This window comes from Micromonospora sp. BQ32 (assembly GCF_059358895.1).
In genome coordinates, this window is record NZ_JCADBI010000001.1 from 171,594 (window position 1) to 229,264 (window position 57,671).

Below are 57,671 nucleotides of genomic sequence, written 5' to 3' on the forward strand. Positions count from 1 at the left end.
CCTCGGCCGCGCGGCGATCCACCCCCGCCAGCTCCCGGTGATCGTCGACGCGTTCCGGCCGGCCGACCGGGAGGTGGCCCGTGCCACGGAGCTGCTGGCCGCCGTGGCGGACGCGCACCAGCGCGACTCCGGAACCGTGGTCCTGCCCGACGGCCGGTTCGCCGACCGGGCGATGGTGGCCGCCGCCCGTCGGGTTGTCGACCTCGCCGCCCGCTACGCCGCCTGAGCCTCGCCGACTGTCTGATCTGCGTGACCGGCCGCCGGCTGCGTTGCACCCGGCGGGTCGAGCCCGTCGAGTCGGGCGAGGTCGGCGGTGCCGTTCCGGACCACGGTCGCGGCCAGCGCGACGGTCGCCGGCTGGACTCCGCTCTGCTGCTCCGCGGTGGCGATCCGGACCGACTGTGCGAGATGCGCCCGCAGGTGCCCGGCGAGCAGGCGGTGAAACGGCGCCCCGGTGGCCGCCCGCAGCGCGGTCATCTCCTGCGCGGTGGCCATGCCCGGCATGTCGTGTCCCTCGTGCGGATTCGTCGTCGGCGCGGCGGCGTCGGCCAGCAGCCGGTGGGCGTGGTCCAGTTGAGCGCGCTGGGCGGTCGCGAGCTGGGCGGCCGTCCGCCGCCAGGCCGGGTCGGTGGTCCGCGCCGGCACCAGATCGAGGACGGGCAGCAGGCGTTCGGTCATCGCCACCGTCAGTTGCAGCCAGGCGATGTCGGTGGGGTTGAACGCCGTACCCGTGGGTGTCGGCGCGGCCGTCGCCGGTGGCGCGGTCGCGGGTGGTGCGGTGGTGCTGGCCGCGCCCCGTGGCCCGGCGCCGCAGCCGGCGACGAGCAACACGGCGATGAGCACTGTGGACGTCGTGGGCTGGCGCATCCGACTCCCTTTCGCCCAGGGCGGCGGGCCCGGTGTGACCGGACCCGCCGCCGTGGTGTGGAGCTGTCGCTCAGATCGGTCGGCCGTCGTGACCGCACTTGATGACGGGACGGATGCAGTCCTGGACCCGGCGAGCCAACTCCGCCACCGGCCAGGCGTTGAAGAAGTCGCCGTGCATCGTGTAGCCCGGCCCGGAGGCCAGCCGGAACCGCGACGGGTCGCCGGTGACCGGGTACCGCAGCACCTGGCGCAACTTCGGCACGTGCACCGGGTGGGTGCTCGGGCATGCCTGATTCACCGGGTACGCCAGGTGGCTCTTGTGATCAGGCGAGTCGAGGTCACGGCCGTTCCAGCACTGCGGGAAGTCCAGGTACGACTCCAGCATCGTGCCCGACGGGCAGTTGACGAAGTCCTTCGACGGCGGCACGTGCCCGGCGTGCAGGCAGGACCAGCGGGCGATGCTGTCGTTCGGCCCGGTGGCCCTCGCGTTGCCGGCGACGAGCCGCAAACCCAGCGGGAACGGCTGGGTGTTCGCGACGACGTCGGCGCGTACGCCCTCGCCCAGGTAGTAGAACGTGGCGATCGCCGGCTCCACCGGGACGTTGTCCCGGTACAGGGTCGGTACCCAGTACGACGAGACGTCCACCCGAGGGTTGCAGGTGGTGGGCGAGTTGACCAGGTCGGGGAGGGTGGTCCTGGCGTTCGTCACCGTGCTGCCGAAGAAGCTGTGCATGTGCGACGCCCCGGGCAACCCGGGGAAGATGATCGGGTCGTCCGGCAGCCGGTGGCTGTAGGTGCAGTCGGCGGGGAACTCGGCGACCCGGATGGCGTTGGTGCCGTAGTCGGCGCCGGCTCGGCCGGGGGCGGCGTCGGCCCGGTTGGTGGTGGACACCAGGTATGTGCCGAGTAGCACCAGCAGTGCGCCGATCGCCGTGGCGAGGCGCCGTCGGCGGGGGATGCCGGAGAGGGGTGCGGCCCTGTCCATCGTGACTCCTGTCGGGGGACGGGTCAGGGACAGCTCCGGCGCCGCCGCCGAAGGCATCGGAGTTGTGCCTGGCCAGACTGGGTGGTGGCCGGTTGGGCCGGTGCGAGAGAGCGCTCTCACTGCTCCCAGCCTCACGCTGAAGTCGACAATTGTCAATACGTGCCGCAGTTGGTGGAAAAGTCGACGAAGGGCCGGGCCCCGTGGTGGGGTCCGGCCCTTCGTCGTCGTTCGGCGTGCTGAGTCAGCTGGTGGCGTAGCCGCGGGTGGCGATCCAGTCGGCGAGGTGCTCGACGGTGACCTCGTAGGAGGCGGTGTTCGCATCGGCGGAGTCGGCGATCTTCACCACGTTCCCGCCGTCGCGGTAACCCACGACGCTGATGTAGTGCCCGCCCTCGAAGGAGTGCACGCCGCCGTCGGTGTCGACGCTGGTGCCGGCGATGTTCGCGACCACGGCCCGGCCGTCGTCCACGGTGCGCACGATGTCGGCGCGCAGCCGGTCGGTCTGCTTACCGTCAGCGTTGGGGCTGGAGATCTCCACGCTGTGGTAGGCGTCGTTCTTGCCGGTTTCCTTGTTCAGCACCGGGGTGATGTCGTTGATGGAGTTGGTGCCGGCCTCGGTGGTGCCCATCTCCTTGGCCATGGCGTCCACGCTGATCTCCTTGCCCTGCACGGACAGGGCGTTACGCGTGGCGGCCGGGCCGCAGTAGTAGAAGTTCGGCTGGGCCTCGTAGCGCACACCGAGCTGACGCTCACCGGCGGGCTTACGGTCGCTCTGCGTCTGGGTGGCCGGCTTGGCATCCGACGCGGCGTACGCGGCGGTCACCGGTCCGGCGATAGCCCCACCGGTGAACGCGAGGCCAGCAGCGGTCAGAGCGGTCTTACGGATCAGATCGGTACGCATGATGGCGTGCTCCTCTGCATCGGGGGTGCCCGCACGGCTCTCAACGGGGGGTCAGTACGACCGTGCGGGAAAAGTTCGAGGGGTTCTGCCCGGTGACCCGCGAAGGGGGATCGGCGTCGGGACAGGATGTAACCGTTCGCGGTGGCAGGTCATTCCGCCTACCCGCGGGGGTCGGCCGGGTTGTGCCGGTCGGCCGCTCGGGGGTGTAACCGGGGCGGCCTGGCGGGTGTTCCCGGCGGGGCCGGCGCGCCAATGACCCGGGCTGTTGCGGTGGTCTGCCAGGTATAACGACCCGGTCCGGCCGCCGATTCCGCCGACGGGGTGGCCCCGACCACCCGACGCCAACGGTCAAACCCGACAAACACCCACCCCGCCGCCCCCGGCGAACCCGACACGGAGGCCCCGACGGCGTGATCCACTCGGGTTCCTGAAGGTCGCGGTGTCCGGTTGGCGGGGATACCCCGACATCATGAAAGCCGAGTGGATCATGCCGCTGCGTGGCGGCCGGCGGCACCTGCGCGGCAGCAGGCAGGCGAGGCGAGACGCGGCGGCATGGTCCCGACGTGCGGGTGGGGCAGCCCGAACGCGTCGGACTGCCCCACCCGGAGAGCGCGGGGATGCGATCAGAACCCGAGGACGCTCCGCCCGCCGACCACCGGCAGTCGCAGTTCGCTGTCGTTCGGCGCGACCCGCAGTTCGGTGCCGGCCAACGGCAGCAGGGTGTACTCCTGGTCGCTGGAGAAGACGACCACGCCGATCCGGTGCCCGGCCGGGAAGACGTAGTCCTTCGGCTCCATGCTCCACCGGTAGTCGTACAGCTTGCCCTGCTTGACCGGCTCGGTGCGCGCGGCGCTCTTGCGGTTCTGCGGGTCCATCCAACCTCGCGTCACCACGGTCGGGGCGGCGGTCGACCCGGCCGGGCCGTAGTCGACCAGGTACGCGGTGAGGTTCGCGTCCGGCTTGTTGTCGATCGCCATCCGCAGCCGCATCTCCGGACGCCCGGAGATGCGCACGCTCTGCGTCAGCTCCGGGGAGCGGTAGGCGAGTCGGTTGGCGCTCGCGGTGTCGGGGTTGGACACCAGGGTGTCCGGGTGGATGGTCCGGCCCTCGTCGACGAAGCTCTGCTCGACCTTGGCCTTCGGCGGCTTACCGGTGGTGAGCGCGCCGGGCGCGGTGGCGTCGGTGGCCGCGAAGCGCAGCCCGACCTCCCGCGCCGCCGGGTCAGGCCAGTTGGCGTACGTGGTGTAGGCGCGGTCCTCGCGCTGGAGCACCGCCGTCGGCTCGTCCATGACGCCGTTGCGTACGTTCCACAGCCAGAAGTCGAACCAGCGGTTCTCGGTCTGCTTGTAGGTCCACGTCTGCCCGCTGGGCAGGGTCACCGACGCGCTGCTGCCCGGGCCACCGTGCCCGCCCTGGTGCAGCCAGATCTTTCGGGGGACGTCGCGCTTGGCGAGCTGGTCCCACCAGCCGGCGAAGTGCTCGGTCTTCACGTTCCAGTCGTTGAGGCCGTGCACGACGAAGACGCTGGCCTCGACGTCGCGGGCGTCGAGGTAGTCGCGGTCGCGCCAGAACGTCGAGTAGTCGCCGGTGACCCGGTCCTGCTTCGCGGTGATCTCCGCGAGCTCGTCGGCGCAGGGCCCTTCGGCGCGGGCCTGCCCGGCGGTGTACTGGGCCAGGATGTCGAGGTCCTCGCCCTGGAACGTCCCGGGTGCGACCACCAGACCGTTGGCCCGGTAGTAGTCGTACCAGCTGCTGATCGCGGAGACCGGCACGATGGTTCTGAGCCCCTTGACGCCGGTGGTGGCCACCTGGTTGGGCAGCGTCCCGTTGTAGGAGACACCGGTCATGCCGACCGCGCCGGTGGTCCAGCCGGCGGTGACCGGGGCGCCGTTCGCGTCGTACCCCTTCGCCCGGCCGTTGAGCCAGTCGATGACCGCCTTGGTGCCGAGCGTCTCGGCCTGGTCGCCGCTGGTCGGGCAGCCGTCCGAGTCGCCGGTGCCGACGCTCTGGCCGAGCACCACCGCGTACCCGCGGGGCACGTAGTAGTCGTCCAGCGAGCCGGGCAGGTTCGCCTTCGCCTGGGCCCGCTGTGCGCCGGCGTCGGGTGCGCGACGCCCGTCGCGGTCGGTCAGGCCGTTCTGCGGCAGATCGTCGACCAGCACACTCGGGTACGGCACGTCACCCCAGGTGCCCTTGCGGTACGGGCTGTGCTCGAAGATGACCGGCACTTTGAAGCCTTGCGTGGCGGTCTCCCGGGGGCGGGAGATGTCGATCGCCACCCGGTCGGGTCGACCGTCGTGGTCGGTGTCGACCGAGGTCTGGACGAACACCCGCTCCTCGATCGCGTCGGCGAGCGAGAACACCGGTTGGGTCATGCCGTCGCTGACCACGATGCCGGTGGGCGTGGTGGGCGTGGGCGGAGCCGCAGCCGCTGGTGGGGCTGCGCTGAGGACCAGAGCGCCGGACACGCCGACGGTCAGGAGTGCCAGATGACGGGGTCGACGCATGCGCGTCTCCCTTCGGTTGGGCTGGTTGCCGGGGGTCGGCAGGGCCAATCTCGAAGATCCATTCGTCGTCATGCTAGGTCCGGGCCCGCGTCCCGTCGATCCCTTCGGCTGGGGAGGCAGCTGCCGTCCACACCGTCGCTGCCGGTCCGGGGAGTGGCAATCGAAACGACACGAACTGGGCCCGGTGGCGAAACAGCGCCGAAACCCTCAGCGCGCGGGCGGGAAAACCCCTCGTCGAGGGGTGCCCTGGTGATCCTTTCCCTGCATATGATCTTGCGGGAGGTCGCCCGAAGAGGCGGCTTCGTCCACATGAGACGAGGAGCACCATGCTCAGGAAAACGCGGTGGCTGTTGGCCGTCGCCGTCACGGCCACGACGCTGACCGCCCTACCGGGCGGCGCTGCCACGGCCGGGACCAGCGACATCGGTCGGACCGGCACACCCGCAGCCTTGGCCGACCAGAAGACGCACACCGTCACCCTGCTGACCGGGGACGTGGTGACCGTACGGGACACCGGATCGGGCTGCCCGCAGGCCACGGTGCGGCCGACGGACGAGAACGCGGTGATCCGTCAGAGCTGCGGTCCCGACGGTCACCTGCACGTCATCCCCGCTCGCGTTGCTTCTCAGCTCGGCTCGGTCCTCGACCCCGACCTGTTCGACATCACCACGCTGATCGCCGACGGCTACGACGACGACAACTCCGCCGAGCTGCCGCTCATCGTGCAGCCCGCCACCGCGTCCGCCCGAGTGGCCGCGCTCGGTGACGTGCTGCCGCTGCCCAGCATCGGCGCGGTCGCCGGCCGCGTACCCAAGAAGAGCCCGGCCACGGCGAAGCTCGCGACCAACTCGTTGCTCGCCGGCGCGAAGAAGGTCTGGCTCGACCGCAAGGTCCGGGCCACCGCCCTGACCGGCGGCGGGCGCCCCGCCGGCCTGGACCGCAACCTGGGTCAGATCGCCGCGCCGGACGCCTGGAAGGCCGGCTACACCGGCAAGGGCGTCCGGGTAGCGGTGCTCGACACCGGCGCCGACTTCACCCACCCGGACCTGGTCGGCCGGGTCGCCGAGCGGGCCGACTTCACCGCCGAGGGCGGTGACGCCGTCGACCACAACGGCCACGGTACGCACGTCGCCTCGACCATCGCCGGCACCGGCGCGGCCGCCCACGGGCAGCGTCGCGGCGTGGCGCCGGACGCCAAGCTGGTGATCGGCAAGGTCCTCGACGACCACGGCTCCGGCGACGACTCCGGCATCATCGCCGGCATGGAGTGGGCCGCCACCCGGGCCGACGTCATCAACATGAGCCTCGGCGGCAGCGACCCGGACGACGGCAACGACCCGCTGTCGCTGGCCGTCGACGGTCTGAGCAGGTCCACCGGCGCGCTCTTCGTCATCGCCGCCGGCAACAGCGGCGGGGCCATCTCCTCGCCGGGCTCGGCCGCCAGCGCGCTGACCGTCGGCGCGGTCGACCGGGACGACAAGCTCGCCGAGTTCTCCAGCCGCGGGCCGCTGGTCACCAGCAACGTGGCCAAACCGGAACTGGTCGCGCCCGGTGTCGACATCGTCGCCGCCCGGGCCGCCGGCACCAACCTCCGGGACCCGATCGACCGGTACTACGAGGCGATCAGCGGCACCTCGATGGCGAGCCCGCACGTGGCGGGCGCCGCCGCGCTGCTCGCCCAGCGCCACCCGGACTGGACCGGTGAGCGACTCAAGGCAGCCCTCGTCGGCGCCGCCGACCCGCTCACCGGCATCGACCCGTACGCCGTCGGCGCCGGTCGGCTCAACGCGGCCCGGGCCCTCGGCGGTCCCACCAGCAACCAGCCGGTGGTCAACCTCGGCACCTTCGCCTACCCGCAGTCCGGGACCAGCGAGACGACGTTGAGCTGGACCGGTGAGTCGACGGCCGTTCTCGACCTCGACGTGTCGATCGTCAACCACGACGGCCAACCGGTGCCGCGCGGTGCGGCGTCGCTTTCGACGACCCGGCTGACGCTCAAGCACGGCGCCACCGCCGCGGCGACCCTGCGGGTCAACCGTGCGGCGCTGGCCGCCCGGCCGGGCTTCTACCTGGCCACCGTCACCGCCCGTTCCGGCCGCAAGCTGGTCGCGACGACCCCGGTGAGCTTCTACGTCGAGCCGCCCAGCTACGACCTGACGATCCAGACGAAGCCGCTGCCGGGCCTGAAGGACGGCGCGGAGAGCTGGATCAACCTGATGGTCACCAACCTCACCGACCCGGTCATCTACTACGACGGCGCGGGCGGTACGCCCGGAGACACCTTCACGCTGCGCGTTCCGGCCGGCCGGTACGCGATCCTCGGCTCCTCCGTCGCCTACTACGTCGACAGTGACGTGCTGGAGACGACGCTCGCGGCCGAGGCCGACCTGGACGTGCGCGGCACCCGAAACGTGACGCTCGACCCGGCGCGGGCCAAGCCGGTGACGGCGACTGTCGACGGGGTGCCCACCACGCCCACCCGGACCGACCTCACCAACGTCCAGACCGCGCCGAACGGCCTGTCCTGGTGGCACCAGATCAGCGGGTACGGGACCAAGACGACGGTCCGCACCACCGCCCTGCCCAAGCCCACCGTCGGCTCCCGGCGCACCTGGGCGGCCGTCAACCTGGACTCGCCGGCCGGCACCGCCAACCCGTACCGCTACAACCTGGTGCACGAGTACGCGGGCGGCGTACCGGCCGACCCCGCCTTCCGCGTCACCACGGCGGAGCAGGCCAAGCTGGCCCGGATCGACGAGCGGTTCCACCAGACGGATTCACCGGAGATGTTCACCCAGTTGGTCCGTACCGGCATGACCCGCGACGGGGTGGGGGTGACCCAGACCCACGAGGGGAACCTGCCGCCGTACCGGACCGACTACCTATCGCCCGACATCCTCTGGGCCGACCAGGGCGTCTACGGCGGGCTTGCCGCGGACGAGGCGCCCCGCAGCTACCAGCCGGGCAGCCGGCAGACCAAGGTCTGGGCGCGTCAGCCGCTGCACTCCGGCTGGTACGACGACCCGGCCGGTGCCGACTGGAGTTGCGCCACCGCGCCGTCGCGGACCCGGGGCAACCTGCACCTCGACCTGGTGTCGCTGACCGACCAGCACCAGCGGGCCGACTGCCTCCAGGGCGAGGCGATCGGCGTGAAGCGCAAGCTGTCGCTGTACCGCAACGGCAAGCTCGTCGACGAGCGGTCAGGCCCGTACGGCGACTTCACCGTCGGGCAGTCGATGGCCGACTATCGGGTGACCCTCGACGTCGACACGAGCCTGATTCTGCCGATCTCAACCAAGGTCAACACCTCGTGGACGTTCCGGTCCGCCGGCCCCGACGGGACCGGGAGCCTGCCGTTGCCGCTGCTCGCAGTCGACTACGCCCTGCCGATGGACCACAACAACCACCCGGTCGACGGAACGGCCGAGTTGGCCGTCCGGCAGGCGCACGGTGTGAAGACGCAGAAGGTGACGTCGTTCCAGGTCTGGACCTCGACGGACGACGGCGCCACCTGGAACGCGGCCCGGGTCACCGGCAGCGGCGACAGCTACCGGGTCGCGCTGCCGACGGCCGCCGCCGGGCAGCCCGTGTCGTTGCGGGTGAAGGCCGCCGCCAACGGCGGTAGCGGAATCGACCAGACGATCATCCGGGCGTACCGCGCCGGCTGACCGTCGACGCGGTGGTGCGGCCCGGCTCCGGCCGGGTCGCACCACCGTTCTGTGTCGCTGACCGTCACTGGCCCTCCCAGACCGCCTTCGCCCCGGAGTCCCCGGTGCGGACCACGTAGTACACGGTGACGGCGGCGGCCACCAGCGACAACACCTGCAACGCCGGGGTCAGCAGCCGGGGGCGCACACCCTCGGCGGGCCGCGGTGGGACGAACCGGACCAGTGCCAGGACCACCACCCCCAACCCGATGCTGGTGTAGAGCGTCATGTCGCCGAATTCCTGGTGCGCCTGCAGCTTCGGGAGGAACTCGGGGGTGACCCGGTTGGCGGCGCGCATGCGCTCGAGGAAGGCGTCCCCGGAGAGCTTCGTCAGCAGGGCGGCGACCGGCGCACCCACGGCGAGCAGCCCCAGCACCCACCGGGTGTGCGGCCGGATCGGCGGGACGAACGCGTAACCGACAGCCAGCAGGGCCAGCAGCGGCACGAACGTGACCGCGGCGTGCAGCACCAGGGGGTGGGCAGGGATGCCCATGAACTCCTCGAACATCGGCGTCTCCTCCGGTGACATCGGCCTGGACGTTGATCGTCCAGTCAGGGACGCTATCGGTACCACGCGGGCGTGTCATCCCGTCGATCGCTCACCCGTCGCAGCGCAACGCGGCCAGGTCGACGGCGTCCGCCATCGCCTGCATGCCCTTGTCGTTCGGGTGGATGTGATCCCCGCTGTCGAAGAACGGCAGCAGCGCCTGGGGGTCGTACGGGCTGCGGGTGATCCGGTCGAAGTCGACCACGGCGTCGAACACGCCGCTGTGCCGGATCCAGTCGTTGACGCCCTGGCGCACGGCCTCACCGGCGGCGTCGTACTCCGGCCAGCCCTTGTACGCCATGACCGTGGCGCCCACGACGCACCTGCCGGCCGCGTGCGCCCGGTCGGCCAACTGCCGATAACCCGTGGTCAGGTCGTCCACGGTCACGCCGGTGTGGGCCTTGATGTCGTTGATGCCCTCGTACACGAACACCGTGTCGACCCCGGGATGGGAGAGCACGTCACGGTCGAACCGGCGCAGCGCGGACTCTCCGGCGCCGTCGGCGAGCACCTTGTTGCCGGAGATCCCGGCGTTGGCCACCCCTCTGACCGGGCTGTCCGGCGCGGCCTGGAGCCGCCGGGAGAGATAGTCGGGCCAGCGCCGGTTCGCATCCGTGCTGGAGGCCCACCCGTCGGTGATGGAGTCACCGAGGGTCACCACCGAGCGGGTCGCGGTGGACGTCCGCACGCTGACCGCGTCCAGCCAGTACCAGGAGGTCATCGAGTCGGTCCAGTTGGTCGCCGCCTCCTCGGCGGCGTGATCACCGGCGGTCGCGTACGACGTCTGCATGGCCATGCCGTGCCCGCTCGTCGGGCCCTGCGCGCCGGTGACGTAGAGGCTCACCACGAGATCGCTCTGGGCGGCCAGCCTGCCGGGCAGCGGGTCGCTGAGGACCATCTCCCCGGCCGCGACGGTGACCGACGGCTGCCCGCCGAAGGTCAGCCGCCGGTTGCTGCCCCGGACCAGTTCGGCGCCCTGCCGCTGCAACCCGGCGTACGCGCTGGTGAAGGTCACCGGGTGCTCGCCGAAGGCGTTGGTGAGGCGGATCCGCAGCGCGTCACCGCCGACGCTGGTGCGCACCACCAACCGATAGCTGCGCTCGGCGGGCCCGGCGCCCTGCCGGTCGGCACTGGCGGCCCAGGTGACCGCGAAGTGCCGGCCGGCAGCGGCCGCCGGGTCGTGCCGCGCCCGCGCCTGCGCCGCCGACGCGACCAGGGGTTCGCAGAGCAGCACGGCGACGGCGGCGGCCGCCCCGCGCCGGGCGAACCCGGCCCGCATCAGAGGTTCCTCAGGGCGACCGACTCGCCGGGGCGCAGGGTGACCTGGCGGGACCAGCCGTTGGCCAGCACGGTCGTGCTGCGGCCGCCCACGCTGGTCAACCGCGCCTGGGTGACCCGCCCGTCGCGCCAGCTGAGGTCGGCGGTGAAACCACCGCGTACGCCGACACCGGCCACCGAACCGGCGGACGCCCAGGCGGCGGGCAGCGCCGGCAGCAACTCGACGTGACCGGGCCGGGAGTAGAGCAGCATCTCGACGATCGCGGCGGGGGTGCCCAGGTTCGCGTCGATCTGGAAGATGCCCCGGCCGGGGTTCGTCTCGTAGATGTCGAAGAGGTTCATGGCGCTGCCGTTGCTGCCGTTCGTCGACGGCCGCAGGTTGTTGACGATGAGCTGGTACGCCTTCTCCGCGTCCTTGAGCCGCGCCCAGCACAGGCTGCGCCACGCGTTGGCCCAGCCGAAGCTGTTCATGCCGCGCGCGGTGAGCAGGGCGGTGGCACCGTCGACGATCTCGGCGGGGGTGGAGCCGTCCGGGCGGATCCGGTCGCCGGGGAAGAGACCGATGAGGGGGGAGAGGTGCCGGTGGGTGGTCTCACCGAGGTTGTCCGGTGACATCCACTCCTGCAACCAGCCCGAGGTGGGACTGACCTCGGGCAGGTAGAGGCGCTTGCGGAGGGCGTCGACGCTCCGGGCGTGGTCGGCGTCGCGGCCGAGCACCCGGGCGGCGGTGTGGTAGTTCTCGAAGAGGTTCCACACCAGCTCCTGGGAGTAGGTGTTGCCCCGGGTGTCCTGCGGCCCGTGCTCGGCCGACCAGTCCCGGTCGGCGACCAGCACCTCGCGCGCGGCGCCGGACGCGTCGGTGACGGTCGCGGTGACCAGTCGGGTCTCCCAGAACTCCACGGCACCCTTGATGACCGGGTAGATCTTCGCCAGGTAGCCGCGGTCCTGGGTGAACTCGTAGTGCTCGAACAGGTTCTGGCAGAGCCACGCGTTACCGCTCGGGTGCCACCACCACCCGCTCCCGCCGTACGGGTTGGTGGAGAAGGCGACGGCCCACCCGGCGACCCGGCCGCTGGTGTTGCGGAACCGGTTGGTCGAGGTGTTGAAGAGCCGCTGGGTGACCTCGGTCCAGACCGGCAACTGCGCCACGCAGTAGTCCGCGTACGCGTCGAAGGTGTCGGTGAGGCCGGCGCGGTCGGCCGGCCAGTAGGTCATCTGGATGTTGACGTCGCTGTGGTAGTCGCCCATCCAGTCCGGGTCGTTGCCGTCCAGCCACGGGCCCTGCAACCCGATCGGCAGGCTGCCCCGCGACCCGGAGATCAGCAGGTACCGGCCGAACTGGAGGTACGCGGCCTCCAGCTCCGGGTCGGCGACGTTGTCGCGCCAGCGCGCCTGCACCCGCTCCCAGGTGTCCAGTTCCCGTTGGGCGGCCGACGACGTGCCGAGGTCGATGGCGAACCGCTCGAACGCCGGGCGGACGTCGGCCACGTGGGTGTGCAGCAGCTCGCGGACCGACGCGCGCGCCGCGGCCAGGACCTTGTCCCGGGCCAGCCGTTCCGGCTGCACGGACGGGTCGCGGAAGCCGGTGGCGGCGGTCGGCGCGTAGTTGGTGCCGCCGCTGACGATGACGGTGAGGTCCCGGCAGCCGGTGAAGGAGATCGACGTGCCGGCCACCGTCACCGTCCCGGTGCCGCTGTACGCGGTGACGGCGGCGCCGTAGCGCAGCCCGTTGGCGAACGAGGCGCCGAACGACGCGTACCGGCCGGTGGGGTCGGCGGTGGTGGACTCGCCGTGGGTGCCGGCCAGGGAGACGGTGCCGGTGTACGTGCCGCCGCCCTGGGAGGTGAAGTGCAGGACGATGACGTCGTCCGGGCGGCTGACGAAGACCTCCCGTCGATAACCGACACCACCGATGTCGTACGCGGCGCTGACCAGGCCCTGCGCCAGGTCGAGGGTGCGGCGGTAGGCGTCGACCGCGCCGAGGTCGTGCCCGGGGATGTCGACGGTGAGCGTGGCCAGCATGGTGAGCGAGCCGAAGTCCTCGCGCCCGTAGGGGAACTGGCCGTCGCCGTCGAGCGTGTCGTTGCGGCCACCGGTCCAGAGCGTCGCGTCGGTGATGGTCAGGAGTTCCCGGGACGGGTCGTTGCTCGCGAGCGCCCCGAGTCGGCCGTTGCCCACCGGCAGGCCCTGCTCGATCATCGAGGTGGCGGAGCCGGGTGCCCGCCACCAGAGCTGGTTCTTCGCGGCAACCTCTGGGGCGAGCATCGGCGACGTGGTGGGACGCCGGGGTGTGGGCGTGGCGGCGAAGGCGGGTAGGCCACCGAGTGTGGTGGCCGCGCCGGCGGCGGCGGCCAGGGCGAGGAAGCCGCGACGGTTGGGGTGGTTGTCGCGCGTGCTGTGGATCTCCATGTCGGGTTCTCCAACCTGGGCGTTCGGCGGATGCGCGCGGCGGCGCGGCCCGGTTGTCGCGCCGGGCCGCGCCGGGCACGTCAGAGGGTCTGCGGTACGGCGATCCGGTCGATGTCGGGGGAGTACCAGGTGCCGCTGTCGAAGGTGATGGTGTTGACGCCCGCCTTCAGCGCCAGCTGGACGCTGACCGTCTCGACGGTGCCCCAGTCACCCGTGGAGGGGAACTTCAGGTAGCTGCCGTTGCCGCCGTTCGAGGAGACCTGCACCGACCGCGCGTCACCACTGACGTAGGAGACCGCGACGGTGTAGATGCCGTCCTTGCGCACGGTGACGTCGTTGAACCGCACCTTGCCGCCGACATAGAGGTTGCCGACCTTCTGACCGCCGGAGCAGGCGTCACAGCCGCCGACGGAGGCGTTGCCGGTCAGGGTGTTGACCGAAGCCTCGGCCTCGTAGCTGGTCGAGGTCAGAGCGGTGCCCGGCCGTACGGTGAACAGCCGTGAGCCGTGCGCGGGCAGCGCCGCGGTGATGGCGTTCTTCTGCGTCCCGAGGTCGCGGCGGTTCCACACGTCCCGGACCGCGGCGTTGCCGGTGAACCCGAACGACGCCCAGTGCGCGGTGACCGACGCGGGCGCGTCGCCGAGGTTGAACAAGGCCACGGTGTAGCTGCCGTCCGGGTTCTTCGCACCCCAGACCTGCTGGTCACCGGCGGGGGTGACCGGCCGGGCGGGCGCGCCGCCGTTCTGGTCGATGGCGATGACCTCGCGGTTGGTCAGCAACGACAACCCGTAGTCGTCGAGGCGGGTGATGTCGTCCCCGGTGTACAGCGGCGACTTCGAGATCGCCCACAGCGTCGCGTACGACTGGCGCTCGGCCCTGGTGAGGCCGTCCATCTCGCCGTTGCCCACGTTGAGCGAGTCGAGGTCGTTCCACCCGCCGGGGCCGGCCTTGCGGCTCCAGGCCGGCGCGTCGTCGAACCGGTCGTCGACCGAGTTCTCCCAGCTGACCAGGGTGTTGCAGTAGCACTCGACGTCGGTGTCGATGCGCCAGCCGTTGGAGTACCGCTTCCAGTCGGCGGCGTGGTTGATGTCGAGCGACCAGGACAGTTCGAGGTGGATCGGGCGGCCGGCGGTGGCGATGGCCTGCTGCCAGGCGGCCACGTCGGCCACGTTGTTGTAGTTGTCACCGGACTTGAACGAGCCCGGCCCGACCCCGTCGAGCTTGAGGAAGTCGTAACCCCAGTCGGCGAAGAGTTGCGCCTGCGAGCCGATGTACTTCTGGGCGCAGGGGTTGTCGAAGTTCAGCTTGTACGCGCTGTCCCAGCCGTTGGTGGTGCGCAGGTCCGGGTAGACGATGTCGGCGGTGGTGCAGTCGGGGGCGTTCCAGATCGGCGCGGCGCCGCCTGCGTACGCCTCCTTCTCCAGCCCGACGGGCAGGTAGATGCCGGCCTTCAGCCCCTTGCCGTGGATGTGCTCGGCGACTGCCTGCATCCCGCGCGGGAACCGCACCGGGTCGGGGGTCTGCCGGGCGTACTGGTCGAAGCGTGGTACCCAGTCGTTGTTGCGCCACCAGCCGGCGTCGATGTTGACGTACTCGTAGCCGTACGGCTTCAACCTGGTGGCGAGGGCGTCGGTCTGCTTCAGGACGTTGGCCTCGGTGAGGTAGCTGTAGTCACCGTCGGGGTTCAGGCCCGGGTACTTCGAGGACTGCATGGTCCAACTGGTCCACCCCATGAAGGGGCGCTGCGCGATGTCCGCCGCCGCCTGCGTCGGGGCGGCCGGTGGGGCGGCAGCCGTCGGGGCGGCCTGGGCTGGGGCGGCGCCCGCGGCGAGGAGCACGCCCAGCGCCGCCGCGACGAGCGGCACCCGGGTGCGGTGCTGTCTGCGCGGGCTTGTCGGTGACGGCATGGTCAACCTCCTGGTGGCACGCTGGGTCGAGCGCTATGGACGGCCGGTGGCCGGGGTGACGCCGGGTCAGGGGACGACGAGGGACTGGATGCTCACGGCCGCCGCGCCGCGGGCCCACTCCTCGAAGGGCAACGGGCGGATGGAGAGGGGACACCGAGCGGCGGCGCCGAAGACCTGCCGTTCGAAGCTGGTGCGGATGTGGCTGTCGAACAGGTCGTACGCGGCCAGCCCTTCACCGGACACGACGATGCGGGTGGGACCGACCAGGTTCGCGACGGCCGCGATGCCACAACCGATCGCGCCACCGGCCCGGGTGAAGACGGCCCGCACCTGCTCGTGGCCGCCGCGCGCCAGGGCCACCGCCTCGTCGATGGTGAGGTCGGGACGGCCGGTCCGGTCGCGGGCCTGCGCCACGATGGCGTCGGTGCCGGCGATCGACTCGACGCAGCCGCGACCACCGCAGTGGCAGTCCGGGCCGGTGGCGTCGACGGTGAGGTGCCCGATCTCGCCGGCCACGCCGTACGAGCCGGAGACCAGGCGGCCGTTGACGACGAGCCCACAGCCGATGCCGGTGCCCACGGTGATCAGGGCGAACGACTCCGCCCCCACCCCCTCGCCGAACCAGTGTTCGGCGGCGGTGAGCGCCTTGACGTCGTTCTCCACCGTGACGGTGAGACCGGTGCGTTGGGCGGCGAGTCGACCCAGCGGCACGTCCCGCCAGTGCAGGAACGGCGAGTAGCGCACCAGGCCGATACCGCGGTCGATGTCGCCGGAGAGGGCCAGCCCGAGCCGGCGGACCCGGGTGCGGTCGCCGGGGAACGCGCCGAACAGGTCGTCGGCGAGCCGGCCGACCTCGGTGAGGACCGCGTCGACGTCGGGGTCGTCCAACGGCCGGCGGGCGCTGGCGTGGACCTGCGCGCGCAGATCGCAGACCACGCCGATCACCTCGTCGGCGGTGATTTTCACGCCGAGGAAGAATTCGCGTTCGGCGCGCACCGCGAGGGGGCTGGCGGGGCGGCCGGCGCCCGGCCCGGAGCGTTCGGTGGCGGCCAGTTCGTGCAGGTAGCCCAGGTCGATGAGCGGCCGGGCGGCCTTGGTGACGGCGGCGGAGGAGAGCCCGAGCCGGCGGGCGAGCGCGACCCGACTCACCGGCCCCTCGGTCAGCACCGTCGTGAAGACCGCTGTGGCCGCCGGTGGCCCGGCGAACGTGCCGGTGTCGATCCCAGGCAACATGGACGAAATCTAAGGCGAATATTTAACTTCTTCAAGTATTGATTTGCCTCAGTGCTCCGTCCTAGAGTCGGCGGCGCGCCCGGCACATCCCACTCAGGTCGCCGCCGCACGAATGCCGAGGCCGAGCAGGATCACACCGGTCAGCCGATCGAGCATTCGTCGCACCGATGCGGTGCGGAGCAGCCGGGCGGCGGCACCAGAGACGACGGTCCAACCGGCGAGCCAGCAGGTGTGCAGCGCGGCGTGTGCCGTGGCGAGAAGCAGCATCGGCACCAGCACCGGTCGGCCCGGTTCGAGGAACTGCGGTGCCAGGGTGAGGTAGATGGCGGCGGCCTTGGGGTTCAGCACGTTGCCGAGCAACCCCTGCAGGTACGGGTGGTCCACCCGCCAGGGCAGCCTCCGGGTGCGGACAGTCGGTCGCCGTCCCGCCTCCGTGCGACGGCGGGACGCGGACCAGAGCAGCCAGAGCCCGAGCCCGACCAGGTAACCGGCCCCGACCAGCTTGACCGCCCAGAATGCCTGCGACGAGCGGAGCACCAGCGCGGCCAGGCCGACAGCGGCCAGCGTGGCATGCACGTAGAGCCCGGTCACCGTACCCAGAATCACCCACCAGCCCTGCCGCCGCCCGCCGGTGGCGACCCGCGAGACGACCAGGGTCAGGCTCGCGCCCGGCGTGGCGGTGATCGGCGCCACGGCGACCAGGAAACCGAGCACCGCGACCCCGTGCATGCTCAGACCACCACCCGGTAGTGGGTGGTGAGGAGTCCGGCGTCGTCGTACACGTGGAACGCGACACCAGGCGGCTGGGTCTGGGTGGCCAACGGGCCCTCGCCCTCCCAGGGCATCCGCAGGGTGGAGACCACACCCGGGGCGATCCGCAGTGGACGGCCCGCGAAGGTGCTCGCGGCGGCGGTGTGAAAATGCCCGGTCAGCACGGCGACGACCTGCGGGTGGGCGGCCACGAGCGCGGCCAGGGGGTCGGCCGGCAGTAGCCGCATCGGGTCGATGACCGGGTGGTGCAGTACCACCGGCGGGTGATGCAGGGCGATGAACGTCGGCGTCTCGGCCGGCACCGAACCCAACTCGTCGGCGAGCCAGGCCATCGTCTCCTCGTCCAGGTGACCGTCGTCCGCACCGGGCACGGAGGAGTCGGCGAGGAGGAAGACCGCCCCGGCCACGTCGTGGCGGGCGTTGATCGGGCCGGTGGCACCGCCGTCGTCACCGAGCAGACCCTTGCGGTACGCGGCGCGCACATCGTGGTTGCCGGGACAGACCATCACCGGCAGCGGGGAATCGAAGAGCTTCGCGGCGGCCTCGTACTCGGCCACCTCGCCGTGGTCGGCGATGTCCCCGGTGATCAGGATCGCGTCGACCTGCCGTGGCAGACCGTGCAGGTAGTCCATGACCCGGGCGGTCCGCTCGGCCGACCGGGGATGGCTGTCGAGGTGGGTGTCACTGAGATGCGCGATGACCAGCACGAAGTCTCTCCTAACGGCTATTGACGTCAAAGCCGTTAGGGACGCTACTCCGGGCCAGGTCGGCCGCCCTACCGCTATAGCTCTGGCGGTCAGCTCCGGGAACGCGGCAGACAGTCCTTCTTGTACTTCAGGCCCGAACCGCACCAGCAGGCGTCGTTGCGCTCCGGTGGCCAGGCGATCCGCGCGCTGGGCCGCGCCGACACCTCGGCCGCGTAGCCGGCCCGGACCGCCGCGTCGGCCGGATCGCCACCCCGCCGACCGGCGAACGCGGTCAACCCGGCCACGGTCGCGCCGAACACGCCCAACCCGGTCTGACCGGCACCCCGCAGCCGAACCAGCTCCGTCTCCAGCCGGCCCCGGTGCGCGTCCCAGTCCGGCCCGTACACCTCCGCGAGGGCGGGATGCTCGGCGAGCAGGCGATCGAACTCGGCCCGCGGCCAGAAGAGCAGATCCGACTCGGCGTCCCGACGCTCCCCGGCCCGACGCACGAGCTGGGTCTCCAACCGGTCCGCCAGGTCGTCCTGCCGGTCGTGCGGCAGGTTCAGATTCCGGCGTACCCGATGGCGTTGTTGCAACAGGAAGAAGGCGACACCGGGCGCGTCCGGCGGACCGAGATCGACCACCGGGTCGATCGCGGTGCTGGCCGGCCCGGACGCCCCGGCCGCGCGTTCGCTGAGCACTGTGTCGACCGCCTCGCTCAGCCACGTCTCGGCGATGGCCGAACGCCCACCGGCGTCCAGCGCGGCACTGACGTAGGCGGGGGCGTCGGGCTGCACGAGCAGCAACGGACGCAACGCGGTCAACTCCGCCATCGCCTCGTCGTCGCGTCCACCGGCCCGGAACAGCGCGCGGGCCCGCAGCGCATGGGCGAACCCGGCCCGAGGGTCGTCTCCGGACGGGTACGCCGCCAGGGCTTGCTCCGCGTACCGCAGCGCTGCCTCGGGCCTGGCCCGGATCTCCGCGATCTCGGCGGCCAGCGTCAGCGCGTCCCCGGCGTCATCCGGGTCCTCCAACCGGCCCTGCTCGGCCGCCTCCGCGACGTCGGCGGCGACACCGAGCGGATTGGCCGTCCCGAGCGCCGAACGGCGAAGTTCGGCGAGGTCAGCCTTGGTGAGTATCTCTCTCGTCGGCACGATCTCACGGTACGTCGGGGTACTCGCGCTATGCGGGCAGATCACCTGTTACGCCGCTCTCATACCGCGTCTTCTCCCGCCCTGCCGGACGGACTACGACCACGCGCCGGCCGCCGCGGCCCGGGCGGCGTAGCTGTCGAAGTCGAGCGGGTCCCGCCCGAGAACCCGACGCACCCCGTCGGTCGGCTCGGCCAGATGGCCCGCCCGCATCCCGGCGAACAGGGTGTTCAGCGCCGTGGCCGCCTCCACCGGATAACCCTCGGCGAGCAGTTCGGCGTGGTACTGCTCAGGGGTGAGCTCCACGTAGCGGATCGAACGGCCGGTCACCCGGGCGACCGTCGCCACCGCCGCGTCGAAGGTGAGCGCACGAGGACCGGACAGGTCGTACACCTGTTCGTGGTGACCGGGCGACGTCAACAGCGTCGCGGCCACGTCGGCAACGTCCTGGGCGTCGACGAACGGCTCCGGGGTGGCGCCCATCGGCAGGGCCAGCCGACCGTCGAGCAAGGGTTGGCGAAACAGGTCCTCGCTGAAGTTCTGACAGAAGTTGTTCGGCCGGATGATCGTCCACTCGATGCCGGACTTCCGCACCGCCTCCTCGGCGGCGACCATGCCGGGAGAGAAGTCACCGACCTGATCGATCCCGCGCCCAGACAGCGCCACGATCCGGCCGACACCCGAGTCGACCGCCTGCGCCACGAAGTCGGTGGCCAGCGCGGGGTCCTCCGGTGCTAGCAGATAGACCGCCGAGGCGCCCGCCAGGGCCGGCCGCCAGGTGTCCCGCCGCGACCAGTCGAACCGCACCTCACCGGAGCGAGAGGCGGCCCGGACCTGCTGACCCGCCGCCCGCAGCGTCTGAACCAGTCGGCGACCGGTCTTGCCGGTCCCGGCCATCACGAGTGTCGAAGGTGCGTCCGTCGTCATGAGCCCGAGTCAACTCGCCCGGCCGCGGGCGGAACATGTCCTGCCGTACGCCAGGCATGTCCGATCGTCCGCGGTCCATCCTCGGCGATCTATCGTCGGAGCATGGACCCGTTCGACAATCTGCTGCGGGGCGTGCACGCCGACGGCGCGGCCTTCGGCCGGTCGGTGCTGACGCCGCCGTGGGCGCTGCGCTTCACCGACGGCGCCCCGCTGACGCTCTGCGTCCCGATGCGAGGCGAAGGCTGGATCTCCCACCCGGAGAGCGACAAGCCTCGCCTGGTCCGGGTCGGCGAGGCGGCCACCGTGCGCGGACCGGCACCCTTCGTCTTCTCCGCCGAGCCCCGGTCGAGCTTCGCGCCCGGCGAACTGCGGGACGTCCGACGCGGCCAGACCGGGGTGGTCGACCGGGCGGGCGCGGATCACAGCGACCGCCTCGTGCTGCTGGTCGGGGTGTACCACGTCCGGAATCGGGTGCCGCAGCGGCTGCTGGGTGCGCTGCCGCCGGTGCTCGTCGTGCCGGACGACCAGGACTGCGCCGCGCTGCGCGACTACCTGGACGCCCAACTCGACGCCGGTCGGCCCGGGCGGCAGGTGGTGCTGGACCGCCTGCTGGACTGGTTGCTGGTGTGCACAGTGCGGGACTGGTTCGACCAGCCGGAGGCCGAGGCCCCCGGCTGGTACCGCGCGTTGGGCGACGACACGGTCGGACCGGTGCTGCGCGCCATGCACGACGCGCCGGGCCGGCCGTGGACCCTGGCCAGCCTGGCCGCGCAGGCCGGCGTCTCCCGGTCCACACTGGCCAAACGGTTCACCGCGCTGGTGGGCGAACCGCCGCTCACCTACCTGACCGACTGGCGCATGACAGTGGCCGCCGACATGCTGGCCGAATCGACGGCGACCGTCGCCGCCGTGGCGCGTCACCTCGGATACGCCGACGCGTTCGGCTTCAGCGCGGCCTTCAAACGCGTACACGGCATGAGCCCCACCGGGCATCGACGGCTCACCCGGGTCGACGCCCCGGCGGCGTGACCGGCTGCTCTTCCAGGCCCAGAGCCGGAAGCAGGAGCACGGGGTACGCCCGGCGCGGCCGATCCCGTACACCCTGCACGCCGACGGGCGCCTCGGCGGCGACTCGCTCGCCCGCACCCACGGCTGGTACGACCTGACGGTTTCCGTCGTGGGTGACGCCGACTTCGCGTACCGCTGCGCGGGTCATGTTGAGAACGGCAAGGACAGCATCAGCGACCCGGCCCTCGGCGGGCTCGTTTAGGGCGGCCCGGAACGGCGGTGACGCTCGCGCCGCTCGCTGGTCAGCGGCGGACATGGTGGTGAGCGTTATGACTCAGCGGTATATCTATACCCCAGAGTCATAACGCTCATCACGTCGTCCGCCCGCCCGGACGGTCCGTTCCCGGCGCAGCCACGGCGCGGGTGATGCGGTCGCCGAGCCGCCGCAGGTGGTCGATCAGCTCCGCTGGCTCGTGGACGGTGAAGTCGCACCCGAGCAGCGTGAGCCGGAAGGCGAGCCAGTCGACGGTGTCTTCGGGGCTGTGCCACCGGCACGACGCGTCGTCGATCGGCACCAGCTCTCCGGCGTGGTCGCCCAGCCGGGCAGCCGCCTGCCGGGCCGGCAACGCGAGCGTCGCCACCGCCCGGAACACAGGTGCCAGGCTGTGCAACTGGTTGGTCACGAACGCGGACGCGTCGTCGGTCGGTAGCTCGCGGGGCGGCACCCGTACCCCGGTTGTGGTGGCGTGTTCGATGCGGTCGACGCGGAACGTGCGCCAGTCCTCGCGCTCGTTGTCGTAGGAGACGACGTACCATCGGCGGCCCACCACGACGAGCCGGTGCGGTTCGACGAGGCGCTGACTGATGCCGCCGTCGCCGTCGCGGTAGTCGAAGCGGACCCGCTCGTGTGTCGAGGCTGCCGCCGCGAGGACGATGAGCTGCGCCGGATCGACCAGCGACACCGCCGCCGCGGTCGACGACACGGTGGCTGCGGTGAGGGTGCCGACGTGGTGACGCAGCCGCGGTGGCAGCACCTGCTGCAGTTTGGCGAGCGCCCGCACCGACGCCTCGGCGATGCCGGCGACCGGTTGCCGGGCCGCGGTGTGCAGGCCGACCGCGATGGCCACCGCCTCCTCGTCATCAAGCAGCAGCGGTGGCATCGCCTTACCCGCGACCAGCCGGTAGCCGCCCAACGTGCCCAGGCTGGCCTGGACCGGATAGCCGAGTTCCCGCAGTCGGTCGATGTCGCGGCGCACGGTCCGCGGGGTCACCGCGAGACGCTCGGCGAGTTCGCTGCCGGGCCATTCGCGGGGCGTCTGAAGGAGAGAGAGCAGTCGTAACAGGCGGGCCGGCGTGTCGCGCATGCTCCCATGATGGGTCTTGATCTAGGACAGTTACCAGCCTAGATCGGGCCTACCGTTGTCCCTCTGGGTGCGCGGACGCCGCACCAGAACGAGGAGACGGACCGATGAAGGTTGTGCCCGACGGCTACCACACCGTGACCCCCTGGATCATTTCGCCGGGGAGGACGGGCGCACTGATCGACTTCATCGTCAGCGTCTTCGACGCCACCGAACTGGGCCGCATGGAGGTGGACGGGGTGATCGGCCACGCCGAGGTACGTATCGGGGACTCGGTCGTGATGATGTTCGACAAGCCCCAGTGGCCGGCCACGCCCGCCTTTCTGCGTCTCTACGTCGCCGACGACGCCGAGGTGCTCCGCCGGGCCGTCGAACGCGGCGCGAGCGTCGTCACCGAGCCGACCGAGCTCTTCTGGGGCGACCGGGTCAGCCGTTTCCGCGACCCGCTCGGCAACCTGTGGTGGATCCACCAGCGCGTGACGGAGCCCACCGAGGAGGAGATGGGCCGACGGCTCACCGACCCCGAGTTCACCAGGGCAATGGAGTACGTCCAGGGTGCGGACTTCTCTCCCCACCGCTGACCGTCAGCGAGGGGTTCGTCAGAACTCCTCGTACACCGCCGGGTCCTGGTCCGCGAGCCGCCCGTCCGGGCGGCCCAGCGCGGTGATGGCCTCGACCTGCGCGTCGGTGAGCTTGATGTCGAAGACGTCGAGGTTCTCGGCCTGCCGCTGCGGGGAGGCGGCCTTGGGCAGCGGAATCACCTGACGGGCCACGTGCCAGGCGAGGATCGTCTGCGCCGGGCTGACGCCGTGCGCGGTCGCGATCTCCACGACGACGGGGTGCTCCTGCAGGTCGTTGCCATGGCCGAGCGGGCTCCAACCCTGCACCAGTATGCCGTGCTCCCGGTGATAGTCGAGCGCCTCCTGCTGCGGAAAGTACGGGTGCACCTCGATCTGGTTGACCACCGGGGCGACCCCGGTCTCGGCCACCAGCCGTTCGATGTGCTCGGGCAGGAAGTTGGAGAGCCCGATGTGCCGAACCAGCCCACGCTCACGCGCCTCGATCAGCGCCCGCCACGCCTGCACGTACAGGTCGACCTTCGGGTTCGGCCAGTGGATCAGGTACAGGTCGACCCGGTCGAGGCCGGTGCGGAACACACTCTCCTCGATGGTGGTCAGCGCCTCGTCGTAGCGGTGGTGCCGCCCCGGCAGCTTCGAGGTGACGACCAGCTCGTCCCGCACGTCACCGGCCGAACGGGCGGCCCGACCCACCGCGCCCTCGTTCTCGTAGTTCACCGCCGAGTCGATCAACCGATAGCCCGCCCGGATCGCCTGACCGATCGCGTCGACACCCGCCGAGCCGTTCAGCCGGTACGTGCCGAGCCCGATCGCCGGCAGGGTGGTCCCGTCGGCTGCCGTCAGGTGCGGAATCGTCATGATTGGGACCCTACCCGCACGTGGGGGCGTCTCGGATGGCGAGTGCGGCTTGGACGAGCGCGGCATGGGTCAGCGTCTGTGGGTAGTTGCCGAGGTGGGCACCCGTCGCGGGGTTCAACTCTTCGGCGTAGAGGCCAAGTGGGCTGGCGTGGTCGACCATGGCCCGGAACAGCTCGACGGCTTCGCGGCGGCGCCCGGTGCGGGCAAGGCCCTGAACGAGCCAGAATGAGCAGGGCAGGAACGCGCCCTCGGTGCCGGGGAGGCCGTCACGTCCGGGCGGGTAGCGGTAGAGCAGTGGACCGCCGGCGGACAGCCTGTGCCGGATGGCGTCGATGGTGCCCCGCACCCGGGGTGACTCGGCCCGGTCCATGTCGAGCAACGGTAGGACGAGCAGGGCCGCGTCGAGATCCTGGGAGCCGTAGCTGCGGACGTAGCTGACCGCTGTCGGGTCGAAGCCGTGCGTCCGGACCTCGGCGGCGATGGCATCTCGCGATTTCTGCCAGCGTCGACGTTGACGGTCCCGCAGGGGATGCGTGTCGGCGATGGCCAGGGCGCGGTCCAGGGCGAGCCAGCCCATGAGCTGGGAATGGACGTGTTGGTCGGGCTCCCGTACCTCCCATATGCCGGCATCGGGCTCCTGCCAACAACCGGCGACCACGTCGGCGAAACCGCGCACTGCCCGCCACGTCTCGGAGTAGAGGCGGTGCCCGGCCTGAGCGAACGTGCAGGCGGCGTCAATCACCCAGCCGTAGCCGTCGAGCTGGTGTTGACCGGCGGCACCGTTGCCCACCCGTACCGGACGGCTGTCGAGGTAGCCGGGCCAACCGGATAGTTCTCGTTCCGCTGGTACGTGCCTGCCATGGAGGGTGAGCAGCGCCGGCAGGCGTGGCCGCTGCAACCGGCTGGCGTGCAACAGCCACGCGAGGAAATGGCGGGCCTCGTCGGTCTTGCCGACGCTGAGGAAGGCGCTGACGCCGATGCTGGCGTCCCGGGGCCAGACATAGCGGTAGTCCCAGTTTCGTCCCCCACCGGGATCCTCGGGCAAAGACGTGGTGGGTGCGGCCACCGGCGCTCCCGTGGGCGAGTAGGTCAGCAGCCGTAAGGTGAGCAGGCTTCGGACGACGTGTTCGCGGAAAGGTAGCCCGTCGTCGATTTCTGCGGTCCAGGCCCGCCATCGAGCCTCGTCCTCGATGAGCAGTTCCCAGGCGGCCGTCGGCTCGACGTGGATCACCGGTTCGCGGTGGGCCACGGCCAGTACGAGGGTGACCGGACGGCCCGGCCTGACGGTGATCGAGGTGGGCCGACCCGGTTCGATCCTGAACGTGGGCGTGCTGTGAAGCGCGACCGCAAGCGCGCCCCACTCACACACGAGGGCCTGGCGCCGGTGGTGGGTTCGCGGCCGGCGGTGCCGTGCGCCAAGGCGGGGATCGAACTCCACCACCGCGTCGACCGCTGCCTGCTCGGTCGACAGTCGTCGCACGATCAGGGTTGTGGGCAGCAGGCGACCGCTGACCTCGGCCACCATCGCCTCCGTGAGGCGGAGCCGGCCGCTGCCCACCAACCAGGTGGTCTCCAGGGTGGCGGTGTGCTGCCGGTACCGTCGTTCGACGACCGTGGCCGGCCGGGCCGGGCCGACCCGGAACGTTCCGGCTTCCGTGCCCCCGGCCAGTCGACCAAACAGGGGATCGCCGTCGAAACGTGGTACGCAGAGCCAGTCCATCGCGCCGTCACTCGCGACCAGGGCGGCGGTGCGAGTGTCGCCCAGCAGACCGTAGTCGCTGATTGGTGGCCCATCAGTCATGGAGATCGCTCCTTGACGAGCCGCGCTGGCGAACAGCGTGCGTCAGGCGGGGACAACAGCCGGACGCGGGTCACCGGGCTTGAAGGAGCAGCCCGAGACAGGCCCCGTAGATGACGTGGACGACAGCTGTGACCAGGGGGGTCTGGATGCCGTAGTTGAGGGCGAACAGCCCGGGCGGCTCCAACACCGCCGTGCTGGCCGGTCCCGCCCGTTGCGAGGCCATGCGCGGGTGGACACCAGGAAGCAGCGGAAGAATCACCGTCAACGCGATCCCGACGTGCAGGATCCCGAACAGCGCCCCGATCCACCAGTTGGCGCGGTGCAACAGCGCGAACGTGGCCGCGTAACCGAGGGCGAAACCCTGACCGGCGCAGAGGTGGAGGAAGAACCCGACGACCCGCGCCCGGTCGGGATCCTCGGTGACGAAGGTCCCGAGCACCAGGGGAAGGTCGAGCCGGGTGAGGCCGGCCAGTTGAGCGGTGATCATCGATGCGGTGAGCGCCGCGGTGGCGACCAACCCGAACAACGCCCATCCGGCCCAGTCCATCTCAGCAGTCGTCGACGCCGCGGGCGTTCTCGGTCATCGGTCCACCCTCCGGCTGAACAGCGTGAATCCCACGGCCCGGACCGGACACCCGCCCACCGGGCATCGGCGACCCGCCCGGTTTCTCACCATAAGCCACCGGACCTGTCGGCCTGACCTGCTCGCCCAGATGTCCCTTGACGAGGTGGCAGTCACGGCCAGGACGTCGGGGGTGGGCCAAATGCGCGACGACTGGCCCGCACAGCCAGAGCGGCGAGGGCAGCGTTGGCGCCGCCACCGATCACCGCGCCGATACCGAACGGTGCCGCGCGACCGAGAACGATGATTCCCTGCTTGGTCCCGTACTTCGTGACGAAGTGCCGACCCAAGATCTTGTTGATCTGACGCAGCGTCTCCGCAGGCACCTTCGCGACAACCTGACGTCCCCAGTGCTGCCCCGTGCGCTCGGCGACCTTGGTGATGGTGGCGGAGCCGGACCCGCCGAGCATGATTCCCATCACGATCGTTCGGCGGCGCTCAATCTCGTCGATGGGAACTCCGTGGACTTCGGCGATCGAGAGCGCGAAGAGGGCACTCAGCTCAAGAGATGAGAGAACCTCGCCGGCCGACAGTGCCAGTGCGATACCCGTGCCGACGCCGGGCGCCGCCGCGGCTCCGCCAACCGCAGCACCCGTCCCGGCCAGGGCGCTGACGTACATCCGCTCCAGATTGCGGATTACCTCTGCTGGTGTCGCCTCCGGGTTCCGCTGGCGGGCCCGGGCGATGTTCTTGCGCACCAGTACGCTCTGAACGTCGATTGCCCTGTCCAGGAGGTCGAGGACTCGCTGCCCACGTACGGCTGTTTCCGGAATCGGTTCGTCGAGGGCATCGTCGTCAACGGGTAGGGAGAGTTCGTTCTCGGATCCCTCGGCCTCGGGCGCCATTCCACATCCTTCATGATCGACAGCGGGAGCATCACAGTACGTGTCAAACAGGTCACCCCGGCTCAACCGGAGCGGCATCTCATCCCGCGCAGTGTCCACAGGCGAGTAGGCTGAACAGATCGAGCGCGACCGACGGACAAGGGCTGGGGTCAGCTCGTGCTGCTGGCGGTCGGCTGAAGCCGTTCCAGCAGGGTGCTCACCTCCGTGTGCAGGCGACGCAGCTCCGCAGCCGTGGGGGCCAGCTCGTAGCAGTGGTGGTGCGTGGCCGCGGAGAGCGTCACCCAGGCGAACGCCACCCGACGGGCGGTTTCGCGGCCCGGCCCGAGCCGGCCGCGCAGCATCAGCTGCTTCGCGCGGCCCTGCCGGCACGCCGCCACGGCCGGCTTCACCCGCCGCCAGTAGGCGTCGACGCCGCCTTCGAGGGCGAGCCGGATCAGACAGGCGCAGGCCCGTGGCCACCAGCCCGCGGTCACGGCAGTGGTGCCAAGTAGCCTGGCCCCGCGCAGCAGCTGATCGGCCGCCGCCAGGCAGCGCTGTGGCGTCGGCGCGGTCACGACAGCACCGCCGCGAGGAGGCGGGCGTCCGCGACCAGGCCGGGCAGATCCGCCAAGTACGCACCGTGCACACCCTCCCGGCATGCCTGGTACGCGTTCACCGCACGTCGTCCATGCCGGCGGCCCAGCCAGCCGAGTACGTCACCACCCTTCTCGGCGTCGTCGAACACCGCCAACGCGACGGTGGTGGCGACCCGTCGGGACGCGTCCTCGATCGCCTCCTCGATGTCGGCGTGCCGAACGCCCCGTGCCACCCGGGTCCGCCAGACCGAGCGGTGGCAGGCAGCCTCGACCGCAGAGCGGCACAGCTCCGCGACCACCGGCCCGCGCACCTCGGCGGGGATCTCCTCGTTGCGCGCCAACGCGTACGCGTCGTCCAGGTAGCGGGTCACCGGGTCGGAGCCGGGCCGCAGCGTCACCACCGACTTCTCCGCGCGGGTCACCTCGATGATCCGCGCCTTGCCGAGATCGAGTCGGCGGACCGCGTCCGGCAGCCGGGTGTCGTGGGTGAAGACGACCACCTGCCGCTGCTCGGCCAGCTCGGCGAGCACCCGCGCGAGACCATCCACCTTCGACGGATCCATGCTCTGCACCGGGTCGTCGACCACGATGAACCGGAACGGGCTCTCCGGGGCGCAGCTGCGAGGCAGGAACGTCGCCAGCCCGAGCGCCTGCATCTCACCCTGACTCATCACGCCCAGCGCCGTGCCGTTGTCGGCGCCGTCCACGCTGACCGGGAAGACCACCCGCCGCCGGGTGTTCGCGCCCTCCAACGTCATCGACCCCAGCTCGACGTTGCTCTCCTGCCGCAGCTGCGCCCACATTCGCTGCGAGTGCCCGGCGAACGGTGCGACCCGCTCGCTGCGGATCTGCGCACCGGCGTCCTTCAGCCAGGCGCGCGCGGCCTTCAACCGGGCCAGGGTCGCCTCCCGCGCCGGCAGTCCGCCGGCGGTGGCCACCCACTCGCGCACCTCGGCCGCCGCCGCCCGCCAGCCGGTGTCGCGCTGCCGCAGAAACCCCTCGGCGTACGCGCGGGCTGCGTCGACCGCCGCCACCACCGCCGGGTACCGCGCGGCCAGGTGGTCGGCCAGCTCGGCCGGCTCCCCGGGTACGCGCCGCAGCGCCGCAACGGCGTCACCCAACGCCCCGACCGTCGGCTCCGACCCGGGGCCCTCGGGCACAACGAGGTCATCGATCAGGTGGTGTGTCTGCCGCAGCAGAGCCGTCAGCCGCGTCGTCGCCGTCTGGGCGGCGACGCTGCGCTGCCGAAGGTTGCTGAGCGACTGTACGGCGGCGGCACGCCAACCACCGTCGAGGGTGCCGGTGGCGCAGACCGGGCACGACCCGTCGCCCTCGTCCTCGTGATGTTCGAGGGCGAGGCGGAGCAGCTCGGCGCTACGCAGCGCAGCCCGGGACCGGCCACCGTCGTACCGCCGGGCCTCCGCCGCCGCGTCCCGCAGCTGACCGGCTAGCCGGATCGCCTCGTCGACCGTCGGCGGGGCGAGAGCGGCGAGCTCCCGACAGAGCAGCACCTCCCGGTCGGTGGTCGCCTCGTCCGGCTCGTCAAGGATCGCCGTCACCGCGCCGACGTCGACCGCGCCCCGGCCACGCAGCAGCACGGCGGTCCGCCAGGCCCGCTCGTCGGCGATCCCGTCAAGCGTGGCGACCAGGGTGGAGCGCTGTGCGCGTACCTCCTTGATGGCCGCTTCGTGCGGCCGGGCGGCGCGCAGCAGACGCTGGTCGGCGTCGGTGAGCGCGTCCAGACCGAGGATCGCGAAGAGCGCGTCGAATAGCTGACTCTGCGTTCCGGCAGCGAGCTTGCCCAGCTCGGCCGCCGTGAGGAACGGCCGGTACAGCTCCAGCGAGCGGGCCAGACCCAGCTCGGAGAGGTCCGCGTGCCGGCCCTGGGCACTGGTGACGGTCACCTCGGCGTCGGCCAGTTCGGCCCCGACCGGCCAGGCGCGGTTCACCCGGGTCGGCGTGGCCACCCCGTCGACGCGCAGCTCCACACCCACCCAGCACGGGTCCGGGTTGTGCAGGTTGCGCCACCCGGTACGCCAGACGCTGGTCTTGTCGGCCCACCGGGCGCTGTCCCCGGTGAGGGCGAGTTCGGCGGCCTCGGCGAAGCTGGACTTGCCGGAGCCGTTGCGGCCGACGACCAGTGTGAAACCTGGCCCGGGGCCGATCTGGATGGTCCGTTCCGGGCCGACGCCACGGAACCCGGCGACGGTCACCGACTTCAACCAGATCCGTTCCGCCCGACCGTCGTCGGTGGGGGAGCGGGGGTCGAGCCGGGTGGGAGTGCCAGCGAGCGCGGCGGTCAGGTCCTCCTCGCCGGTGAGGGCGGCGAGGACGAGCTCGGCGGTCTCGGTCGGGACGTCGTCAGTCGCCAGTCGGTCGAAGATCAGCTCGATCAGGGGCGCGGTGGTCTGTGCGGGCTGGCTCATGGTCGTCTCCAGGCGTGTGGTGTCCGCGGGCCGACGGCTCGTCGGCCCGCCCGGGGTGAGCGGTGGAAGTGCTGGCTACTGCGGTCGCGGTCAGACCGTGGCGTTCGCGTGCCAGTCGCGCAGGAACGCGTCGACCAGGGCGTGCGCCCGAGGACGCAGGTCGAAGGACTCCTCCCGCCGGCGGCGGGCCATGTGCGACAGGCCGTCGGCGGCCTCGTTGAGGGCGTGGCCGCTGTGCCCCTTGACGTGCGCGAACGTCACGTCGGGGCATTGGGCCACCTGGTCGGCGAGCCGGACCAGGGTCGGCTTGTCTGACCAGCGGCGCTGCCGCAGGCTGTAGCCGGCGGGCATCGCATCGGTCTCGCCGGCCTGCCAGCGGCGCAGGTACCGCACGGCCGTCAGACTGTCCAGCAGCACGGTTATGCCCGCTGGCACCTCGTCGTACCCGGTGAGCAGATAGTCGACCGCGCGCAGTTCGTCGACGAGCATCCTGGACCTGCCGGTCGGGTCGAGCCGACCGGTGCCCCGCCCGAGCAGGCCGTAGTGGCCGTCGCTGACTACGTACCCGATGCCGCCCGCGCGGCCCTTCCAGCTGGCGTCGGTCGCGGCCACCAGCGGACCGGCCGCCTTCGCCCAGCGGATTACCCGGCCGCGCCCGCGCTGCTGGTCCGGACGTGGCGGCGCATGCTCGGCGTGCTCAACAGCGAGACGCTCGGCGGCGTCGAGCAGTTCGGCGGCAGAGGTCAGCTCGTCGTAGTGGGCGGCGGTCAGGGCGAGGTGGACGGCATCACCGATCCCCTGGCAGTCGTCGCAACGGGTGGCGCGGGTGAAGGGGCGAAGGATGAGGACGCGGTCGTGTAGGGGCGGGGGGAGCTGGGTCAGGGCGCGGAGGAACTCATCGGGGCGCACGACGCCTCCTGACGTCTGAGGGGGAGTTCAGAGGACCTTGATGGAGTCGACCTGGAGCAGGGCGACAGTGGTCTCGCCGCCAATCTGGGTGTCGTAGCTGAAGGAGCCGAGCACCGTCACGTTGGCGCGGAAGACGTCGTCCTCGACGAGGTTGTCGAGGTCCGATGCGGATCCGTTCAAGATGGTGTTGGTCTCGTAGTCGTAGTCCTCGGCCATCCGACGGTGGGCGACGTCGGCGCGGAAGCTGTCGGTGCCGGTGGCCGCATCGAACTGGGTGACCCGTCCGTAGACGACGTAGGTCTTCCCCAGGTAGCCGTCCGGGTCCTTGGCGATCAGCTTCCACTGCCGTTCGGTCAACGTCTTGTACGACGGCGGCTTCGGCCTCGGCGGCGGGGCAGCCTTGGTAGGAGTCGGGATGGCGCTGGTGGGGGCCGCGCTGGTCGGGGCCGCAGTAGTGGGGGCGATCGTCGTCGGCGACGCGCTGGTGGGGCTTGGTGCAGGCGAGCTGCTGGCGCCAGCGGTCGGCTTCGACTCGTCACCGTTGAACGTGCCGATGACAGCGCCGCCGCAGCAGAGGATGACCGCGAGTGCGGTGCCGCCGACCACCCAGGCCCGCACGTTGGACCGCTTCTCGCGGGTGGCGGTGCCGGCACCGGCGACCAGGTTGGCCTCGGGAGCCGGGCCAGGCGACATCGAGGGCTGCGGCGGCTCGGTGGGCGGGTCGGGCGGCTTCGGAGTGGTCGGGTCGGTCATGGCGAGGCTCCTTCTGTGAACGGGTGGGCTGTGAACAGCCGGGGCGGGCGTGGGTTGCCCGCCCCGGTCGGTGGGGGAGAGGTCAGCCGAGGGTGACGTCGACGCCGCTGGAGAACATCGAGTCGTGCAGCTCGAGCTTGGTGAGCTTGACGTTCTTCGGGATGTCGAAGACCACGACGCCGTTGACCTGATTGCCGGGGTTGATGTCGTTGAGGAACGTCTCGGCGTTCTTGTTCGCGTAGATCGCCGCGCCGGTGTCAGCGGAGTACTCGGTGCCGTCGGCCGCGTACGCCTTCTGGCTGCTGCCGTCGAACATCTGCGCTTCCTTGCTGATGTTCTTCACGTTCACCGTGACCAGGCAGAACTGGCCCTGCGCCTTCTGGCCGAGCATGTCGCTGCCGATCTTGGCGACGCCGCACTTGGACGACTTGACGGTGAACTCGAACTTCCCGTCCCGGGCCGGCTGCCCGATCTTGGCGGTCTTCGCCGGCTTCTCCTCGGCCTTGGCGCCGCCTTCGTCGCCGCTGGAGCTGCTCGCCTTGCTGTCGCTGCTGGAGTCGCTCGCCTTGTCGGCGGCGCCGGAGCCGCAGCCCAGAGCGATGAGGCCGGTGGCGAGCAGAGCGAGAGTGGTGGTCTTGCGCATCGTTGCCCTCCTGAAGTGAGCGTTGCGCGGTCAATAAGAGCATCGTCCGACAACAGTGTCAACACACAATCTCGTGCTTGACAGGCGTGCGAGACTTTCGGCGTGGAGAACCCGACCATCACGGCAGCGGAGATCGCCCGGCTCGCCGGTGTCGGTCGCGCTGCGGTCAGCAACTGGCGCAAACGGCATCCCGACTTCCCCGCCCCGGTGGGCGGAACGACGGCAAGCCCCGAGTTCGACCTGATCCAGGTGGAGCAGTGGTTACGCACCCAGGGCAAGCTCCCCGAGCTCGCCACCGCCGACCGGCTCTGGCGACACCTCGCCGCGGCCAGCGACTCCCCGGCCGCCGGCCTCGCCGCCGTCGGCGCCCTGCTGCTAGCCCGTCAACGCGGCTCCCGCAGCGGCAGCATCGACGCACAACTCACGCCGCTGCTGCCCGACATCGACGCCCTCGCCGACGAGTTGGGCCCGCAGGGCGCGTTCGACGAGCTGTGGCAGCGGTTCTCCGCACCAGGTCCCGGCCGCCCCTTCGCCACTCCCGACGACCTCGCCGACCTGATGATCGGGCTCGCCAACGCCGGCGGCGGATCTGTCCTCGACCCGGCCGCCGGCTCCGGCGCCATCCTGCGAGCCGCCGTCCGCGCCGGCAGCACATTGATGTACGGGCAGGAGCTCGACGACGAGTTGGCCCGGCTCGCCGGCCTGTGGCTGGCCCTGCACGACGCACCCGGGGAGGTCAGCGGCGGCGACTCGCTGCGCGCCGACGCCTTCGCCGGCCGCGCCGTCGACGCCGTTGTCTGCCACCCACCGTTCGGTGCCACCAACTGGGGCGACGAGGAACTCGGCCACGACCCCCGCTGGATCGTCGGCACCACACCCCGCACCGAACCCGAGCTGGCCTGGGTGCAACACGCCCTCGCCCATGTGCGGGTCGGCGGGCACGCCGTCCTGCTGATGCCACCCACTGTCGCCAGCCGCCGCGCCGGCAAACGCATCCGCGGCGAGCTGCTTCGGCGAGGTCACCTGCGCGCCGTCATCGCGCTTCCACCGGGCGTGGCGGCGCCACACGGCGTACCCCTGCACCTGTGGGTGCTGCGCCGCGCCGCGACCGACGCACCGCCACCACCACGGGCGCTGCTGATCGACGCCGCCAACGGCGACCTGACCGACACCGCACCGCGCGTGCTGGCCGCGTGGCGGGCCTTCGCCGCCGCCCCCGACGGCGACGTCGAGGAGGCCGGGTTCGCCTGCGCGGTCCCGGTCATCGAGCTACTCGACGAGGAGGTCGACCTCACCCCCGCACGCCGGCAACCCGCCGTCATGGGCGAGGCTTCCGGAGAGCATCTGGTACGCACCAGAGAACGACTGGCAGCCATCGTCGGCGAGCTGCCGGCGCTACTCCCGCAGGTCACACCCGCGCCCGACGGACCGGACGGCCTCTTCCTCACCGTGGGGGAGTTGGCGAAGACCGGGGCTCTCCAACTGATCGGTCCGGTCCGTGCCGGCACCTCCACGCCGGCACCCGACGGGCCGCCGGTGCTCACCGTCCAGGACGTGCTCGCCGGGGCGGAGGCGTCCGGTCGGGGCGACGACCGGTTCGGGCAGGAGATCCCCCTGGCTGGGGGGGACGTGGTGGTGCCGATGATCGCGCGGCAGCTCACCGCACGGGTGGTCACCACCGAGGGGGTGCTGTTGGGACGCAACCTGTACCTGCTGCGGCCCAACCCGACGGCGCTGGATCCGTGGTTCCTGGCCGGGCAACTGCGGACGTCGGCGAACGAAAAACAGTCGTCGAGTCTCTCGGGGACGATGCGGTTCGACATTCGACGGGCGCAGGTGCGGAGGCTGTCGTTGCAGGAGCAGCGGGCGCACGGAGACGCGTTCCGGCGGCTGGAGGCTTTTGAGACGGCGGTGCGGGAGGCGGCGGTACTGGGGGCGGAGCTGGTGCAGCTCACCGCTGACGGCTTGGCACGTGGGGCCTTGCGGCCAGACGCCGACATCCGATGAAGCAGTGCCTTGGCGGTTACCGAAGCGACCGAACGTGATTCCGGGTCGTCGGGTCGACGACCCTGATCGATCACTGTCGAGCTGCGCTCGACGGCTGAGGGGCATCGTTCATCGCGATCGTGGTGCAGAGTGGTGGGCTCGGCGTCGGTCGAACGATGACGCCGAGGCGTAGTGGGGAGGTTGGGAATGCTGGGCCAAGATCCGGACGCGGCACAGGAACTGATGCATTCCTGGACGGCCGAGCTGTCGGCACGAGCTCAGGCTGCGGCCGAACTGTCAGACCGGGTCGCGACCATCGCGGCGTCGGCGACCGGCGCGGACGGTGCGGTGCGCGTGACGGTCGCCGCCTCGGGGGCGCTGACGGACCTTCGGTTGGACGACCGCGTTCAGCGGATACCCGGTGCCGAACTTGCCAGCATCATCATGGCCACGATCGCCCGTGCACAGGCCGGGTTGACCGAGCAGGTGAGCATTGCGGTGCACGCCACCGTGGGCACCGACTCCGAGTCCGGGCGGGCGGTCACCGACTCCTTCGCCAGGCGGTTCCCCAGGCCCCCTGACGAGCCCGATCGGTGGGAGCGGGACGCCAGAAATGGCTGGTGACGCTGAGATGCAGATGTCGGTGGCGGCGGTGATTCGGCACGCCGCGACGGTCGACGACACCGCCGACAGCATGGAGGCCGCTCGCGGAGCGGCGGCGTACGTGCAGATGGGCGCTGAGGCGTACGGGCAGATCTGTGGGTTCCTGCCTCGGTTGATCGACCCGGTGGCGGACAGGGCGGTGACGGCGCTGGGAGAGTCCGCCACGGCACTGCGTGAGGCGGCAGCCAACCTACGAGCGGTTGCTGCCGCGACCGAAGCCGCCGACGCGGCAAGCGCACGACGACTTGCCGACAGCGCCGGCCGGTTGGAACTGCCGCTGTGACCGACACGGCGGCCAACCCGCTGGTGGTGCAGCGCTACGACTCGACCCAGTGGTACACCGGGCTCGGGTTGGTCGAGGACGTCGCTGACACCGTGTCGGGCATCGAGTCGGGAAGCTGGATCGACTCGACCATCGGTGGTGTCGCCACGTCGATGGATGCGTTGGCGACCGTGCTCGACCCGCTCGGCTCGCTGGTCAGTTGGGGCGTCGGCTGGTTGCTCGAACACGTCAAACCGCTGTCGGACGCACTGGACTGGCTGGCCGGCGACCCGGATCAGATCGACGCGTACGCGTCAACGTGGCGCAACGTCGCGAAGCAGAGCACCGATGCGGCGGCTGATCTGCAGGCGGCGATCTCGTCGCAGCTCTCGGAGTGGGCGGGCGCCTCGGCACGCGCCTACCAAGCGCACATGTCTGGCCAGGTGCGGGCGATGGAGGGCATCGCACGGGCCGCCGACGGCATCGCTTCGTTGGTGGAGGGCGCCGGGCTGCTGGTGGCGCTGGTCCGCGAGTTGGTCCGGGACCTGATCGCGGACTTCGTCTCGGTGCTGGCGGTCCGGCTGCCGCTCTGGCTGGCCGAGACCGGCGCGACGTTGGGCTTGGCGACGCCGCTGGTGATCTCCCAGGTCAGTAGCCTGGTGGCCAAGTGGGCGGCGCGAATCGGCAGGTTGATCAGCGCGCTGATCAGCAGCCTGCGTCGGCTGGCCCCGCTGCTCCGACGCTTGGGCGACCTGATCGACGAGCTGAATGGCCTGCTGCGGCGGGCCGCCCGCACCGACCCGGTCAGCCCGGCGAACGGCACCACACCCGGTGGGCGCCCTGCGGCCTCGGGAGACCCGGACCTGGACTCGATGGGGCGTCGGTCGGACTGGGAGGATCCGTCGGCACACCCGCAGGCGCCGCCACCGCCGGATGCGAACCTCCCGGCCGGGGATCCGGTCTACCACCGCCCGAACAGCACCGCCATCGGCTACGACAGCGCCACGATGCGCAACTTCGACGCCGTGGCACCGATCCCCGGCCATCACGATGTGGTCGTACACGGCGAACGCACTGGACTGTTCCGGCCCGGCCTCGTGGGCGCTGACGGTGCCGACCACCCCGCCAACTTCACCCACCCACAGCAGGTCGCCGACGCCATCCGCGCCAACCCGCACTACGACGGTGGCCCGGTACGGCTGGTCTCCTGCCACACCGGCACCGTCGCCCCCGAAGCCGGCGTGCCACCAGCGGCGCAGCAGGTCGCCGACGCCCTAGGGGTGCCCGTGACGGCACCGACGGACGCGGTCGGTGTCGACCGGTATGGTCCGGTGGGGCAGACCCCGATGATCCGGGGTGGCGGAGAGTGGAAGACCTTCTATCCGAACGGTGGACGTTGATGGGCGGCGATCAGCTGAAGGCGGCGGGGATGTTCCGCGAATTCGGGCCGGTCCGCTCCGCCGAGCCGCAGGAGAGTATTTTCGACAGCGTCGCCGACGAGGAACTGCCAGACCTCACCCAGGTTGTCAGCTACTTGAACTCGGGACACATCCTCATCGACGTGATGGACGTCGCCAACGACGCCTTCGACTCGTCCCGCCAAGTGATGAACGGCTCGACCGTCGTGACCGACGGCGACTGGCTCTGGCGGAAGGACCTCGCCTACTACGTACGGCGTCACCGCGTCGCAGTGCCGGCGGACTTCCTCGCGCTCATCCGCGAGCGTGACTACGTCGTCCCTTCGCGGGGCGTGCCGGAGCTGACGGCTTGTTCGCGGCAGGCGCGCGACCTGATGTTCTGGAACAGCTGACAGGCTCGCTGTTTACGGCGCACGTTGCGGAGAAGTTCCAGTCGGAAATCCGACTTGTCGCCGGGTCCCGTAGCAGTTCGTTGGCGCTGATGGTCAACGGGCGCGTTCGGGGCTGACTTCAGCACAGGCTGGATCCCCGATCGGCTGCCGTGTTCGTCGGTTCTGAGGTAGATCCGTCTACTTCAGATGTCCTGGTCAGCCAACGGCGATCTTCTGCAGCGCTCGATGTTCTAATCGCGCGCGGTCGAAGCTAGCCGCTCCTAAATGGGGCTGAGCCGAGTCAGCGCCGCCCTGAGAGCATTGTCAAGACCTCGACGTTCGGTTGATCATCTCCGCCAACCAGATGATGTAACCCCGCACAGGGCCCGACGCATACTCCACGGACGACATCGCGAACATTGTTCTGAGAAGCGGTGGATCCCGCTGTAGTCCTGTTCACGGGACCGTCGTCAGCTGGAAGGCGGCCGACATCCCGAAGATGAGCAGCACTCCGCCGTGCACAACGAGCTGGGGGCGTCGAGAGTGACGGGGACGAGCGACTGGGTGGCGGGCCGGTTTCGGCTACAGAGCGCCATCGGCAAGGGCAACATGGGCGAGGTCCACCGGGCCGAGGACATGAACGCGGAGGAGGGCTCTGCCGACCGCATCGTCGCGTTGAAGCTGATCCTGCGCAGTCGCGCCGGCACCAGCATCGAAACTTCCGCCGACAGCGAGGCAAAGCTGCGTTTCGAGCGTGAGGTGCGCATCATGCGCAGACTGAGCCACCCCAACCTGCCGCGGATCGTCGCCGGGGCGGTCGGGCCGGATGTATTGCCGCACATCGCGATGGAGCTGCTGGACGGCGAAACCCTGCGGGATTTGGTCTCGGAACACCCGCAGTTGCCCATCTCGTGGGTCGCGGCGCTCGGTGCGCAGATTGCCGACGGATTGTCTGCCGCGCACCAAGCGGACGTGGTGCACCGCGACCTGAAGCCGTCCAATGTGATGGTGGTCCGCGGCGGGGCGGTCAAGGTCCTCGACTTCGGCATGGGCCGGATCCTGGACGACGCCGGGGCCGGCAAGGTCACCAGCACCAACGTCACCGTCGGTACCGCCCGCTACATGGCACCCGAACAGTTCCTCGCCGCCGCCGTCACCCCGGCTGCGGACCTGTACGCGCTCGGCTGTGTCCTGTTCGAACTGCTGACCGGTGTGCCGCCCTTCCTGAGCGAGTCGTCCTACAAGCTCGGGCAGAAGCACCTGCATGAGGCCGCTCCCTCGGTGCGGCTGCTGCGGTCGGACGTCCCGATCGTCCTGGTGAGTCTGATCGACCAACTCCTCGCGAAGGATCCTGAAGGACGGCCGGAGAACGCCGCAGCGGTGCGTGAGGTGCTCCTGCCTTTCGCCGGGGGCACGGAGACGGTCGCTGGTTGGGAGCCCTTCGACCCGGTGCGATTCCTCGTCGCCGGCCAGGAGACGGTTGTCGCTGCGGCGCTCGCCACCTCGACGAAAGAGGGGGTGCTCGCCCGTCCAGATGGCGCCGGGATGGACGTCTTCGGGGTGCATGAGCAGCTCATCAAGGACTACCGGGCCTTCACCCACGGCGGTACCACCATCCGCGATGACCGGATCGCGACCTTCGTCGAAGACGACCTGAACAATAAGTCGCAGTGGCCGGAACCCTGGGTCTCGCTCAACCCGTTCTTCGCCTCCGGCGGTTCGATCCTGGAGCTGGTCAGTCAGGGCGTGCTGCACGATGAGTGCGCCCGGATTTTCCAGGCCCGCAAGAGCCCGGGTGGGACGAGGTGCGACGGCCGCCCGCTCACCCTGCACCAGCACCAACGAGAAGCGATCGAGAAGGCCCAGTCCGGTGCGTCGTACGTGCTGACCACCGGCACCGGATCCGGCAAGTCGCTGTCGTACATCGTGCCGATCGTGGACCGGGTGCTCAGGGCGCGCCAGCAGGAAGGGCCCAAGGCGGCGAAGCAGGTCCGGGCGATCATCGTCTACCCGATGAACGCGTTGGCGAACAGCCAACTCAAGGAGCTCGACAAGTACCTCCAGGACGGCTACGGGCCCGGCCGCGAGCCGGTCACCTATGCCCGGTACACCGGCCAGGAGAGCGACGAGCGTCGCAGGGAGATCCGCGACAGTCCGCCGGACATCCTGCTCACCAACTACGTGATGCTGGAGTTGATGCTCACCCGCCCCGACGACCGGCGGTCGTTGATCAAGATGGCGAACAATCTTGAGTTCCTCGTCTTCGACGAGTTGCACACCTACCGTGGCCGCCAGGGCGCTGACGTCGCGTTGTTGATTCGCCGGGTACGGGAGGCGTGCCAGGCCCAGCAGCTCCAGTGCGTGGGCACCTCCGCCACCATCTCCAGTGAGGGCACCGCCGACGACCAGCGGTCGGTGGTTGCCCGGGTCGCCACCACCCTGTTTGGCATCGAGGTCACGCCGGCCAACGTCATCGGTGAGACCCTGATCCGGGCTACCGGCGATGCCCCCGGCACCGTGTCAGCCGAGCGGCTGCGTGCCCCTGGCGCTCCACGTGCCTACGCCGACCTGGTGAAGGACCCGCTCGCGCGTTGGATCGAAACCCGATTCGGCCTCGCCGTCGAGGCCCGACGGCTCGTTCGGCAGAAACCGGCCAAGATCGAGGACGCCGCGATCGAACTCGCCGTCGTTAGCGAACTCACCGTCGCCGACTGCAAACAGGCCATCCGCCGGACCCTGAAGGCCGGATCGGAGGCGCGGCACCCGGTCACCGAGCGCCCGCTGTTCGCCTTTCGACTGCACCAGTTCCTTTCCAAGGGCGACACCGTCTACGTCACGATCGAGGACGAGCTCACCCGCCACCTGACCCGCGACTACCAGCTGGTCCTGCCTGGCTCGGACGGCAAGATTCTCCTGCCGTTGGCCTTCTGCCGAGAGTGCGGTCAGGAGTACCTGACGGTGTGGCGGACAACCAGAGACGGCGACGCTGTCTACGAGCCACGCCGAGACACCATCGCGACGGGCGGCCACGCCACCGACGGCTACCTCTACATCGACTCGGACCGTCCCTGGCCGGAGACCGTCGACCAGGCCATCGAGCAGCGGCGCATTCCTGAGTCCTGGCTGGAGGTCGACGAGCACGGGCAGGAGACAGTTCGCGCCAACTACCGCGACCGGCTGCCTACGGCTATCACGGTCGACCCGTACGGAAACGAGGGGCGGGGGGCGCTGAAAGCCGCGTTCATCCCGTCGCCCTTCCTGTTCTGCGCGCATTGCGCAGTGAGCTACGAACAGACCAGGGGCAGGGACTTCGCCAAGCTCGCCACGCTTGACCAGGAGGGGCGGTCGTCTGCGACCTCGCTGGTTTCCGCTTCCATCGTCCGGTCGTTGCTCAGCGCACCCGCGGAGGCGCTGGACAAGAAGGCGCGCAAGCTGTTGACGTTCGTCGACAACCGGCAGGATGCCTCGCTGCAGGCCGGCCACTTCAACGACTTCGTGCAGATCACCCAGCTGCGTGGCGCGCTCTACCAGGCGACGGTGCGAGCCAGGGAAGCCGACGCGGACGGCATCACCCACGAGGAACTCGCCGTGCAGGTCACCGAGGCCCTTCGGTTGGAGGTCGGCGACTACGCGCGGGGCGAGGACCTGCCGCCGCTGATGGCCAAGAACGCGGCCAAGACGCTGCGGGACGTCGTCGCCTTCCGCCTCTACCTCGACCTGGAGCGAGGCTGGCGGATCACCATGCCCAACCTGGAACAGACCGGGCTCCTGGAAATCGACTACCAGGACCTGGACTGGCTCGCGGGCAACCAGGACCGCTGGTCGAAGGCGCACGAGGTGTTGCGCCAGGCCGAGCCCGAGCGGCGTGCCGAGATCATGCGCGCGCTGCTCAACGAGATGCGGCGGGCGCTGGCCATCGACGTGCAGTACTTCCGGGACGACTTCGACATGCTCCAGCGTGCCAGCGAGGAGCGGCTCGTCGACCCGTGGGTGCTGTCGTTGAGCGACAGCCCCAAGGTCGGCACCGCGTACCCGCAGTCATCCGGGCGTGGGATGGACCGGTCGGGGCTGTTCCTCTCCGGCCGGGGCAAGTTCGGCAAGTACCTGCGACGGGTGCACTTCACCGAGCTGACCGTCTCCGAGGCGCAGGAGGTCATCGCCGACCTGCTCAAGGTGCTCGCGGCTGCTGCTCTGGTCACCGAGATCGAGGCCGCGCCACAGCGGGCGGGACGCTTCCGCGGCCCGGTCGGCCCGCGAACCACCGGGTACCGCGTCTCCGCGGCGTCGCTGATCTGGCGAGCCGGCACCGGCGAGGCCGGCAGCCACGACCCGCTCATCCGTACCTTCGCCACGGGCGAGGGACCGCAGGTCAACCGGTTCTTCCAGGATCTGTATCGGAGCGCGGCCGGCACCCTGGCCGGGCTTGCCGCCCGAGAGCACACCGCCCAGGTGGACCCGACGGAGCGGGAGAGGCGTGAGGAGCTCTTCCGCAAGGCGGAGCTGAAGCTGCTCTACTGCTCGCCCACCATGGAGCTCGGGGTCGACATCTCCGAACTCAACGCCGTGATGATGCGCAACGTGCCACCCACGCCGGCCAACTACGCCCAGCGCAGCGGCCGGGCCGGCCGGTCCGGGCAGCCCGCGCTCGTGACCACCTACTGCGCCACCGGAAACAGCCACGACCAGTACTACTTCCGCCGCTCGGAGCGGATGGTGGCCGGTGCTGTCGCCCCGCCCCGCCTCGATCTGGCTAACGAGGACCTGGTGCGCTCGCACGTGCAAGCGATCTGGCTGGCCGAGGCGGGGATCAAGCTGGGGCGGGCTATTCCCGAGACCATCGACATCAGCTACCCGGAGGATTCGCGTCTGCCGAATCCGGCGCTGGCGTTGCGGGACCACCTCGCCGCCGCGCTGCGTGACACGCGGTCGCAGGAACGAGCGGCCCTCGCCGCTCGCCGGGTGTTCGCCGCGCTGCTCTCCGAGTACGCGCAGTCGAGCTGGTGGGACGACCAGTGGATCGAGGACACGGTCCGCACCACGCCGGAGCGCTTCGACGACGCCTTCGACCGGTGGCGTGGACTGTTCAAGGCCGCCCTGATCGACCAGGCGGAGCAGAACCGGCGGGTGCTGGACCACACCCTGTCCGAGCGGGACCGGCGGATCGCCGTCGGCCGCCGCAAGGAGGCTGAGACGCAGCTCAACCTGCTCAAGAACGAGAGTGTCGACAGCAAGTCGGTGCTGTCTGACTTCAACCCGTACCGCTACCTGGCCAGCGAGGGGTTCCTGCCCGGCTACTCGTTCCCGCGGCTGCCGCTCGCTGCCTATGTACCCACCACCGGCCGCCGGTTCGGCGACGGCGACTACCTCCAGCGCCCCCGTTTCCTGGCCATCCGGGAGTTCGGCCCGGGCGCGTTGATCTACCACGAGGGCGCTCGCTACCAGGTCACCCGCATCCAGCTACCGCCGGACGCGGCGGGTGACGTGGGCACCAGCGAAGCGCGCCGGTGCGCGCACTGCGGCTACCACCACGACGCGAAGGAGAGGGCCGACCGCTGCCAGATGTGCGATGAGCCGCTGGGGGAGATGACCACCGGGCTGCTGCACCTGCACACCGTCTACACCAAGCGTCGGGAACGCATCTCGTCCGACGAGGAGGAGCGCCGCCGGGCCGGTTTCCGGCTCGTCACCTCGTACCGTTTCCACGACCACGGCGCCCGTCCGGGCCGTAGGGACGCTCTCGTCTCCGACGCCGTCGGGGGACTGGCAACCCTCTCGTACGGTGACTCGGCCACCGTGCGGATCACGAACGTTGGGCGCGTGCGGGCAAAGACCGACGAGTCGGACGGGTTCTGGCTCGACCCGGCGGACGGCCGATGGATGAACGAGCGGGACGCCGGCGAGGCGTCCGGCGACTCCAGCGAAATGCCGGTCGTCGACGCTGACGGCAACGAGAAGCGTCGCAAGAAGCGGGTCATCCCGTACGTGGAGGACCGACGCAACATCCTCGTCCTGAAGCTCGACGAGGCACTGACGGAGGACGTCGCGCTCTCCCTGATGTACGCCTTGGAGCGGGGCATCGAGGCGGCATTCGAGCTGGAGGACTCGGAGCTGAACACCGAGCTGCTGCCCCCGAACGAAGGCCCACGGGAGCGGATCCTGTTCACCGAAGCTGCCGAGGGCGGCGCGGGTGTGCTCCGGCTGATGCAGGCCGACCCGACCGCCCTTGCTCGGGCGGCAGCTGAAGCGCTCACCATTTGCCACTTCGCGCCGGACGGAATCGACCTCGGCGGTCCGGCGAAGGACCGTCCCTGCGCTCTGGGTTGCTATGAGTGCCTGCTCACCTACGGCAATCAGCTCAACCACCGGTCCATCGACCGGCACAGCGTGCGTGACCTGCTGCTGCGCTTCGCCGCCGCAACCGCCGCCCCGACTGGTCAGGGCGAGTCCCGCACCGAGCAGCTTGAGCGGCTGACCGCCCAGTCGGACACCGCGCTGGAGGCGAAGCTCATCACCTGGCTCAAGCAGCGCGGCCTGCGACTACCCGACGAGGCGCAGACCCTGGTCACCGAGGCGTTGGCCCAACCCGACTACGTCTACCGGCTGCCCGGGGCGACCGTCGCGGTCTTCGTCGACGGCCCCGTCCACGAGTACGAGGCGGTCGCCCAGCGCGACCGTGATGCCGAGGAGCGGCTCCGCGACGCCGGCTGGGACGTCATCCGCTTTCCGCACGACGCCGACTGGGCCGCCATCGCGGCGGAGAACCGGTACTGCTTCGGCACCAGCGCCACCGGCTGACCCCTCAGCCCACCCCACAACCACACATCACGACGCGCGAGGAACCCCTCATGACCACCTCCTTCAGCGCCGGCACGCTGGTCTCGGCCCGAGGCCGCGACTGGGTCGTCCTGCCGGAAAGCGCCGCCGACATGCTCGTGCTGCGCCCCCTGGGCGGCGCGGACGACGACATCGCCGCCGTCTTCCCCGCCTTTGAACACGTCACTGGCGCCCAGTTCGCGGCCCCGTCGCCCACCGATCTTGGCGACGCCCAGGCGGCGGGTCTGCTGCGGTCGGCGCTGCGGATCGGCTTCCGGTCCGGTGCCGGCCCGTTCCGCTCGCTCGCCGGCATCGCCGTCGAACCGCGCGCCTACCAGCTCGTGCCGTTGATGATGGCGCTGCGCCAGCAGACCGTCCGGATGCTGATCTCTGACGACGTCGGCATCGGCAAGACGGTCGAGGCGGGCCTGATCGCCAGTGAACTGCTCGCCCAGGGCAGCGCCCGCGGGCTGGCCGTGCTCTGCGCGCCCGCGCTGGCCGAGCAGTGGCAGGCGGAGCTGCGGACCAAGTTCGGCATTGACGCCGAACTGGTCCTCGCCTCCACCGTCTCCCGGCTGGAACGCGGCCTCGACCTAGGCCAGTCGCTGTTCGACCGGCACCCGCACGTCATCGTCTCCACCGACTTCATCAAGTCGACCCGGCACCGCGACGACTTTGTCCGGCACTGCCCCGACCTGGTCATCGTCGACGAGGCACACACTTGCGTCGCGGCTGACGACACCACCTCGGCGCAGAACCAGCTTCGCTTCGAGCTGCTTCAGCGCGTCGCCGCCGACGCCCAGCGGCACCTGCTGCTGGTGACCGCCACCCCGCACAGCGGCAAGGAGGGGGCCTTCCGCAACCTGTTGGGTCTGCTCAAGCCGGAACTGGCCAGTGTCGACCTGGGCTCGGACGCGGGCCGTCGGGCGCTCGCCCCGTACTTTGTGCACCGCAAGCGCGCCGACGTGCGGCAGTACCTCACCCGGGAGGACGGGCTGTCCGACGATAGCCTTAAAGAGGAGACGTCGTTCCCCGCCGACCGGCTGTTCAAGGATGAGACGTACAAGCTTTCCCCGGTGTACCGGGCGTTGCTCGACGACGCCATCGCGTACGCCAGCGAACGGGTGACCGCCGCAGACAGCAAGGGCCGGCGGGAGGCCCGGATCGCCTGGTGGTCGGCGATCGCCTTGCTGCGCTCGCTGGTGTCGTCGCCGCGTGCCGCCGCGCAGACCCTGCGCACCCGCTCGGCGACAGCGGCGGCCCACAGCCCGGAGGAGGCGGACCGGCTCGGCGCGCCGCTGACCAGCGACTCCTCCGACAACGACGCCCTGGAAGGGCTGGACGTGGCACCCGGCGCGGAGGCCGCCGAGATCGAGCACGCCGGGGGTCGGCTCGCCGAGCTGGCCGAGCAGGCGGCCAAGCTGGAGGGCCCGACCGACGACCGCAAACTCGCTGCCCTGGTCACCCACCTGAAGGCGCTGCTCAAGGACGGCTACCACCCGATCGTCTTCTGCCGCTACATTCCCACCGCCGAGTATGTCGCCGAGCACCTCGACGGCAAGCTCGGCAAGAAGACCGTGGTGCACGCGGTCACCGGCACGCTCTCCCCACAGCAGCGCATCGAGCGCATCGAGAAGCTCGCCGAGGCGGCCGGCGACGACCCGGCCGCCCGCCGGGTGCTGGTCGCCACCGACTGCCTCTCCGAGGGCGTCAACCTGCAACACCACTTCGACGCGGTCGTCCATTACGACCTGGCCTGGAACCCCACCCGGCACGACCAGCGGGAAGGCCGGGTCGACCGGTACGGCCAGAAGCGCAGCGTCGTCAAGGTCATCACGCTCTATGGCGGCGACAACGGCATCGACGGCAAGGTCCTCGACGTCCTCATCCGCAAGCACCGGCAGATCCGCAAGGACCTCGGCGTCTCTGTCTCGGTGCCTGACGAGGCATCCTCCGGGGTGACCAACGCGATCGTCGAGTGGGTGCTGCGAGGCCAGCAGGTCGAACGCGGTGAGCAGGGCAGCCTCTTCGACGCCGACGAGTACCGCGCCATCGACAAGAAGGCCGCCACGCTCGCCGCCGACTGGCAGTCCGCCGCTGAAAGGGAAAAGACTTCGCGCTCCCGCTTCGCCCAACACAGCATTCGGCCCGAGGAGGTGGCCCGCGAGGTCGCCGCCGTCCGCGACACCCTCGGCCGCGCCGGGGAGATCAAAGGATTCGTACGCCGGTCGCTGCGTGCCCTCGACGGTGTCCTGCGCGACGCGCCAGGCGGCGCTGGCGACTTCACCGCGGAGGTTAGCGGCACCCCGGCCGGCCTGCGCGACGCGCTCGCCCCGGTGCTCGGCGGTGACGTCGTCGAGTTGGGCCGTCCGGTCCGGTTCCGCAACATGGCGGCCGTCGCACGAGGCGAGGCCGCCCTGGTCCGCACCGACCCGGCGGTGGTGGCGCTCGCCGGGTATGTCCTCAACGCCGCCCTCGACGAGCAGGCCACCGGCCCCCGCCCGGCCCGCCGCTGCGGCGTCATCCGCACCCGGGCGGTTGTCGGCCGGACCACCCTGCTGGTGGTTCGCTACCGCTTCCACCTCACCCTGCCGTCGCGCACCGGCACCCGGCAGCTCGTCGCCGAGGACGCCCGGCTGCTCGCCTTCGCCGGCGCACCCGCCAACGCGACGTGGCTCGCCACCGACGACGCTCTGACGTTGCTCGACGCCACCGCCGACGCCAACACCGACCCCGGCTTCGGCGAACGCAGCATGCGGCGGGTCCTCGATGAACTGCCCGCTGTCGCCGATTACCTCACCGCCTACGGCGAGGAACTGGCCGGCGAACTGCTCGCCTCGCACCGCCGGGTGCGCAGCGCCTCCGGCGAGATCGTCCGCGGCCTCAGTGTCACCGTTCAGGACCGCCCCGACGTGCTCGGCACCTATGTCTACCTGCCCGCCCCCACCGCAGGAGCTGTCGCCTGATGTCCGCCACCGCCCGCAACCAGGTCTTCACCGCTGTACACACCATCGGCGGTCTGCTCCCCGCCGACATGTTGGTCCGCATCGCCGAGGGCAAGGACGTCACCGGTACCAAGCCCGCCGACTACCGGGTGGTCGGCGCCCGTTCGGTACGCGACGACGCCGAACGCCACTGGGACTATCTCAAGTCGGTGTGGAAGGACCTGCGGGGCGCGCTGCCCGCCGCCCCGGAGGCCGAAGCCCCCGCCGACCCCACCGGACGCGCCGTCACGCAGTGGCTCGAACCGTTGTTCAACGCGCTCGGCTTCGGTGTCCTCACGCCCATCGGGGCCACCGGCATCACCTCCGACGACGGCGGCAAGACCTTCCCGATCAGCCACCGCTGGCAGCACGTTCCGATGCACCTGGCCCCGTGGAACGCCACCCTGGACAAGCGCCCCGTTGCCGGAGGCGTCCCGCCGCAGTCGCTGATGCAGGAGTGCCTGAACCGCTCCGACGCCCACCTGTGGGGAGTACTCACCAACGGCCGGCAGCTGCGGCTGCTGCGCGACTCCAACGCCCTCGCCACCGCCGCCTACGTCGAATTCGACCTGGAGGCCATCTTCGATGGTGAGCTTTTCAGTGAGTTCGTCCTGCTCTACCGGCTGCTGCACGTCTCCCGCTTCGCGGTGGGGGAGGGGACGGCACCGTCAACCTGTTGGCTGGAGAAGTGGCGCACCGAGGCGATCTCCTCGGGCGTGCGCGCGCTAGAACAGCTCCGCAAGGGCGTCCAGGAGGCGATCACCATCCTCGGCACCGGCTTCCTGCGCCACCCCGACAACCAACGGCTCCGCGAGGACTTCGACGTCCAGGAGTTCCACAACGCCCTGCTGCGCCTGGTCTACCGGCTGCTGTTCCTCTTCGTCGCCGAGGACCGCGAGGCGCTGCATCCGCCGGGCACCAGCGAGGTAACCCGTGACCGGTACGCGCGGTACTTCTCGTCGGCCCGGCTGCGCGCGCACGCCCGCCGCCGTCGAGGCACCGCCCACGCCGACCTGTACCGGTCGCTGTGCATCGTGATGGACGCCCTCGCCGACGTAAACGGCCGCCCCGAGTTGGGCCTGCCCGGCCTCGGCGGCATCTTCGACGGCAAGCTCGGGCTTATCCCCGCCGCCACCGAGGACGACAGGAAGGATCCGCTGTATGGCCTGTCGCTGGGCAACGAACACCTGCTGACCGCCGTCCGGCACCTGTCGCAGGTGCGCGACACGAGCAGCCGCCGCTGGCGGACAGTGGACTACCGGCACCTCGACGCCGAAGAGCTGGGCTCGATCTACGAATCCCTGCTGGAGTTGGTGCCGAAGCACAGCGCCGTCGATCGCACCTTCGAGCTGGTCGAACTTGCCGGCAACACCCGCAAGACCACCGGCTCCTACTACACTCCGGCCTCACTGATCGAATGTCTGCTGGACTCGGCGCTCGACCCGGTGATCGACGACGCGGTCAAGCGCGGCGAGGTAGCAGCCACCGCCAACGGCCAGCCCGACCCGTCCGAGACGATCGTCAACGAGCTGCTGTCGCTGACCGTCTGCGACCCGGCCTGCGGTTCCGGCCACTTCCTGGTCGCAGCGGCCCGCCGGATCGCCAAGCGGGTCGCGGCCGTGCGCGAACGCAACCCCGAGCCCACTCTCGACGCGGTACGCCACGCCCTGCACGAGGTCATCGCCCGCTGCATCTACGGCGTCGACCTCAACCCGATGGCAGTCGAGTTGGCCAAGGTGTCGCTGTGGCTGGAGGCGCTGGAGCCTGGTAGGCCGCTGAGCTTCCTCGACGCCCACGTCAAGTGCGGCAACGCGCTGATCGGGGCGACGCCCGCACTGCTCAAGCGCGGCATCCCCGACGAGGCATTCAAGCCCATTGAAGGCGACGACCAAAAGTTTGCCAAGGCCCTGGAAAAGCAGAACGCCCAGCAGCGGGCGAATCAGGGCAGCCTCTTCGATCTGGACACCGAGGCGAAGGTCGCCAACACACTGTTCGCGCAGAACCTTCGCCGCATTACGACGGCCCCCGCCGACACCCTCCGCGATGTTCGTAGACAGGCGTCTGCATATCGGCTCTGGAAGACTGCCGCCGAGTACGCCCGCGCACTATATGTTGCTGATTCCTGGTGCGCGGCGTTCGTGTGGAAGAAGGCGCCGGACGCCCCACCCGCGATCACCCACGATGTCTTCCGTGCTCTGGAGGACCCGATTGCCTCGGCGGCGTCGCAGACCACTCATGACGAGATCGCCTGGCTGCGCGACCGGTATCGGTTCTTGCATTGGCACCTGGAATTCCCTGATGTCTTTCAGGTGTCGGAGCATGACTCAAGTATTGATCCCGCCACTGGTTGGATCGGTGGGTTCGACTGTGTGCTGGGAAATCCACCCTGGGACAGTGTGGACTTCAAGGAGCAGGAGTTCTTTGCGCAGCGTGTCCCAGCAATTGCGGCAGCAACCAAAGCTTCCGCTCGCAAGGAAGCTATTGCCGAACTGAAGAATTCTCCAGATACGCGGCATTTGTTTGACGAGTACGAATACGCCAAGCGCCACATCAATGCCGAAAGCCATTTCCTGAGGCGCTCAGGGCGAGTCCCTCTAACGGGCCAGGGCAATATAAACACTTATTCAGTATTCACTGAGGCTGGCCGCATCCTTTTGAATCCGAGGGGTCGGGCAGGGGTCATCGTCCCAACGGGAATCGCGACTGACGTCCGAACTCAGTACTTCTTCAAGGATATTGTGAGGAATGGGTCGATAGCTGCACTCTATGATTTCGAAAATCGAAACGGGCTATTCCCTGCGGTCGACTCGCGAATGAAGTTTTGCATCCTGTCGCTAACTGGTACGGCGACGTACGAGGCTCGCGCTAAATTCGCCTTCTTTCTCCATGATCCGGCAGACCTTACGGACCGCCTCATTACACTCAGCCCCGAAAATATCGCAATCCTGAATCCCAATACGGGCACCTGCCCGATTTTCCGCTCTGTGCGCGACGCCGAGATCACGATCGAAATATATCGCCGCCTCCCCATTCTTGTCGAACGTGGGGCTCAGGTGCGGAACCCGTGGGGCATTCAAACTATGGATATGTTCCACATGGCTCACGACTCCGCATTGTTCCGCAATCGGAACGAACTCGAATCCGACAGCTGGCGTTCCGACGGCAACCTATTCGTCAAGGGGGTGGCCAGAATGCTCCCGTTGTATGAAGCGAAGATGGTTGATTTCTTTAATCATCGTGCTGCCGACGTCGTGAAAAGTGAGACTGCCACAAAGCGGCAGAATCAGCCCAAGTACTTGTCAGTCAGGGAGCTTGATTCGGCAAGTCGAAGTGCGCTGCCCTTCAATTGGGTTGACGAGGTGGCCGTAAACAAAAGACTCGGCGCATATCACTGGAGCAAGGGCTGGCTCCTCGGCTATTGCGACGTGACCAGTGCGACTAATGAACGCACTGCGATCCCAGTAATCTTCCCGCGTGCTGCCGCCGGTCACACACTCCCTCTGATTCTTTCTTCCCAAGAGCCCGAACTTCTTGTCGGCCTCTACGCATGCCAGGCATCCTTCGTGTATGACTATGTAAGTCGTCAGAAGATCAACGGCGTGCATATGACGGTATCCATCATGCAGCAGCTTCCTGCTCCTTTGCCGGAAGTAATTGCAAGGCATATCCACTTCTTGTCTCCCCGAATCCTGGAACTCACCTACACCGCGGACGATTTGCTGCCCTTGGCCTCCGATGTTGGCGACGACGGCCCGCCTTTTCGGTGGGACGAAGATCGCCGAGGAGTCATCCGCGCTGAGCTGGATGCCTTTTTCTTCCACCTGTACGGGACGGCTCGAAATGACGTGGATTACATCATGGACACGTTCACGATCGTCAAGCGCAAGGACGAGGCGAAGTATGGCACCTACCGGACGAAGGAGCTGATCCTCGCCGAGTACGACAGGATGGCCGCTGCCAGCGTAAGCCCGGCCAATCCACTTGTCGACGGAGGAAACTTCACCTCAACCCTCATGCCCCCGCCCGGACAGGGCCCTCGTCACCCAAGCGGCTCCCAGGTGGCTTCAACCTTCCGCCACCATTCGGCGAGGGCGAAGGATTAGGCGAGGCAAGATTTAGACCCTATCATCATCGTGGAACTGTCGAGCGGAGCACCGCCCCTTCGCCGCCAGAATCCTGCGCAACAGGTTGGCTTTCGGTGAGGAGTGCACGCCGGATGGACTCGGATTCCACGACGCCTTCGAGTAACGGCAATTTTTTCCCCTGGACCCCAAGCCGCTGCGCGCAGAGCGAATGGACTCGACACCGCCGAACCGAAGATCCTGGTTGGCATTGCCCGGGTGCAGGATGTGTCGCCGGCCTATTCGGGCGAATAGCTACGGGTTGCGTCGACCGCCGAAATGGTCATTCCTGGCGGCGCCGCGTTCGACGACGGGCCGGAAGCCCTTTGCTGACATCGATCCGTCGGCATTCGGCGGCGTTCGTTGGCTACTCGGACTGCCATGGGCCTTGTCCGGCCGGTCGTCGAGGGCCGGTCGCCCATCGAGGTGGCGCGCGTTGGCCCCTGCGCGCCCGCCCAACTGACGTCGTTTGAGCCGCAGTGGCTCCGGGCGCGGCCGACAGGGTCGTCACCGGATGCTGACGTATTTCCGACAGAGCGACGATCGTTGGTGGCTCCGGTGAGCTGAACCCGGCCTTCGATGACGTTGGGCTAAGCGGTGACGCCGGCGCGAGAAATACGGCGTCTCGTCTCCCTGCATAATCGACGGGCGAAGAGAACGCGGTGTTGGGTGTTGCCCCGTAGGCCGTTGATCTGATTGTCTTGCCGAGCTCGAGGGGCGGGTCCAAAGAGACGGGAGCCGGGATGGTCGCGGCGGAGGAAACCACGTTGCAGGGTCTGCTGGAGGGCGCGAAGCAGTATCATGTGCCGCTCTACCAGCGCACCTATTCGTGGAACAAGGTGCAGCTCGCACGGCTCTGGGAAGACGTGCGCAAGCTCGCCGACGACCGGGTGGACAACCCTGTCGCCACGCATTTCATCGGCTCACTCGTGCTCGCGCCCAGCCCGAAGATTGGCCCGGTCGGCGTCAACGAGTACCTCGTGGTGGACGGGCAGCAGCGGCTCACCACGCTGACGATTCTGCTCTGCGCGATCCGCGACCACCGCGCCAAGCACGAGGGCCCGAAGCATCGCATCCGACTCGACCACCAATACCTGACCAACCCCTTCGAGGAAGAGCGCTGGCTCAAGCTCGTTCCCACCCAGGAGGACCGCGACGCCTACGTGGCCTGCGTCAAATCGACCCCGCATGCCTCGGGCGAGGACCCGGTGAGTGTGGCGTACCGGTTCTTCGCCGACGCGCTGATCGTCGATGATACGGACAGCCCGCTGGACATCGCGCGGATCGAGAGCGCCGTCATCACCGGGCTGGGGCTGGTGGCGGTCACCGCCCAACCCGGCGACAACGTCTACCGGATCTTCGAGTCGCTGAACAACACCGGGCTGAGGCTCACTCAGGCCGACCTGCTGCGCAACTACCTCTTCATGCGATTGCCCAGCCAGGGCGACCTCGTCTACAAGTCCCTCTGGCTGCCCTTGCAGCGTCAACTCAAGTCGGAAAGGTTGGAGCTGCTCTTCTGGCTCGACCTGGTCCACCGGGACCCGCGAGTCAAGCAGACCGACATCTACTCGATCCAGCAGGCGCGGCTCGAACGCCTCCGCTCGGAGGTCGAGATCGAGGAGGAGGTGCGGCGTTTTGCCCGCCTAGGTGCGCTGCTCCGGGTCATCCTCGAGCCCAACGAGGAAAAGGACCCGGGGGTACGGCAGCGGCTGGAGCGGCTCAGTGAGTGGGGCACTACCACCGCCTACCCTCTGGCGCTTCATCTGCTCGACCGTCGGGAGGGCGGGACAGCGACCTCCGAACAGGTTGCCTCGGCGATGCTGTACCTGGAGAGCTTCTTTGTCCGCCGCCTGCTGATCGGGCGGAGCACCATGAATATCAACCGGATCCTGCTCTCCGTCGTCACCGAGATGAGCAAGGAACTGCCGGTCGACGAGGCCGTGCGGGCGTACCTGTCAACCGGACGCAAGCACTACGCCACCGATGCCGCCGTGCGTTCCGCCGTACGGTCCATCCCGTTCTATCTGCACGGTCGCGCGCCGCAACGCAGCCTGGTGCTGCGGTGGCTGGAGGAGTCGTACGGCAGCAAGGAGCCGGTGTCGCTGGAGAAGGCGACCATCGAGCACGTGCTGCCACAGACGCTCACCGACGAGTGGCGGCAGATGCTCGCCGCCGACCTCGGGCCGGACGAAAACCTTGAGGAGATGCACGAGGCGTTGCTTCACACGCTGGGAAACCTGACCCTCACCGGCTACAACCCGGAGTTGGGAAACAAGCCCTTCGCAGCGAAATGCATCAGACTGCAGGAGAGCGGCATCAGGCTGAGTCAGGAAATCGTGGCGAAGGACCGTTGGGGGCGCCCGGAGATCCACGCGCGCGCCGACGCCCTCGCCGAGAGGGTGATCACCACGTGGCCCGGGCCGACCGAGCAGGGCGGCAACCAGTCCGAGGTGCCATGGGACCTCATGGTCAGGGCGCTGTCCGAGATGCCCGCCGGCTCCTGGACGACATACGGGGACCTGGCTGCACTCATCGGCACCGCGCCGATGCCGGTTGGGGTTCGGCTGGCCAACCACCCGGCACCGAACGCGCACCGCGTGTTGCAAGCCGAGGGCACGGTCGCGCCCGGCTTTCGCTGGCTCGAAGCGGACCGCAGCGACGACCCGCGCGAGGTGCTCCGTGCGGAGGGCGTGACGGTTGACCAGAACGGCCGGGCCGACCAGGCGCAGCGCATCGGCACCGAGGAGTTGGCGCAGCTCGCCGGCATCACGCCGGAGGAAGTGCCCGAGCGTGTCCCCCGCGCACGCTCGGGTCAGGGCGAAACCTACTCCGACAGGTTCATCGAGCAGCTCACCGCCCGGCAGAGCCCCGCGGTTGTCACCGCCGCTGTAGTGCTGCTCGAGGCTTGGACCGCGATGGGCGGAACACTGTCGTACGGCACCGGGGGGGAGACATCCTGCTTCCTTATGGCTCGGCGCAGGGAGCATGAACTGGGCAGCATCTGGCCTGCGGTGATCTATCCGGGCGGGAAGTTCGAGGTGGTGTTCCAACATCTCAGCACCCGCACGCCGTTCAACGACATCGTGCTGCGGGAAGAGCTTCGGCAGCGGCTCAACCAACTGCCGGATGTGAACATCGCTGCTGCCAGGCTCGCCCTGCGTCCGGGTATCCCCCTGAAGGTCCTCGCCGAAGCCGACGCGCGTGAGGCGCTGCTAGACCATCTCCGCTGGTTCTACGACCAGGCACAACTGTCCATCTCAGATGATTTGGTCACCAGCTAGGCATCGCGTCCCCACCGCCCTCGACCCGTTACCCCCGGAGGCCCGACCGTGCCCCAGCTCGCCTTCGCCAACACTTTCTGGCAGAGCTACGACGTCCTGGAAAAGCCAGTCAAGGCCGGCGTACGCAAAGCGATGGCCAAGTTCCAGCAGCTCACCATCGCCGAATTGCACGCCGACAAAGGCCTGCACCTGGAGTCGGTGAACAACGCGCGGGACCCGCGCATGCGGACCATCCGTGTCAACGACTTCTGGCGCGGGGTCGTACTCGCCCCCGATGACGGCAGCGATACATTTCTGCTGCTCAACGTCGTACCACACGACGCTGCGTACAGCTGGGCGGCGAAGCGCCTCTACACCGTCAACACAGCGACGCGGGCGCTGGAGGTCCGCAACGTCACCGCCATCGAGCAGCTCACGCCAGCGCTGGAAAAGGCGGCGGCCGGGTCCCCGACACTGCTGTTCGCCCAGCACTCCGACACCGTGTTGCGCGACCTGGGCATCGACGACCAGGTAAGGCGCGCCGCCCGTACCATCATCGACAAGCCGCAGCTGGAAGCATTCGGGACGCTGCTTCCCGAGGATCAGTTCGAGGTGTTGCAGTATCTGGCCGAGGGCTTCTCCGCGGAGGAGGTCTATCGCGACCTCGTCACCCAGCGTCGACCGGTCGACGTCACCACCGAGCCGAGCGAGAGCCTGGCGATGGCGATCGCCAACACCACCAGCCGGATCACGCTGGTGACCCGGCCTGACGAGCTGGCTGAGATCCTCGACAAGCCGTTCGCCGCCTGGCGGGTGTTCCTCCACCCGTCCCAGCGACGCGTCGCCTACCGGGTGTCGTACAAGGGGCCGGCGCAGGTGACGGGCGGGCCCGGCACCGGCAAGACAGTGGTCGCCCTACATCGGGTCAAGCACCTGCTGTCCCGTACGCCAGACAAGCGAGTGCTGCTCACCACATACACCAACGCCCTGGCCGCGACACTGCGTGCGAATCTGGCGCTGCTCCTCGGCGACGAGGAGCAGTTGACGCGGGTCGAGGTGACGACGGTGAACGCCTTCGCCAACCGCGTGGTGCGGGCGCTCGCCGGCCGAGTGGCGATCCCGATCGGGGATGCCGATGAGCGGCAGATCTGGCGTCGTGTGGTCCGGCGGTTGAATCTGCCCTGGCCCGAGCAATTCCTCGCTCAGGAGTTCCGGCATGTCGTCCTCGCCCAGGACGTGCGTAGCCGGGAGGACTACCGTGCGGCCAACAGGCGAGGACGAGGCTCGGCGCTCGGCGCTCGGCAACGCGATCAGGTCTGGGATGCCATCGAGATGTTCCAGGCCGAGCTTTCGGCAGCAGGCAACCTGACGCACCTGCAGGTGTGCGCGCAGGCGGCGCAGCTGCTCGACGGCGCCGACCTGACCGTTCACGGGTTCGACCACGTGGTGGTCGACGAGGCCCAGGACCTGCACCCCGCGCAGTGGCGGGTGCTGCGCGCCGCCGCTGCACCCGGGCCGGACGACCTGTTCATCACCGGGGATCCACACCAGCGGATCTACGACTTCCGAGTGTCGCTCAGCGCCCTCGGCATCTCCGTCACCGGGCGCAGCAGCCGGCTGCGCATCAACTACCGCAGCACCGAGGAGATCCTGGCCTGGGCCACCAACTTGATGGTCGGGTCGCGGGTCGACGACCTCGGCGGGGAGGGAGAGGACAGCCTGGCCGGATATCGGTCACTGTTGCACGGCACGCGACCGGACGCCCAGGGCCACGCTACGCAACAGGCCGAGGTCGCGGCGCTGGTCGATCGCGTGGGGGAGTGGCTCGGGCAGGGCGTCCGGCCCGGTGAGATCGCGGTCTGCGCGCGCTTCAACCTGCTTCTCAACAATGTGTACGACGAACTGATGGGTGTCGGGATTCCGGCCGTGCGCGTGCGCGACCAGCCCGGCCCTGACGTCGAGGGCGTGCGGCTCGCCACCATGCACGCCATGAAGGGTCTTGAATTCCGCTGCGTAGCGGTGGTGGGGGCCACGGCACGAGCAGTGCCCTTCGCGAAGGAGGTGACTCCAAGCGAGGTGGACCAAATGCAGCACGACAGCGACATCCTTCGGGAGCGCTGCCTGCTCTTTGTGGCCAGCACCCGGGCGCGGGAGGCGCTGCACGTCTCGTGGAGCGGTCAGCCCAGCCCTTTCCTGTCCAGTGCGTCAGCCTGACCGAAGGAGAAACCTGTAGCGGCCGCTGGCCCTCGCCGGATCCTAGCCGTCTGGAGGATCCTCGAACGGTCCCCGATCTGCGGCGCTACTACTTGTCGTACGGCGGAGAAGCATTTCCGGACGGCAGTTCGAGCGGCTTGGCGGCGTCGGTGACCGTCCGGAAGCAGCGAACGAATTCACCACCGATGACCTGACGCGGTAGAACTGCTCAGCGTCCACACCCCGCCTCCCGGGCTCTCGATCTGCTACAGGGCAGCTCCGCCGGGACACATCGGGCGCTGGTCGACGACGTCACCATCGGCCTCGACCGTTGGCTACTTCTCAGCGCCGATGGCAGAAGTGGCCGGGTCCACAGCGACGAGTCTGCGGCGGCCGACGGCGATTCCCGGGTCGTGCAGCGCTCGGAGCGATCAGCGGTGGACCGCAGCTCGCCGTCGTACCGCCGCCAGACGGGGTCCTGCCTAGCGACCAATCGAAAAGCACGCCACCTATCACGTGCCTGCGCCACTGTTGAAGCCAAACTCAGCTGTTACGTCCTCCACGTTTGGCAATCGCGAGGAAGCCGGTCCATGCCTGGGCGGTGAAGGTGAGGAGCGGTCCCGTGGAGTCCTTCGAGTCGCGGACGGCGACGACCTCGGCGAGGTTCGTGGCGACTTCGACGCAGTCGCCGCCGTTGTCGCCGCTGCGGGTGCTCTTGCGCCAGACGGCGCCGCTCAGGTCAGTCATGCCGCATCTCCCCAGCGATTCGCTTGATCATGTCCTTCGATTCTGCCTCGCCGAGGGCCAGCCCATCCAGCCCTCTCCAGACCCGCGCGTAGGCTGCCAACTCGTCGGGCTTGTCGAGGTAGAGCGCCCCGGTCAGCGATTCGCTGTAGACCACCGACGGTTCCGGAGCGGCGCGACCGCCCTTGGTCGGTGGAAAGTCGAGGATCACAAACGACCCCGCAACCGCGCCGGGCTGCGGTCCAGCCGCCAGTGGCAGCACCCTGACGCTGACATTCGGCAGTTCGGACAGCTTGGTTAGGTGATCGAGCTGCGCGGTCATGACCACCGGCCCGCCGACGCCACGGCGGAGGACCGCCTCAGACAGCACGGACTCCAGCCTGGGAGCAGTTGGCAGTCGACGGAAGAGCAACGCCTGCCGTTGGAGTCGCACCTCGACCGCCCGCTCGCGATCTTCCTCGCTCAGCATCCCGCCAAGGCGATAGAGCGCGTGGGCGTACTCCTTGGTCTGAAGGATCCCCGGGATGAGCGACTCGTCGTAACGACGGAGGCGGGAAGCGGCGGATTCCAGGCCCACGTACAGCTCGAACCAGCTCGGCAC

40 protein-coding genes (2 of these 40 cut by a window edge) are annotated in these 57,671 nt (G+C 69.7%); 15 read left to right on the plus strand and 25 right to left on the minus strand.

From position 1 onward, the window contains the following. On the plus strand, positions 1–226 hold the 3' portion of the coding sequence (locus AC5L30_RS00725) for an HpcH/HpaI aldolase/citrate lyase family protein (protein WP_494864457.1). Its footprint begins 596 nt before the window's first position; only the last 226 of its 822 coding nucleotides appear in the window; its start codon lies off the left edge, out of view; its stop codon occupies positions 224–226. Here AC5L30_RS00725 and AC5L30_RS00730 read toward each other — a convergent pair. The 4 genes from AC5L30_RS00730 to AC5L30_RS00745 all read right to left on the minus strand — a co-directional run bounded on the left by AC5L30_RS00730 (position 214) and on the right by AC5L30_RS00745 (position 5,260). Continuing rightward, positions 214–867, minus strand: coding sequence for a DUF305 domain-containing protein (locus AC5L30_RS00730; protein WP_494864459.1), 654 nt, complete (start codon positions 865–867; stop codon positions 214–216). The two genes, AC5L30_RS00725 and AC5L30_RS00730, sit on opposite strands and share 13 nt — an antisense overlap. Before the next feature lie 70 nt (positions 868–937). Then, a complete protein-coding gene (locus AC5L30_RS00735) occupies positions 938–1,852 on the minus strand; it encodes a DUF1996 domain-containing protein (protein WP_494864461.1) in 915 nt (304 codons plus the stop codon). A gap of 241 nt (positions 1,853–2,093) precedes the next feature. Then, positions 2,094–2,753: a C39 family peptidase gene (locus AC5L30_RS00740; RefSeq protein ID WP_091399499.1), complete on the minus strand. Its 660-nt coding sequence runs from the start codon at positions 2,751–2,753 to the stop codon at positions 2,094–2,096. Between the two features lie 623 nt (positions 2,754–3,376). After that, positions 3,377–5,260: a Xaa-Pro dipeptidyl-peptidase gene (locus tag AC5L30_RS00745; RefSeq protein WP_494864462.1), complete on the minus strand. Its 1,884-nt coding sequence runs from the start codon at positions 5,258–5,260 to the stop codon at positions 3,377–3,379. Positions 5,261–5,586: 326 nt separating this feature from the next. On the opposite strand from AC5L30_RS00745, the gene AC5L30_RS00750 reads away from it, so the two are divergent. Then, the gene (locus tag AC5L30_RS00750) at positions 5,587–8,928 is read left to right on the plus strand and encodes a S8 family peptidase (protein WP_494864464.1); all 3,342 of its coding nucleotides are present in this window, start codon (positions 5,587–5,589) and stop codon (positions 8,926–8,928) included. Between the two features lie 64 nt (positions 8,929–8,992). Here the strand turns inward: AC5L30_RS00750 and AC5L30_RS00755 are convergent, their stop codons facing one another. The 9 genes from AC5L30_RS00755 to AC5L30_RS00795 form a co-directional block, all read right to left on the minus strand. Beyond that, positions 8,993–9,475, minus strand: coding sequence for a DUF2231 domain-containing protein (locus tag AC5L30_RS00755; RefSeq protein ID WP_494864466.1), 483 nt, complete (start codon positions 9,473–9,475; stop codon positions 8,993–8,995). A 91-nt stretch (positions 9,476–9,566) separates the two neighbouring features. Continuing rightward, positions 9,567–10,793, minus strand: a complete 1,227-nt coding sequence (locus tag AC5L30_RS00760; RefSeq protein ID WP_494864468.1) for an SGNH/GDSL hydrolase family protein — start codon at positions 10,791–10,793, stop codon at positions 9,567–9,569. Beyond that, complete coding sequence (locus tag AC5L30_RS00765) at positions 10,793–13,201, minus strand: glycosyl hydrolase family 95 catalytic domain-containing protein (protein ID WP_494864469.1); 2,409 nt, start codon at positions 13,199–13,201, stop codon at positions 10,793–10,795. The genes AC5L30_RS00760 and AC5L30_RS00765 overlap by 1 nt, the downstream gene beginning before the upstream one ends. A gap of 80 nt (positions 13,202–13,281) precedes the next feature. Further along, positions 13,282–15,108 carry an alpha-galactosidase D gene (locus AC5L30_RS00770; protein ID WP_494864470.1) on the minus strand — a complete coding sequence of 609 codons (1,827 nt, stop codon included), beginning with the start codon at positions 15,106–15,108 and terminating at the stop codon, positions 13,282–13,284. Between the two features lie 66 nt (positions 15,109–15,174). Continuing rightward, positions 15,175–16,341: an ROK family protein gene (locus tag AC5L30_RS00775; protein ID WP_494864471.1), complete on the minus strand. Its 1,167-nt coding sequence runs from the start codon at positions 16,339–16,341 to the stop codon at positions 15,175–15,177. A 93-nt stretch (positions 16,342–16,434) separates the two neighbouring features. Next, positions 16,435–17,070 carry a LysE family translocator gene (locus AC5L30_RS00780; protein WP_494864472.1) on the minus strand — a complete coding sequence of 212 codons (636 nt, stop codon included), beginning with the start codon at positions 17,068–17,070 and terminating at the stop codon, positions 16,435–16,437. Between the two features lie 2 nt (positions 17,071–17,072). Continuing rightward, entirely contained in the window at positions 17,073–17,819 is a 747-nt protein-coding gene (locus AC5L30_RS00785) for a metallophosphoesterase (protein WP_494864474.1), read from the minus strand. 89 nt (positions 17,820–17,908) lie between these two features. Beyond that, complete coding sequence (locus AC5L30_RS00790) at positions 17,909–18,952, minus strand: SEC-C metal-binding domain-containing protein (protein ID WP_494864476.1); 1,044 nt, start codon at positions 18,950–18,952, stop codon at positions 17,909–17,911. 93 nt (positions 18,953–19,045) lie between these two features. Beyond that, on the minus strand, positions 19,046–19,876 hold the full coding sequence (locus AC5L30_RS00795; protein WP_494864477.1) for an NAD(P)H-binding protein: 831 nt from the start codon (positions 19,874–19,876) through the stop codon (positions 19,046–19,048). Positions 19,877–19,978: 102 nt separating this feature from the next. Between AC5L30_RS00795 and AC5L30_RS00800 the strand changes: the two genes are divergently transcribed. Next, the gene (locus tag AC5L30_RS00800) at positions 19,979–20,905 is read left to right on the plus strand and encodes an AraC family transcriptional regulator (protein WP_494864479.1); all 927 of its coding nucleotides are present in this window, start codon (positions 19,979–19,981) and stop codon (positions 20,903–20,905) included. Positions 20,906–20,909: 4 nt separating this feature from the next. Continuing rightward, entirely contained in the window at positions 20,910–21,146 is a 237-nt protein-coding gene (locus tag AC5L30_RS00805; RefSeq protein ID WP_494865301.1) for a phospholipase domain-containing protein, read from the plus strand. Between the two features lie 109 nt (positions 21,147–21,255). Here AC5L30_RS00805 and AC5L30_RS00810 read toward each other — a convergent pair whose 3' ends face one another. Beyond that, on the minus strand, positions 21,256–22,248 hold the full coding sequence (locus AC5L30_RS00810; protein ID WP_494864480.1) for a helix-turn-helix transcriptional regulator: 993 nt from the start codon (positions 22,246–22,248) through the stop codon (positions 21,256–21,258). Positions 22,249–22,352: 104 nt separating this feature from the next. Between AC5L30_RS00810 and AC5L30_RS00815 the strand changes: the two genes are divergently transcribed. Further along, positions 22,353–22,826 carry a VOC family protein gene (locus tag AC5L30_RS00815; protein ID WP_494864481.1) on the plus strand — a complete coding sequence of 158 codons (474 nt, stop codon included), beginning with the start codon at positions 22,353–22,355 and terminating at the stop codon, positions 22,824–22,826. 18 nt (positions 22,827–22,844) lie between these two features. On the opposite strand, the gene AC5L30_RS00820 is transcribed toward AC5L30_RS00815, so the two are convergent. From AC5L30_RS00820 to AC5L30_RS00860, 9 genes are all read right to left on the minus strand, one after another. Continuing rightward, positions 22,845–23,681, minus strand: coding sequence for an aldo/keto reductase (locus tag AC5L30_RS00820; RefSeq protein WP_494864482.1), 837 nt, complete (start codon positions 23,679–23,681; stop codon positions 22,845–22,847). A gap of 10 nt (positions 23,682–23,691) precedes the next feature. Beyond that, entirely contained in the window at positions 23,692–25,482 is a 1,791-nt protein-coding gene (locus AC5L30_RS00825) for a glycoside hydrolase family 15 protein (protein WP_494864484.1), read from the minus strand. 70 nt (positions 25,483–25,552) lie between these two features. Further along, positions 25,553–26,029, minus strand: coding sequence for a hypothetical protein (locus AC5L30_RS00830; RefSeq protein WP_494864485.1), 477 nt, complete (start codon positions 26,027–26,029; stop codon positions 25,553–25,555). Between the two features lie 188 nt (positions 26,030–26,217). Further along, entirely contained in the window at positions 26,218–26,949 is a 732-nt protein-coding gene (locus tag AC5L30_RS00835; protein WP_494864487.1) for a hypothetical protein, read from the minus strand. 149 nt (positions 26,950–27,098) lie between these two features. Beyond that, positions 27,099–27,503 carry a hypothetical protein gene (locus AC5L30_RS00840; protein ID WP_494864489.1) on the minus strand — a complete coding sequence of 135 codons (405 nt, stop codon included), beginning with the start codon at positions 27,501–27,503 and terminating at the stop codon, positions 27,099–27,101. After that, positions 27,500–29,950 carry an AAA family ATPase gene (locus AC5L30_RS00845; protein WP_494864491.1) on the minus strand — a complete coding sequence of 817 codons (2,451 nt, stop codon included), beginning with the start codon at positions 29,948–29,950 and terminating at the stop codon, positions 27,500–27,502. Before AC5L30_RS00845 ends, AC5L30_RS00840 begins: the two co-directional genes overlap by 4 nt. A gap of 90 nt (positions 29,951–30,040) precedes the next feature. Continuing rightward, positions 30,041–30,859, minus strand: coding sequence for a ribonuclease HI (locus AC5L30_RS00850; protein WP_494864492.1), 819 nt, complete (start codon positions 30,857–30,859; stop codon positions 30,041–30,043). 27 nt (positions 30,860–30,886) lie between these two features. Next, entirely contained in the window at positions 30,887–31,612 is a 726-nt protein-coding gene (locus tag AC5L30_RS00855; RefSeq protein WP_494864493.1) for a hypothetical protein, read from the minus strand. A gap of 82 nt (positions 31,613–31,694) precedes the next feature. Further along, positions 31,695–32,255 (minus strand): DUF4352 domain-containing protein, encoded by a 561-nt coding sequence (locus tag AC5L30_RS00860; RefSeq protein ID WP_494864495.1) that lies wholly within the window; start codon positions 32,253–32,255, stop codon positions 31,695–31,697. A 102-nt stretch (positions 32,256–32,357) separates the two neighbouring features. Here AC5L30_RS00860 and AC5L30_RS00865 point away from each other — a divergent pair, with 102 nt between their 5' ends. The 10 genes from AC5L30_RS00865 to AC5L30_RS00910 all read left to right on the plus strand — a co-directional run bounded on the left by AC5L30_RS00865 (position 32,358) and on the right by AC5L30_RS00910 (position 56,347). After that, the gene (locus AC5L30_RS00865; RefSeq protein ID WP_494864496.1) at positions 32,358–34,262 is read left to right on the plus strand and encodes an N-6 DNA methylase; all 1,905 of its coding nucleotides are present in this window, start codon (positions 32,358–32,360) and stop codon (positions 34,260–34,262) included. Positions 34,263–34,448: 186 nt separating this feature from the next. Further along, positions 34,449–34,865: a YbaB/EbfC family nucleoid-associated protein gene (locus AC5L30_RS00870; RefSeq protein WP_494864497.1), complete on the plus strand. Its 417-nt coding sequence runs from the start codon at positions 34,449–34,451 to the stop codon at positions 34,863–34,865. Continuing rightward, positions 34,855–35,187 carry a hypothetical protein gene (locus AC5L30_RS00875; RefSeq protein ID WP_494864499.1) on the plus strand — a complete coding sequence of 111 codons (333 nt, stop codon included), beginning with the start codon at positions 34,855–34,857 and terminating at the stop codon, positions 35,185–35,187. The genes AC5L30_RS00870 and AC5L30_RS00875 overlap by 11 nt, the downstream gene beginning before the upstream one ends. Further along, positions 35,184–36,566 (plus strand): WXG100 family type VII secretion target, encoded by a 1,383-nt coding sequence (locus AC5L30_RS00880; protein ID WP_494864501.1) that lies wholly within the window; start codon positions 35,184–35,186, stop codon positions 36,564–36,566. Before AC5L30_RS00875 ends, AC5L30_RS00880 begins: the two co-directional genes overlap by 4 nt. Beyond that, on the plus strand, positions 36,566–36,976 hold the full coding sequence (locus AC5L30_RS00885) for a hypothetical protein (protein WP_494864502.1): 411 nt from the start codon (positions 36,566–36,568) through the stop codon (positions 36,974–36,976). The genes AC5L30_RS00880 and AC5L30_RS00885 overlap by 1 nt, the downstream gene beginning before the upstream one ends. 522 nt (positions 36,977–37,498) lie before the next feature. Then, positions 37,499–43,750: a protein kinase domain-containing protein gene (locus AC5L30_RS00890; RefSeq protein WP_494864503.1), complete on the plus strand. Its 6,252-nt coding sequence runs from the start codon at positions 37,499–37,501 to the stop codon at positions 43,748–43,750. A gap of 50 nt (positions 43,751–43,800) precedes the next feature. Continuing rightward, complete coding sequence (locus AC5L30_RS00895; RefSeq protein WP_494864505.1) at positions 43,801–46,734, plus strand: DEAD/DEAH box helicase; 2,934 nt, start codon at positions 43,801–43,803, stop codon at positions 46,732–46,734. Next, positions 46,734–50,855, plus strand: coding sequence for an Eco57I restriction-modification methylase domain-containing protein (locus AC5L30_RS00900; protein ID WP_494864506.1), 4,122 nt, complete (start codon positions 46,734–46,736; stop codon positions 50,853–50,855). Before AC5L30_RS00895 ends, AC5L30_RS00900 begins: the two co-directional genes overlap by 1 nt. A gap of 761 nt (positions 50,856–51,616) precedes the next feature. Continuing rightward, positions 51,617–54,154 carry a GmrSD restriction endonuclease domain-containing protein gene (locus AC5L30_RS00905; protein ID WP_494864508.1) on the plus strand — a complete coding sequence of 846 codons (2,538 nt, stop codon included), beginning with the start codon at positions 51,617–51,619 and terminating at the stop codon, positions 54,152–54,154. Positions 54,155–54,202: 48 nt separating this feature from the next. Next, positions 54,203–56,347 carry a UvrD-helicase domain-containing protein gene (locus AC5L30_RS00910; protein ID WP_494864510.1) on the plus strand — a complete coding sequence of 715 codons (2,145 nt, stop codon included), beginning with the start codon at positions 54,203–54,205 and terminating at the stop codon, positions 56,345–56,347. 522 nt (positions 56,348–56,869) lie between these two features. Here the strand turns inward: AC5L30_RS00910 and AC5L30_RS00915 are convergent. Together AC5L30_RS00915 and AC5L30_RS00920 are read right to left on the minus strand one after the other, a co-directional pair. Continuing rightward, complete coding sequence (locus AC5L30_RS00915; protein ID WP_494864512.1) at positions 56,870–57,073, minus strand: DUF397 domain-containing protein; 204 nt, start codon at positions 57,071–57,073, stop codon at positions 56,870–56,872. Further along, positions 57,066–57,671, minus strand: partial view of a helix-turn-helix domain-containing protein gene (locus tag AC5L30_RS00920; protein ID WP_494864514.1) — the 3' portion only. Its footprint extends 282 nt past the window's final position; 606 of the gene's 888 nt are visible here — the last part of the coding sequence; the start codon falls outside the window, past its right edge; it ends in the stop codon at positions 57,066–57,068. Before AC5L30_RS00920 ends, AC5L30_RS00915 begins: the two co-directional genes overlap by 8 nt.

Bases quoted from the DNA above. Each gene is read 5' to 3' on its own strand.
- AC5L30_RS00820 (WP_494864482.1), bottom strand. From the start codon at position 23,681: ATGACGATTCCGCACCTGACGGCAGCCGACGGGACCACCCTGCCGGCG.
- AC5L30_RS00740 (WP_091399499.1), bottom strand. From the start codon at position 2,753: ATGCGTACCGATCTGATCCGTAAGACCGCTCTGACCGCTGCTGGCCTC.
- AC5L30_RS00860 (WP_494864495.1), bottom strand. From the start codon at position 32,255: ATGCGCAAGACCACCACTCTCGCTCTGCTCGCCACCGGCCTCATCGCT.
- AC5L30_RS00800 (WP_494864479.1), top strand. From the start codon at position 19,979: ATGGACCCGTTCGACAATCTGCTGCGGGGCGTGCACGCCGACGGCGCG.
- AC5L30_RS00895 (WP_494864505.1), top strand. From the start codon at position 43,801: ATGACCACCTCCTTCAGCGCCGGCACGCTGGTCTCGGCCCGAGGCCGC.
- AC5L30_RS00770 (WP_494864470.1), bottom strand. From the start codon at position 15,108: ATGCCGTCACCGACAAGCCCGCGCAGACAGCACCGCACCCGGGTGCCG.
- AC5L30_RS00810 (WP_494864480.1), bottom strand. From the start codon at position 22,248: ATGCGCGACACGCCGGCCCGCCTGTTACGACTGCTCTCTCTCCTTCAG.
- AC5L30_RS00760 (WP_494864468.1), bottom strand. From the start codon at position 10,793: ATGCGGGCCGGGTTCGCCCGGCGCGGGGCGGCCGCCGCCGTCGCCGTG.
- AC5L30_RS00845 (WP_494864491.1), bottom strand. From the start codon at position 29,950: ATGAGCCAGCCCGCACAGACCACCGCGCCCCTGATCGAGCTGATCTTC.
- AC5L30_RS00755 (WP_494864466.1), bottom strand. From the start codon at position 9,475: ATGTTCGAGGAGTTCATGGGCATCCCTGCCCACCCCCTGGTGCTGCAC.
- AC5L30_RS00750 (WP_494864464.1), top strand. From the start codon at position 5,587: ATGCTCAGGAAAACGCGGTGGCTGTTGGCCGTCGCCGTCACGGCCACG.
- AC5L30_RS00735 (WP_494864461.1), bottom strand. From the start codon at position 1,852: ATGGACAGGGCCGCACCCCTCTCCGGCATCCCCCGCCGACGGCGCCTC.
- AC5L30_RS00765 (WP_494864469.1), bottom strand. From the start codon at position 13,201: ATGGAGATCCACAGCACGCGCGACAACCACCCCAACCGTCGCGGCTTC.
- AC5L30_RS00815 (WP_494864481.1), top strand. From the start codon at position 22,353: ATGAAGGTTGTGCCCGACGGCTACCACACCGTGACCCCCTGGATCATT.
- AC5L30_RS00875 (WP_494864499.1), top strand. From the start codon at position 34,855: ATGGCTGGTGACGCTGAGATGCAGATGTCGGTGGCGGCGGTGATTCGG.
- AC5L30_RS00745 (WP_494864462.1), bottom strand. From the start codon at position 5,260: ATGCGTCGACCCCGTCATCTGGCACTCCTGACCGTCGGCGTGTCCGGC.
- AC5L30_RS00905 (WP_494864508.1), top strand. From the start codon at position 51,617: ATGGTCGCGGCGGAGGAAACCACGTTGCAGGGTCTGCTGGAGGGCGCG.
- AC5L30_RS00900 (WP_494864506.1), top strand. From the start codon at position 46,734: ATGTCCGCCACCGCCCGCAACCAGGTCTTCACCGCTGTACACACCATC.
- AC5L30_RS00870 (WP_494864497.1), top strand. From the start codon at position 34,449: ATGCTGGGCCAAGATCCGGACGCGGCACAGGAACTGATGCATTCCTGG.
- AC5L30_RS00780 (WP_494864472.1), bottom strand. From the start codon at position 17,070: ATGCACGGGGTCGCGGTGCTCGGTTTCCTGGTCGCCGTGGCGCCGATC.
- AC5L30_RS00830 (WP_494864485.1), bottom strand. From the start codon at position 26,029: ATGGACTGGGCCGGATGGGCGTTGTTCGGGTTGGTCGCCACCGCGGCG.
- AC5L30_RS00915 (WP_494864512.1), bottom strand. From the start codon at position 57,073: ATGACTGACCTGAGCGGCGCCGTCTGGCGCAAGAGCACCCGCAGCGGC.
- AC5L30_RS00855 (WP_494864493.1), bottom strand. From the start codon at position 31,612: ATGACCGACCCGACCACTCCGAAGCCGCCCGACCCGCCCACCGAGCCG.
- AC5L30_RS00730 (WP_494864459.1), bottom strand. From the start codon at position 867: ATGCGCCAGCCCACGACGTCCACAGTGCTCATCGCCGTGTTGCTCGTC.
- AC5L30_RS00825 (WP_494864484.1), bottom strand. From the start codon at position 25,482: ATGACTGATGGGCCACCAATCAGCGACTACGGTCTGCTGGGCGACACT.
- AC5L30_RS00835 (WP_494864487.1), bottom strand. From the start codon at position 26,949: ATGGCGCCCGAGGCCGAGGGATCCGAGAACGAACTCTCCCTACCCGTT.
- AC5L30_RS00885 (WP_494864502.1), top strand. From the start codon at position 36,566: ATGGGCGGCGATCAGCTGAAGGCGGCGGGGATGTTCCGCGAATTCGGG.
- AC5L30_RS00775 (WP_494864471.1), bottom strand. From the start codon at position 16,341: ATGTTGCCTGGGATCGACACCGGCACGTTCGCCGGGCCACCGGCGGCC.
- AC5L30_RS00795 (WP_494864477.1), bottom strand. From the start codon at position 19,876: ATGACGACGGACGCACCTTCGACACTCGTGATGGCCGGGACCGGCAAG.